Here is a 54528-nt window from a genome sequence, read left to right as displayed (position 1 = left end):
TGGAGATCGGTTGGAACCTTGGCGCCGAATCGATGCTGAGGTGATCTCGGTGCCGCGGGACCCACACCCCCACCCCGCTACACCGGCTCCAGCCCGACCCATCTGGCCCGACCGCACGCGATCGGGCTCCTGAGCGAGCCTCGCTGACGAAAGGTCGCCGTGGGATCAACGTGGTGCGAAATAGCGTCAAAGAGAGTCGTCAGACAGGGCCAGAGTCCCATCGCACCCGAACCTCTGACGCCTGGCGAGGCTGGTTGCTTGGGCATCATTGCCCCTTTTAAACTGCGGGTTGTGGGTTCGAGTCCCACGGGCCGACCAAAACCGCAGGTCAGAGCACGCATCGAAGCGCTGGAACCCGCGCGTCCACCGCTTCGCCACCTCTTTCGAGCCCGGATCCTGGCCCTAAGAACTTCTCAACATTCGAGCAGGGCGGATCCCCGGCGCCGCGAGGTTGGCTGCCCGCTGACGCCAGCCGGTTCGAACCGTGATGGTGTCCTGCCACGGATTGGGCAGCCGGGGAATCTCAAGCCAGCCAGTACTTCGCCCGAGTCGACCCACGACTGATCCAGCGGAGAACGTCAAAGAGCGGGCTCCGGCGGGACACGCGGCCGAGGTCGTTTTCGAGGACACGAGCTGGCGTACGGCCTCCCAGTCGGCCGGATATAGAGGTCAACTCCACCTCTCCAAGCTATCCGCCACCACAGACAAGGAAGGAGCGACTTCGTGCTGTATCCACTGCAGGCAACACGAGTCGCCTCGACTTCGGCCCCACGTTTGGCCCCACGATCTCCGGTCCTTCATGGGCCTCTCTGCGCCCAATCATCCCCTGACCTGCAGGTTTGGTGGGTGCCCCCGGCAGGATTCGAACCTGCGGCACATGGTTTAGGAAACCACTGCTCTATCCCCTGAGCTACGGGGGCCAACCGCGCGGAGCCTAGCGTATCGGACGCCGGCGTCGCTCCGGTCCACGCCGTGGGAGCATGCGTGGCGACCGGAGATGCACCGCAGATCAGGAGGCAGCATGGTCGAGCCCATCATCCAGCGCGGCATCAAGATCGCCGGCGAGAATCCGATGATCATTCTCTACCGCCCAGGCAGCGACGACATCGTCGTACTGGTGAGCATGTGGACTGCGCGCTACTCCCCCGTCGGCTCGGGTCGCGCGCTCCTGATCTGGGCCGATCCGGTCGCATCAGGACTCGGGTCCGACGCACCGATCGGGATGTACGCCGACAACCCGGAGCTGGCCGGGTACGTCTGGGAGCACTTCTACCGCGACTACGACACGATCCGCGGCCGCGGTATCGAGACGGCCCCACCGGTCCCGGCCCGCTTCGCCGAGGCCTCCGGCGGCGACCTGTTCCATCGCATCACCTGCGTCACCGCCACCACCACAATCGAACTCGAATGGCGCGACGTACTCGACACCTTCCAGGTCACAACCCACCTGAGCGGCTTCGAAACCTCAGCCATAGCCCGCCCCTGCGCCGCAGCCTCAGTCCGCGTGAACGGCGTCCCCGCCCACGGCGAACCCCACCACCCAGAAGGCTGGTTCGGCAGCTCCGCAGCCCTGGCCTTCGCCGAAACCTGGCGCGAAACCTGACCCGAGAACTCCTATGACGGTTTTGTGTAGACCCACAAGCCGTTCTCGCGGGTGAAGTGGCTGTTTTCTTTTTGGGTGTCCGGGGTGCCGTCGAGGGTGAAGTGGGCTCGGAACTCTACGGTGCCTTCGGTGTGGAACGGGCTGCCGGCAGTGGTGGTGAGGATTTCCAGGCCGGTCCACTCGATGTCGTCGGCGAATCGGAGCGTGGGCGGTCGGGTGTCGGCTGACCAGGTCTGGAGCAGGTAGCCGGCGTCGCGTACGACGAAGGCCGTGTAGCGGGATCGCATCAGCTGCTCCGCTGTGGCTGCTACTTTCCCTTGGTGAAGGGCGCCGCAGCAGTCGCCGTACGTGGCATCCAGACCGCATGGGCAGGGCGACGACTGAGACACCACGGGCTGACGGGTACGACGTTTGGCCATCCCCCGATTGTCGCCCCGTACGTGGACAGGCCGGTGGTAGGGGCACATGCTGAGGGCATCGCAGCGAGAGCGGAGCCGCATGGCCACGTCGATGGTTGGCAAGACGGTACTGATCACCGGCGCCACCGGAGGCATCGGGAAGGCGACCGCGCTCGGCCTCGCCACGATGGGTGCGCACGTCGCGATCATCGGCCGGGACAGTGCGCGGACCGACGACGCAGTACGGGAGATCCGCGCAGTGGGCCAAGCGGATGGCTTCGTCGCGGACCTGTCCGCGCAAGCGGAGGTACGGCGGGTTGCCGACGAAGTACTGCGGAAGCTGCCGCGGCTCGACGTACTGGTGAACAACGTCGGCGGCTACTGGGATACCCGGCATGTCACTGCCGACGGGCTCGAGTACACCTTCGCGCTGAACCACCTCGCGCCGTTCCTGCTCACCAACCTGCTCCTCGACCGGCTGCGGCAGAGCGCGCAGGCCCGCGTCGTCACGGTGGCGTCGAATGCTCAGTCGATGGGTCGTATCGACTTCGACGATCTGCAGAACGAGCGGGACTATTCCGGGTCCCGCGCCTACAACCAGTCGAAGCTCGCCAACGTCTTGTTCAGCTACGAGTTGGCCAGGAGATTACAAGGCACCTCCGTCACGGCGAACGCACTACACCCCGGCTTGGTAAGCACCGGATTCGGGGGCGAGGATCCCGGCCGCACGCAGCGACTCCTGGTACCGCTGCTGCGCCCGTTCATGAAACGCCCGGCTCAGGGCGCCGCCACCTCGATCTACGTCGCATCCGATCCGCAACTGGAGCACGTGACCGGCCGCTACTTCGCCAAGTCTGCGACCACGAAGTCCTCCGAGCGCAGCTACGACGAAGCCACCGCGACACGACTCTGGCAGGTGAGCGCCGACCTCGTTGGTCTCCACACGCCTACGCCACAGTGATGACGACCTTTCCGCGGGCGTGGCCGTCGAGCAGGTACTGAATGGCCTTCGGGACCTCGCTCAGCGGGAAACGCTGGTCGATCGCCGGAACCACCGCTCCGGATTCGAGCAGCGGCGTGAGGTCGATCAGGTGGTCGGCCTTCTCCGAGTTGATGAACGTCCGCAGGCGCTGACTGACGAACGGCGACAGCAGCACCGCCCGCATCTGGCGATCGGTGCCGCCGAGCCAGCGTCCACCGTTCTCGCCGCCCATGACGACGACAGTCCCCTTCGGCGTGAGCGCGCGCCGAAGTCGTGACAGCGAAGCGTTTCCAGCGATGTCCAGGATCACGTCGTACCGCTGCGGGCCCGCCGCGAAGTCGTCGCGCCGGTAGTCGAGCACGTGATCCGCGCCGAGCGACCGAACCAGATCCATCTTGCTCGCACCGGAGACGCCGGTGACCTCGGCCCCGAACGCCTTGGCCAGCTGCACCGCATAGGAACCGACGCCACCGGACGCGCCCGTGATCAGAACCTGCTGACCCGACGCGACCTCGCCCTGATCACGCACGCCCTGCAGGGCGGTCATCCCGGAGATCGGTACGACGGCCGCCTGCTCGAAGGTCAGGTTCGCCGGCTTCGGCGCGAGCTTGCGCTCGAGGGCAGTGGTGTACTCCGCGAAGGCACCCTTGCCGACCCCGAACACCTCGTCACCCGGCTGGAACCTGGTCACGTCGGCACCGACCGCCTCCACGATCCCCGCCACATCCATGCCGAGCACCTGGTTCTTCGGCGCCCGGAAACCGTACCCAGCAAGGCGAATCGGGTACGGCAGGCCGGTCATGATGTGCCACACCCCACGATCCACGCCGGCCGCGCGGACGCGGATCAGTACCTCGTCGGCGGCGATGGCGGGCTTGCCGATGTCGCGGAGCTCGAGAACGCCGGTCTCGCCGTACGTCGTCTGAGTGATGGCCAACATGTGTTTCCCCCTGCTGAAGATGCCGGTTCCGACCGGCTCGCTGCATACTTACAGTGTATGCTTACGTTGTAAGTTACTCCCATCGGCGGGTTTAGTCCAGAGGGGTAGGCTGGTGGGACTCCGGAACGATGGCATTCCAGGTGGCATGTCAGGAACCGGCAGGGGATGAGGCGATACCCGATGACGACTCCTGTGTTCGCCGGGATCTCGCGCCGTACGGCGATGGATCAGGACCTTCTGCACCTGCTCGCCGAGGTCAGGTCCGCCCGGGCAGCCGATCGAGTGACTCGAGGCGTCCCACGCCGCGGCAGCGCGCCCAGCAGCGACGCCAGCCGCCTCGCCGCCTCACTGACCGCCTACGCCAGAGCCCTGGAGTCGTACCGGCTGCCTGTGCCGCCGACCATTCGCGATGAGCTTCGCCTGCGCCGCGCTCTGCCCTGATGCCGGTGGCGGTTGAGTAGTTCAGCGCATGTGGCGCGACTGGGATGCGCTGACGATTGCCGCATGACGAAAACAATTCAGCCTTCGCAGACCGCCGCGTTCTACGGGCAGGCACTTCTTTCGTTCGGCGCCTCGCTGACGGCGATGGGGCTCGGGCTCGCCTACCTGCCCGCGCCAGGGTGGATCCGCGGGTTCCTGGCGATCGGCCTGCTGTACGTCGTCACGTCGACGGTGACCTTGTGCAAGGTGGTGCGGGATCGGCACGAACTGTCCGAGGTGACCACCCGGGTCGATCAGGCGCGACTGGACAAACTGCTGGCCGAGCATGATCCGTTCAAGGTCGAGGGCTGACGGGCGCTCAGTGGTAGATGAGGCCTGTGGCGAGGGCGGCCAGGGAGCTGAGGAAATACAACGACCACGGGCCGAAGTGCCGGTCGTGCGCTCGGAGGTGGGCAGCGAAGGCGCCGACGAAGTACAGGACGAGGCCTGCGGCTGCGAGTGTGCCAAGGATCGGTACGACGAACCCGGCCAGCAGGCCGACGGCGCCGGCCGCGAGGAGTGTGCCGAGCGGGAGCATCCAGGAGTACGGGACTCCGGTCAGGTCGGCCTGGGACTTCGGGTAGTCGTGGCCGATGAGGTTGGCGATGGCCGCGCTGCCGGTCAGGGTGGCGGCGAGAAGCGTGGCGGCGAGGTAGGCGGCGAACACGATGGCTCCGTTCCGTGGGGTGATTGGGCGCCCCACGGACGAGACAGCGCGTCGAGACGTGACAGTGAATCAGCTCACGCCGGTCAGCTTCTCCGGGTTGCTGACGACGTGGATGGTGTCGATCGCGCCATCCACCAAGTAGAACGTCGCCGCGACGACCGCCGTACCTCCTGAGGTGATCACGAAGCCAGGCGCCCCATTGACCTGACGGATCTCGACGCGGGAGCCCTCGGGGCGCCGCCGCGACAGCACGATGAACGCCTGCGCGACGTACGCCGGGCCGTGGATCGGCTTGCGTGGCGCACCGGTCAGTCCGCCGCCGTCACTGATCAAGGTGACGTCGGGTGCGAGGACCTTCATCAACGCCTTCACATCACCGTCGAGACAGGCTGCCAGGAACTTCTCCGTCACCTGCCGCTGGGTGGATCGGTCGGTGTCGTACCGGCGTCGGCGCACCGCGACCGCCTTGCGAGCGCGGTGCGCGAGCTGCCGTACGTCGGCGTCCTGGCGACCGAGGATGTGGGCGATCTCGGTGTGGCTGTAGCCGAAGGCCTCGTTCAGAACGAAGACAGCACGTTCGGTCGGCGACAGTGCTTCCAGGACGAGCAGCATGGCCGTCGACACCGAGTCGTTGCGTACGACGTCCTCGGCCGCGTCCGGGCTGGTGAGCATCGGCTCCGGCAACCACGGTCCGACATAGGACTCACGGCGTACCGCTGCACTGCGGAGGCGGTCGATGGCGAGGCGGGTCGCGACTCGGACCAGGTAGCCCTCCGGGTCGTCGACGGTCGCCGGGTCGACGCGACTCCAGCGCAGCCAGGAATCCTGTACGACGTCCTCGGCCTCAGCGACGCTGCCGAGCACGCGGTAGGCGACGGCGTACAGCAGGCCGCGGTGTTCGGCGAAGGTCTTGGCGGTCACGCGGGGAGGCCGGTGAGGTCGGCCATCAGGATCATGTGGTGATCGAAGTACTCCGCGCGGGCCTCGATCATCTCGTCGAGGCGGCCGAAGACTTCGAAGTTGAGTACGCCGTACAGATGCGTCCAGGCAACCAGGACGCGGTCGAGTCGTTCCTCGGGCATGGTGCCCTGGCGTTCCTGGATCAGGCGGCGGAGGTCGGCGCGGAGCGGTGCCGTGAGTGGCGATGCGGTCAGCGAGCGGAGGCGGTCGCCGGCGTCGGTCACGATGGCGGCGAGGAGCAGGATCACTTTGGTTGCCGGCTCGACGGTCTCCTGTGGCGCGGCGTACCCGGGGACGGGGCTGCCGTAGATCAAGCCGTACTCGGCCGGGTGGGCCAGCGCCCAGGTGCGGACACCGCGACAGACGGCGAGCCAACGGCCGCGGAGATCGTCCCGCGGTACGGCGGCGTCCGCGGTGGTCGCGGCAGCGGCGAGAGCGTCGTACGCGTCGATGATCAGCGCGGTGAGCAGGGCGTCGCGGCTCGGGAAGTAGCGGTAGAGGGCCGACGCGACGATGTCGATGTCCCTGGCGACGGCACGCAGGGAGAGGTTGGCGCCGTCCGTGGCGAGATGCCGGCGGGCGACGTCCTTGATCTCCTGGCTCATCTCCGAGCGGACTCGGGCGCGCAGGGACGGTGCGGACATGGGATCAGTCTGACACAGAATGGAGTACAGTGAACTCATTAGAGAACACTGTTCTCGCCCGCTTCATGATGAAGGGTTGTCCGCATGTCTCTGCATGTCGTTGTCGGCGCCGGTCCGGTCGGCTCGGCCACGGCTCGGTTGCTCGCTGCCAGGGGTGAACAGGTCCGCCTCATCACCCGCAGCGGTCGCGCTCCCCAGCCCAGCCCTTCTCAGGAGAACGACGAGACGGCACAGATCGAGCGAGTTGCGGCAGACGCGAGTGACGCCGAAGCCCTGGCGCGGCACACAGAAGGCGCAGTGGCGCTGTACTCGTGCGCGGGCCCGGCGTACCACCGATGGTCGACTGACTGGCCTCCGCTGGGAGCCGCCTTGGTGCATGCGGCCGAGGTCAGCGGGGCCGTGTTGGTGACGACCGGCAACCTGTATGCCTACGGCCAGGTCGACGGGCCGATCACCGAGGACACTCCCCTGCGGCCCAACTCCGTCAAGGGACAGGTCCGGGCCAAGCTCTGGACCGACGCGCTGGCGGCACATCAGGCGGGCCGGATCCGGACGACCGAGGTGCGCGGCTCGGACTACCTCGGCGCCGGCGCGGCCTCGCCGTTCAGCATTCTGGTGCTGCCCAAGGTGCTGCAAGGCAAGCGCGCTTCGGCGCCCGCCGACCTCGATGCGCCCCACAGCTGGACGTACGTCGGCGATGTCGCCCAGACCCTCGTCGCGGCTGCCGCGGACGAGGCCGCCTGGGGACGAGCGTGGCACGTCCCGACACCGGAACCGATGTCGATCCGCGCTCTCGCCACCCGCACGGCCGAGCTCGCCGGAGCACCGGCCGCCCGGATCTCCGCGATGCCGACCATCGCACTGCGCATCGGCGGACTCTTCAACCCGGACGCTCGCGAAATGATCGAAACGCAGTACCAGTGGCGTCGCCCGTTCGTCGTCGACTCCACCGCCGCAACTGTTGCCTTTGGCATCAAACCCACAGCGACGGACGACGCACTGCGCGAAACCATCGCCGCCAACGCCAACTGAATCCGCGTCCTGAACGTCGGCCACTAAGCTGTGCGGATCGACGGGTTCCGCCGTTGTCGGGAAGGGCAGGAATGAGATCCAGAGGACCGGGCCGCTGGTTGCGGCGGTTGGTGGTGACGGTGATCGTGCTGGGCGTACTGGCGGTCGCGGTCGACCGGGCGGCGGAGTGGGCCGCCGAGAACCGGCTGGCCACGATGGCCGAGAACCAGGCGGCGAACTACGACGTGGAGGCCACCGACACATCCGTCGAGGTGGGCGGCTTCGGATTCCTCCCACAGTTGGTCAAGGAGAAGTTCTCCTCGGTCACGCTGACGATGAAGCAACCGACCTTCTCGAACGACGTCGCCGCTGAGGATCTCGTGGTGGAGATGTCCGGCGTGCACGTGCCGCGAGCTCTGCTCGAGCAGAAGCCCGGTACGGCGGTCACCGTCGACTCGACCGCCATGCGGGTGCACCTTTCGCCGGACGAGCTGACCAAGCTGGCCGCCCGCACCACCAACATCAAGGGTCTCAGCTTCCGCATCGTCGACGGCAAACTGCACGCGCGGCTGACCGTCGGCGGCCTGAACGCGGACGTGGCCGTCACCCCGCAGGTGAAGGGCCGCCGGATCGCGCTGGGCGTCGAGGACATGTCCGACTCCATCCCGTCGGTGGTGCGCAACGCGGTGAAGTCCCAACTGGCCCGTGGATTGACTTTTCCACAGCTTCCGTTCGACGCATCCTTGAAGCAGGTGTCCGTCGAGGGTGACTCGCTGCTGCTGGTCGCCGCGGTGGCGGATCTCAAGCTCACGTCCTGAGCCAAGTCCCCGGGCTCGATCCCCTTGGGTTGCGATGTGTCGCGATATATCGTCGACGTATCGCATTCTCTCCTGAGGGACGGGTGGTCGGGATGACCGGATCGACGTACGCGGCGGGCTGGCCGTGGCAGAAACTCGCACAGCACTGCTCATCGTTCGACGCAGTGTTCGACGACATCAAGGACGAACTGCACGCGGCCATGACCGGGCGGCGCGGTCACCGCGGACACCACCAGCCGTTCTCCGGACAGTGGGGGATGTTCGGCGGCGGTGGCCAGATGTTCGGCCCGCCGTGGGGTCCGCCGCCGCGCTGGCGTGGGCCGAAGGCACGGCGCGGCGACGTCCGCGCCGCGATCCTCGCCGTACTGGCCGAGCAGCCGATGAACGGTTACCAGATCATCCAGGAGATCGCCGAGCGCAGCGGCGGGGTGTGGAAGCCCAGCCCGGGGTCGATCTACCCGACCCTGCAGCAGCTCGAGGACGAGGGCCTGGTCACCGCCGACGCCGAGGTCGGCCGCCGTACCTTCACGCTGACCGACGAGGGACGCGCGTACGTCGCTGAGCACTCCGACGAGGTGTCCGCGCCCTGGGAGGCGATGAGCGCACCGAGCGACGACGACGAGAACGGGCTGAAGCCGCTGCTCGGCCAGGTGGCGACGGCGATGTGGCAGATCCTCGCGACCGGTACGCCGGAGCAGCAGACGCGGGCGAAGGACGCGCTGGCCGAGCTGCGGCGGAAGTTGTACGGGATCCTCGCCGACGAGCGACCGGACGACGAGCAGGACCGGTCATGAGCTCGCCACTGCCGCAATGGCGCGATCCCGACTCGCGCGACACCGACCGGCGCGGCCGCAACCGCCGCCGCCACGACTGGCAAGACCGCGACTGGCGTGGACCCGACTGGGGCGGACCGGACTGGGGCAAGCTGGATCCCCGCGAGGACGATCGGCGCGAGGCCGCCGACCGTACGCCGGAGCGGCGCCGCGGCCCGCTCCGGATCGGCGACACCGAACGCGACCAGGCCGTGGCCGTGCTCAGCGACCACTTCGTTGCGGGCCGGCTGACGCAGACCGAGTTCGAGGAGCGCAGCGAGCAGGCGACCCGGGCGCGGTACGCCGACGACCTCGAGCCACTGTTCGACGACCTCCCGGACCCGGCCGGCCTCGAGGTCGCGCAGGGACCGTGGTCGCCGCGGACCGCCAAGCCGCGGCGGCGCCAAGGTCCGCCGCCGTTCGTGATGCTCGCCCCGATCCTGATGATCGCGCTGGTGATCACCGCGATCACCTTGGCCGCGCCGTGGCTGGTGTGGGGCATGTTCTGGATCATCCTGATCAGCGGAGCGCACCGCCGCCGCTGGCAGTACCAGAACCGGCACCGCTGACACAGACCAACTTCAGACGCGGCGGCCGCGCAGGCGCGGGATCTCCTGGGCGAACTCGACCACGAACCCGTCCGGATCCGCGACATGCGCGGTCCGGTGCCCCCATGGCCGATCGGCCGGCCCGCTGAGCACCTCGACTCCGCGGGCCGCGAGCCGATCGGCCCACGCGTCCACGTCGTCGACCATCAGCACCACCTCGCCGGCCGCCCCCGGCGAGACCGTCCGCCCGGTCAACCACTCCGCGCGCCGTCGCTCGAACAACGCGAACCGCGTCCCCTCGGTGCCGAACTCCGCATACCCCGCATCGGTGAACTTGTACGGCAACCCGATCACGTCCCGATAGAACTCCACCGACGCCCCGAGATCCTCGACGTACAAAATGACATACCCGATCCGCTCCACCACCCCACGCTAGACGCGTCCTATCAGGAACTGTCGGCGGGTCCGCCTAGCCTCCTGGGCAGGAGTTGGGAGGAGGCTGGGTGTTCGAGGGTGCGTTGATTTTGGAGAGTTTGCGGGTTGGGGTGGAGATTTCGGAGGTGCCGCTGGTCGTGCGGAAGATCAGTCGGTACGCCGTGGCGAGTGCGACGCCGAGTCAGGCGGCGGTGTGGTCGGTGCTGGAGTTCGGGGTCGAGGACGAGCGGGTCGAGGTGCTGGCGGAGACACTGGCCGGGGCGTTGGACCAGCCGGGGTGGTACGCCGACTTCCATGACGCTCGGGAGGTGTTCGTTGTCTTCCCGGGCCGCGTGTTCCGCTACGAACGCGGTGACACGGCGGCGCGGGCCGAGGCACAGGAATTTGGGCGGGCGTTGGGGATTCCGGGGGTCCAGCTGGATTGGACAGACTGAGCCGTGTCAAGACGGTCGGGGCAGTTCCGACCTGGGGGTGCAAGCAGAACCGCACACGGACTGAGGAGATTGTCATGGCAAGGGTTCGGGTCCACAACTTCACGATCACCCTCGACGGGATCGCGGCCGGCCCGGGTCAGCGGCTGGACGCGCCGTTCGGCGACGGCATGGACAAGTTGCACGACTGGATGGAGGTCGCGCAGCAGGACCAGGCCGCCGGCAAGAGCGGGCTCGGGGCGGACCGGATCGACGGGTACGCCGATGGTGTCGGCGCCACGATCATGGGACGGAACATGTTCGGCCCGCAGCGTGGTGCGTGGGAGGACGAGTCGTGGACCGGCTGGTGGGGCGACAACCCGCCGTACCATCACGACACCTTCGTCCTCACCCACCACCTGCGGCCGTCGATCCCGATGGAGGGCGGTACGACGTTCCACTTCACCGACGAGCCGATCGAGGTCGTGCTGGAGCGCGCGCTGAAGGCCGCCGATGGCCGCGACGTGGTCATCGCCGGTGGCGCCCACACGGTCCAGCAGTACCTGCGGGCCGGTCTGATCGACGAGCTCAACCTCGTCGTCGCGCCGATCCTGGCGGGCGCCGGCGAGCGCCTGTTCGACGGCGTGGCCGACGCGTTGGGCGCGTTCCAGGTGACCGAGACGGTCAGTGACCCGAGCGCGACCTTCGTCCGGCTGGAGCGTCAGTGATTGGATGACCGCATGACAGTGCTGCGGTACACGGCGTTCACGTCCGACCCGGCCGGCGGCAATCCGGCCGGGGTGGTGCTCGACGCGAGCAGGCTCACGTACGCCGAGATGCAGGCGATCGCCGCGGACGTCGGGTACTCCGAGTCCGCCTTCCTGACCAGCGGTTCCGAAGGTCGCGATGGGGTGATCCCGGTCCGCTACTTCTCCCCCAGGGCGGAGGTGCCGTTCTGTGGGCACGCGACCGTGGCCACCGCGGTCGCGCTGGCCGAGCGGATCGGTCCCGGTGAGCTCGTCTTCTCGACCCAGGCCGGGCTCGTGCCGGTCGTGGTCGAGGAGTCACCGGACGGACTGCGGGCCACGCTGACCAGCGTCGAGCCGCATGTCGAGGAGATCGACGACATCAGCGACGTACTCGAGATCCTCGACTGGCATGAGGACGAGCTCGATCCCGCGTTGCCGCCGGCGATCGGGTACGCCGGGGCGCGGCATCTCATCGTGAGTACGTCGACCAGGCAACGACTGGCCGACTTGAACTACGACTTCGATCGGCTGCTCGCCTACATGCTGCAGCGGGATCTGACCACGCTGCAGTTGGTGTGGCGCGAGTCCGCGACTGTGTTCCACGTGCGCGATCCGTTCCCGGTCGGTGGCGTGGTCGAGGACCCGGCGACCGGGGCGGCGGCCGCGGCGTTCGGCGCCTACCTACGCGAGCGCGGGCTCGTCGAACCGCCGGTCGTGCTCACACTGCACCAGGGTGATGATCTCGGTCGCCCGAGCCGCATCCAGGTTGAACTGCGCGCCGACGACACGAGAGTCCGGGTGAGCGGAAACGCAGTACCGATCACGGGACTCGGGTGAGCCACTCCTCGGTGCCGAACTTGGCGGTGACGCGCTCTTCGGCGAGGTCCACTGTGGCCTTGTCGATGCTGCCCGGCTTGAGGCCATAGCGGTTGCCGAAGGACGCGGCCATCCGGTCGATCACCTCCGCGCGGTCGAGGCCGGTCTGGCTGCGCAGTGGATCGACCCGTTTGTTGGCGCTCGTCGTTCCCTTGTCGGACAGTTTCTCGCGGCCGATCCGCAGTACCTCGAGCATCTTCCCGGCGTCCATGTCGTAGGCCATCGTGACGTGATGCAGGACGGCGCCACCGGCGAACCGCTTCTGCGCGGCGCCGGCGATCTTGCCGGCCGGCGAGGTGATGTCGTTGATCGGCTGGTACGTCGCCGCGATGCCGAGATCGTTCAGCGCGCCGATCACCCAGTCGTCGAGGAACGCGTACGACTCGATGAACGACAGCCCGGAGACGAGTGACTCGGGGACGTAGAGCGAGTACGTGATCGTGTTGCCTGGTTCAACGAACATGGCTCCGCCGCCGCTGATCCGCCGTACCACTGTCACGTCGTGCTTGGCCGCGCCCTCCAGGTCGACCTCGTTGCGCAGGGACTGGAAGCTGCCGATGATGACCGCGTTCGACGCCCACTCCCAGACCCGCAGCGTCGGCGCCCGCTCACCGGAACCGACCTGCTCGGCCAGCACCTCGTCGAGCGCCATCTGTAGCGCGGGCTCCCGCGGTACGTCGTGGACGAACTCCCACAGGTGATCGCGCCAACCGGTCGCGCCCGTCAGCGCCCGCCGTACGGCGACGGCCACGGCCTCGGGCGAGAACCCGAGCATCTCGACCCCATCCCCCAGTACGGCGCGCACACGAGCAGCCACCTGGGCCGCGGGCGTGGCGATCGGGAGACCGGCAAGAGCACCGTTGATCCGCTCCAGCGCATCGTCGGGCTCGAGGAAGAAGTCCCCACTGAGCTGCGCCCGCCGGACGTGATCGTCGACCACCTCCAGATCGGCAACAACCAGCTTGCCGCCCGGAACCTTGTACTCACCATGCATATCCAGCCACAACCGGTGAACGCCGGAAGATGTTCCCGGCCGACTCCCCCACTTCAAGCGCGCTTGACCCTACACTCCGAGCTATGGCTGAGATGAGCATGAACAAAGCGATTCACGCGGCGTTCCGCCGGGATCTGCAGCGGTTCGTCGACGCGTTGGGGGCGTTTTCCGCGGGGGATCAGCTGCGGGCCGAGCAGCTCGCGACGGCATGGGCGAACTTCGACGAACAGTTGACCCGCCATCACGAAGGTGAGCACGACATCGCCTGGCCGGCCTTGGAATCGGTCGGGGTGAGCCGCGATCTGCTGACCCAGATGGACGCCGAGCACGACACGATGGCGACCGCGTTGGCCAAGGCCCGCGAGGCGATCGCGTCCCTTCGCCGTACCGCGAGCGCCGAGGATGCGGCGACCGCACTGACCGCGATGCAGGAGCTGCAGCGGGTGACCGTGCTGCATATGGATCACGAGGAGTCGGAGATCGAGGGGGTGTACCTGGAGAAGCAGGACACCGCCGAGATGAAGGCGATGGGCCGGCAGTTCGCCAAGGTCAGCCCGGCGCAAGGCGGTACGTTCTTCGCCTGGGCCCTCGACGGCGCCGCCCCCGACGAGACCGCCGCCATCACCGGCACGGTCCCGAAGCCCGTCCTCACCATCATCAGCGGCGTCTTCGGCCGCAACTACCGCAAGTCGGTCGCCCCGGTCTGGCGCAGCTGACCTCGACAAGACGGAACAGCCGCGCGCTCGAACAGGCGCGGCTGTTCAGACACCCGGGATGGGGCGTTCGGCCAGGGTGAGGCGGTAGGCGACCTGGAGGACTCGTTCGCGGACCTCGGCGACCTCGCCATCGCCGTCGACCTCGTGCACCAGGCCGCGGTCGCCGTACAGCTCGATCAGCGGGACGGTGTGGTCGGCGTACACCTTGAGGCGGCGCCGGATCACGTCCTCGGTGTCGTCGGAGCGGTGCTCGATCTCGGCTCGCCGGAGCAGACGCCGTACCAGGACCTCCTGGTCGACCCGCAGGACGACGACCGCGTCGAGTCGGCGTTCCTGCGTGGTGAGGAGCTCGTCGAGTACGGCGGCCTGTTCGAGGGTGCGCGGGTAGCCGTCGAGGAGGAAGCCCGGCCGGGCGTCGTCCTCGGCCAGCCGCTCGCGGACCATCGCGATCGTCACGTCGTCGGGCACGTACGCACCGGAGTCGAGATACTGCTGGGCTCTCCGGCCGAGGTCCGTCCCGGCGGCGACCTGGGCGCGGAAGATGTCGCCGGTCGAGATGGCCGGTACGGCGGCTTGCTCGGCGAGCATGTCGGCGTGCGTGCCCTTCCCGGCACCCGGCGGACCCATCAGGACGACAGTCGTCACAGCTCGCCCCTCCTGACTCTCGGTAAGTTCAATCAGGGTAGGCGAGCCGGACGCTTGGCGGTACGTCGTACGTCACGTCTCGCTGAGCGAGATCCCAGCGAGACCCGCAGCCGTGACCCGAGTCACCGATTGAGCATGTCCCAGGTGGACAGACAGAAGGGGTGACCGGCCGGGTCCGCGAAGACCAGGCAGTGGTCGGAGTTGGGCTGGTGGGAGTACTTGGTGGCCCCCGCGGCCAGGACCTGGGACGCGGCGGCATCCAGGTCGTCGACGTAGAAGTCGAGGTGGAACTGGATCGGAACCGTCGGCTCCGGCCAGGTGGGCGGGACATGGGCCGGATCGCTCTGGAAGTCGATCCGGCCCCCTGGCCCGTCCATGGTCGCCCAGACGTGGTCGGAGTACGCGATCCGCCCACCGGTGATCTCCGCGTAGAACGCCGCCAGTTCGAGGGCGTTCGGGCAGTTGAGCGTCGGCGAGCTCAGGCGGATCGCGGGCATCGTCACATCACCGGCCGCAACTCGACGGTGTCTCCGGGACCGGCGAAGCGGGACGCCAGTTCCTCGGCCCGTTCCCGGGAGGCGACGTCGATCAGGAAGAAGCCGGCGAGTTGCTCCTTCGTCTCGGCGTACGGCCCATCGGTCGCCACCCGGCGGCCCTTCGAGCCGACCCGGTAGATCGTCGACGCAGTCGGCGCCCCCAACGCCTCGGCCGTCACGAACTCCCCCGACGCCGAGATCTCGGCCAGCATCTCCTCGAACTCCTTGTGCATCGCCGCCCGCTCGTCGTCCGGGATCGCCCGCCCCACCTCGGTGAAGTCGATCGTCGGGTGCCCCCACGGCTCCGGGTTCGAATAGATCAGAATCAGGTACTTCATCACAACCTCCTCCACGACGACGCACTGTGCGCCATCACCACGTAGGTCGGAACCCCAGATCAGCCCTCGACATTTGCCTGCGCATCCGAGTCTGGCCTAATCCGATTGCACACCAGGTCAGTGCACCGGCAGGCTGGCCGGCATGTTGGCCGGGGATGTGGTGAACGAATGGCGAACGCGCGGGTTTGTGATCCTGCCCGGGTTCTTGTCGGCCAAGGAACTGTCGCCGGCACTCAGCGACCTGCCGACGATGTTTCCGACCCCCGAGGGATTCCACGACGGCACGGACGATCGTCGCGTCAGGTACGTCGACGACGAGTTCGACGGAATCGACGCGTTTCCGTTCGCCAGCACCGCATTCAGCCTGCTCGCCGTTCACCCCAGGATCGTCGGACTCGCGGAGACACTGCTCGGACAAACAGATCTGCGACTCTCGTCGGCCGAGGCCTGGGCGAAGTACACCGGTGCCACGACGTACGACCAGGAGTTGCATCGCGACTACCTGAACCAGACGATCCTGGTGCCATCCACCGAGGATCGCTACCAGCACCTCGAGCTGTTCGTCTTCCTCGTCGACGTCCCGGAGGAACTCGGACCGCCGCACCTGGTGTCGTACGACCACACCGCGGACCTGCCGATGAACCCGAACTTCTACCCACGCAACGGCGGTGCAGGCGACTTCGTCTCCCCCGACGACAACACCCACTTGTACGACGCCGAGCAGTCCGGCTCCGCGCCCGCAGGAACGGTGATCGCGTTCAACACGCGTACCTTCCACCGCGGCACCGGTCTGCGGAAGCCTCGCGGGGCGCGGTACTCGATGCAGCTCATCTACCGGCCGGCTGAGGCCGATTGGGGCCAGCGCATCGCGTGGGCGCCGCGCAGCCACGAGCCGGCGTGGTACGAGTTCGTCCACAACGCAACTCCTCGCCAGCTCGAGCTCTTCGGATTCCCGGCACCCGGCCATCCGTTCTGGACCGACGAAACCCTGAGCGGCATCAGTCAGCGCTACCCGAAGCTCGACATCACTCCTTGGCGAACCTAGTTGCGCCCCCGACGACACCACCCACTTGTACGACGCGGGGGCCACTGGCGGGTTGTTTCGCCGCTGGCGTGGAAATAACCCGCCAGCCAGCACACTGCCCGCCACCCGCCGGCACCCGCGCGACCGCGAGGTCGTCACATCTGGCTCGCGGGGAACGTCAGAGGGGTGGGGCCCGGAGGTGGGTCGTGATGAGTGGAGGAACTGTGGGCGTGATGCTTGTGACGGGTGGAACCGGGACGTTGGGGCGGCTGGTGGTGCCGTTGGTGGTGGAGGCGGGGTGGAAGGTCAGGGTGCTGAGCCGACACCCCAAGGACGACGGGGTCGAGCATGTGGCGGCGGACCTGTTGCAGGGGGACGGGATCGATGACGCTCTGAACGACGTGGACGTCGTGATCCATCTCGCGGGTGGGCCGAAGGGGGATGACGTCGGCACGCGGAATCTCGTGCGGGCTGCGGAGCGGGCCGGGGTCAAACACCTGGTGCACATCTCGGTGACCGCGGTGGATCAACTCCCGCTGACGTACTTCAAGTCCAAGCTGGGCGCGGAACAGGCCGTGCGGGAGTCCTCGGTGCCGTGGACGGTACTGCGGGTCGCGCAGGTCCACGACTTCGCCTGGAACACCGCGCGCATGATGGCGAAGCTCCCGGTGCTGCCGATCCCCGGTGGCGTGCGGTTCCAGCCGGTGGACGGGCGCGACGTCGCGGCGCGGCTCGTCGAGCTGGCGCTGGGCGAGCCGGCCGGCCTCGTCCCGGACCTGGTCGGCCCGAAGGTGTACAGCCTGGGCGACCTCGCCCGCGACTACCTGCGCACCACCGGCAAGCACCGGTTGTCGATGCCGGTCCGCGCTCCAGGCAAGGCAGGCAAGGTCTACCGGGCCGGCGGAAACCTGACCCTGACCGGCGCCACCACCGGCCACCGCACCTGGGAAGCCTTCCTCGCCGAGCAATCCTGAGCGCCGCCGCCACCACTGGCGGGTTGTTTCACCGCTGGCGCCCAACAACCCGCCAGCCGGCACACAACCCGCCATCCACGCCCACCCCGGCCACCCCGGGCGCTAGACGGGGAGGTACGGATCGAGTAGCTCGGTCAGGGCCGGGACCGGCGTCGGGTCGGTGGCGAGCCAGCGGGCGATGCCGGCCAGGAAGTCTGCCGCCTGTACTCGCGGATCGTGCCTGGAGTCGACCTGCTTGAGGCTGAGGAGTGGTGGCGGTGCCGGCGCGACGGCCTCGGCCAGGTAGGCGCCGAGCCGCGCCATCCGACCTCGGGTGAGCGCGCTCTGCTCGTCGTGCACCACCGCGACCGACCGCTGCCCGGCGCTCCAGAACAACACCGTGTCGGCCACCGCGGGCACCATCGGTTCGAGCGGAGGCGGGATCGAACGATCGTCGTCGATCAACCGCAGCAGCACCTCCTCGACCCGCGCCCGCGTCACCTCGCGCAGAACCGGCACATCGGCCGGCAGCAACGCGAAGAACCGGTCGATCGCGGCATGGTCGAGCAGCCGCAGTCGCTTGGTCCGCGTCATCGTGAGGAACGCGTCCAGGAAGTCGGTCCGATCCCGGAACCGCGCCACGGCTTCCCCATGATCCCGGGCCAGCCGGGTGCCGTCGCCGTACGACGGCTCGTCGACGAGCAACTCGATCACCCGCCCGGCGACGTACGACGTCTTGTCGATGACATGGACATGGGCGTGCCCGCACAGCGTGGTGAGGAACCACTCCAGCGCGGGTCGCTGCTCGGGCCGGAGCAGCAGGTTGGACTTGTACTCCGTGGTCCCTCGACGGCGGAACCGGGACTGCAGGATGGCGACCAGTTCGGCGGCCTCCGGTACGTCGAGATCCACACTGGCGTGGGTGATCACGGGCGACTCGGGGTCCAGGAGATTGCTCCCGGAGAACCCCGACTCGTCACACGCGATCTCGACCGACGCCGATGATGACGTGGGGTGCATGAGAAGAGCTCCAAGGCTGGTGGACTGCACGCTGAAGGGGCCCGTCGCGTGGACGGGCGTGATCAGGCGGGAAACCGCGTGATCAGTGAGCGGCAGCAGCAGCCTGAGCAGACATGTGACCCATCATCGGTGCGATCCGGGTCGATCCACCAGTGAATTGTCAGGGCTTGCGCGCGAGAGCGACGTACAGCAGCAGGGCGGCGCCGGTCGGGCCGAGCTTCTGCTCGGCGGGCGGCCACCACCCGGTCAGGTCGTCGACCAGACCTGGCTCGATCAACTCGAAACCGGCCACGATCTCGGCGAGTTCCACGGGAGCGCGGAACGTGACGGCCGGGAAGGACTCCTTCAGCTTGTCCTCGACCGCGGTCGCGAACTCGCCCAGCCGGCTGCCGTTCCGGAAATTCACCGGATGCGTGATCGCCAGGTACGACCCGGGCGGCACCGCGGCCAGGTATTCGGAGACCAACCGCCGAACCTGTCTGGTGTCCGGGATCGCGTGCAGCACCAGCCCGAGGATGATCCCGACCGGCCGGTTCAGGTCGAGCGCCTCGGTGACGACCGGATGCTCGAGCACGGACTCCGGGTCGGTCAGGTCGGCGCCGGCGAAGAACGTGCTGTGGTCGTCGGCGAGCAGCGCCTGACCGTGTGAGATCGCCATCAGGTCGTTGTCGACGTACACGACCTTCGCCTGCGGATCGGCCTTCAGTGCGACTTCGTGGGTGTTCGGCGCGGCCGGCAGGCCGCAACCGAGGTCGAGGAGCTGACGCACACCGTCGCTGATCATCCAGCGGACCGCGTCGCCCAGCCAGCGCCGGTTCTCCCGGGCCAGGTCCGGTGCCTCGGGCGCGATCTCCAGGACTTCCCGGAACAGCCTGCGGTCCACTTCGTAGCTGTTCTTACCGCCGAGGAACAGGTCGTAGAGCCGGGCCTCGGAGGGCCGGTGGAGGTCGAGGTCGAGTAGCACCTGGCGGGCCTCGTTCCGCTCCGGCATGGCCCCGATCCACCTCGTTCCCGAATCCGAAAAGGTCGATTGCCGGAAGGCTACCGGCACCACCGGCCGTGATCGCACCGGGGCTGTGGCGCGGAACCCGGCCCCCATCCGTCCCACCCCACGGGAGATCTGGTCACCTCGTTGGCAAACGCTTGCCAGCGCAGTCGACCGCCCACAGACTGGGCAGCCACATCCGGATCCCGCCCCGAGTCACCCCCGGAGGACGCCATGCATCGCCGTACCTTCCTGGCCACCGCCCTCGGCGCCGGCCTGACCGCCACCGCCACACTGCCGGCCACCGCACTGCCAGCCACCGCGCTGCCCGCGACGGCCAGTCCCGGCACCCGGACACACACCCGGCCCGTCCGGGCCCGAACCCTCGACGAACTCCGGCAGGCGATCGCGGCAGCCCACCCCGGCACCGAGATCGTGGTTGCCAATGGCACGTACGACGTTCCCGGCGACGAGACCATCGCGATCCAAGGCAGGCACGGGAGCGGCGGCGCACCGATCGTGATCCGGGCCGAGACCGTCGGCGGCGTGACGCTGACCGGGAATCGTGGGTTCGTGTTCGGCGACTCGTCGTACGTGACGGTCAGCGGGTTCACGCTGAAGCAACGGACGACCTTCGAGGTCCCGACCACTTGTCACCACGTGACGATCAGCCGCAATGACCTTCAGCTCGCCGACATCGAGGGGATGCACTGGCTGATGGTCCGCGGCGACTCGACCACCGTGGAACGCAACCACTTCCACGGGAAGTCGACGCTCGGGATCTTCCTCGGCGTCGAGGGACCGGGGTCGGACGGGATGGCGCAGGGTGTGCGGATCGTCCGCAACTACTTCTCCGACCACACCTTCGCCGGCGACAACGGCGGCGAACCGATCCGGCTCGGCCTCAGCGGCCGCTCGCTGAGCGACGCCGGCGCACTGGTCGAGCAGAATCTGTTCGAGCGTGCGAACGGCGATCCGGAGGCGATCTCGGTCAAGTCGTCCGGCAACACGATCCGGCAGAACACCATCCGCGACAGCCTCGGCGGCATCGTGCTCCGGCACGGCAACCGGTCGCGGATCGAGGCCAACTTCATCCTTGCCGGGAGCAACGGAATCCGGATCTACGGCAACGATCACCTGATCGTGAACAACTACACCGAGCAGATCGGCGGCTCCGGAATCGTTCTCGGCAGCGGCAGCGTGCGCGACCACAAACCGGAGGACTCACCGGAGAGCCGCCAAGGCAACGACGCCCCGGACCGGGTGACGATCGCGCTCAACACCGTCCTCGCCTGCGGTACGGCGATCAGCGGGGAGTCGCAGCGGACCCTGCCACCACTGGGCTGCTCGATCACCGACAATCTGCTGATCGGCGACTCCGGCAAGCAGTTGGTGTCGATGCCCTACCTGGACGGCATCGCGTGGTCCGGCAACCTCTGCTGGGGCGCCGCGGCCGACGGCAACATCCCGGTCGATGGATTCTCCCGCAAGGACCCGAAGCTCGCGGCCGGCTCCGACGGAATCCGCCGCCTGACGTCCTCGAGTCCCGCGATCAACGCCGCAAGCAAGAGCTACCCGAATGTGCCGAAGGACCTCGACGGTCAGCCGCGCACCGGCAGGGCGGATGTCGGCGCCGACGAGTACAGCACGGCCTCTGCGATCAACCGCCCGCTCACTCCGTCGGACGTGGGCCCGGCGTCCCGATGAGTTTTCTCCTGCTCGCTCGTCTCAACAGGAACCAACCAACGAGCGAGCAGGAGGACCCATGGCGAAGGTGCTGTATTCGGTGACGATGTCGGTCGACGGCTTCATCACCGGCCCGGACGGCGACATGCAGTGGATGCGCCCGTACCTCGGCCCGAACCCGGAGGTCGACGAACTGATCCCCCGGATCGGCTCGATCCTGGCCGGGCGCCGGTCGCACGACGGGGACGACCCGCACAAAGGCGAAGCCGGCGAGGGCCAGGCATTCGGCGGCGGGTGGAGTGGCCCGCTGTTCGTGCTCACGCACCGCCCACCGAACGGTCCCGAGCCGGGCGTCACGTACGTCGACGAGTTCGCGAAGGCGCTCTCGATGGCGAGGGAGGCGGCCGGCGACAAGTACGTCAACGTGATCGGCGCGAACGTTGCCAAGCAGTGCATCGAGGCCGGCGAACTGGACGAAGTACTGCTGCTGTTCGTCCCGGTCATGCTCGGGGACGGCACCCGCCTGTTCGACCAGCCGGGCGGCCGAACCGTCGGCCTCGAACGCCTGAGCGTGACCGGCAACGAGCTCGCGACCAACCTCTGGTTCAAGGTGGTGCGCTAGAAGTCTGCGGCGGTCGAGTGCATCACCGCGCGGATCTCGACGGATCGCCCGGCGGTCTGGGAGTCCGGCAGTAGGCGGGCGAGCTCGACCGCCCGCTCGCGGCTCTCCACGTCGATCAGGTAGTAGGCGTCGATGGCGGCCGGAGCCGCTCGATCGGGCATGTGCACGGCCAGTTGTGGGTCGGCCAGCACCTCACCACAGACCAGTTCGCCCGCGTCGTACGCGGCTCGTTCGAACTCGTCGCGGCGCAGCGGCTGCCCGCCGTCGCCCTGCAGGATCACCAGGAATTTCATCGGCGCTCTCCTCTCACTGGTACGACGGAGCTGAGGGAGCGGATTTGACATGATGGCCGGATGTTGGTGCGCACCGAGCGGTTGAGCCTGCGTCGCTTCACCCCCGAGGACGCGGAGGCGTTCGCGGCGTACCGGTCGGATCCGGACGTTGCGCGCTACCAGTCGTGGGACGCACCACTCCCGCCGGCCGAGGCGCTCAAGACTGTCGAGGACTTCGCGGACGGCGATCCGATGAAGCCAGGCTGGTTCCAGTACGCCATCGACCTGGACGGCGTACTGATCGGCGACATCGGCCTCAACCTGCACGAGAACCTCAGGCAGGCCGAACTCGGCTTCACCCTGGCCCCCGAGCACCAGGGCAAGGGCTACGCGACCGAGGCGGTCCGCGGCCTCCTCGACCAGCTGTTCGTCGAGCGCAATCTGCATCGCGTCTCGGCCGAGTGCGACGCCCGCAACACGGCGTCGGCCCGGCTGCTCGAACGCCTCGGCTTCCGGCAAGAGGGTCTGCGACTGTCGAACAGCTGGTTCAAGGGCGAGTGGACCGACGACCTCCTCTTCGGCCTGCTTCGATCCGACTACCTCAGCTGACGGCCTTCGCGGCCCACGCGCGTGCGGTCAGCCGGATCGAACCGTCCGCCTCGATCGGCAACCGCGCGCGCACCGCCTCCCGCAGCGTCTCCTGATCCGGCTCGGCCAGGCCGCGCAGGTACGCCGGCGCCGGCCCCTGCCCACCCAGGAACGGCTGCCAGTAGTCGTCGAACGACGTGAACTCCGTCGGTACGACGATCGCCCGCGTGCTGACCGTGGTGAACCCAGCGTCGGTGAACAGTCCTTCGAGGCCCTCAGCCGTACAGAACGGGAAGCGGACCGCTTCATCGTGTTCGCGATCCTGTGGACGTACTTCGATCATCGCGTCGAAGAAGTTCCGCATCAGCTGCATGCCTTCGGCGTAGTCCCAGACGTACGCGCCGACCGTCGACCCGATCTCCCGCATCCGCCGCAGCGCCTCGGCCCGCTCCGGGACGAAGTTGAGAACGAGCCCGGCGACCACCACGTCGTACGGGCCGTCCGGCAGTTCGGTCGCCGATCTGACCTCGAAGCTCGCACGCTCGTCACGGACCTGCTGCCGGGCGTACTCGATGAAGCCGGCCGACGGGTCGACGCCGAGCACCGAAGCTGGACCCGCCGTACGCAGGATCGTGCTGGTCAATGCGCCGGTGCCGCAGCCGACGTCGAGCCAGCGCAGGCCGGTGGGCTGGTCCAGCCAGCTCACGAAGTCGGCGGCGACCAGCCGGCTCCATCGGCCCACGTAGGACTCGTAGATCTCACCGCTCGACCACTGGGTCACTTGCGCAGGATAGGACCGTGATGCGGGAGCGCAACACCTGTGAGCTGCTCGGCCACGGACCAGAGCCTGGCGTTGTCCTCGACGTCGAGGGAACGCTTGGGTGCGGCGGCGAGTTTGGTGGGTCCGACCAGGCCGAAGAAGTTGGACGGGCCGTAGTACGCACCGGACTGGGCGTCGGGGCTGGTCGCCGCGAACAGGAGCGGCTCGGTGCCGATCTCAACGCCTTGCGACGGGAGTGGGTTGAGGCGGTGCGCGATCCGGGTGGCGAGCGGAAGCTGGTCACGACCCAGCGAGGCGCCGGCCGTCAGCAGGTTGGTCCGAGTGAAGCCCGGGTGCGCGGCGGCGCTGAGCAGGTTCCAACCACGGTCGGCGGCGAGCTTGGCCAGATGGTTGCTCATCATCAGGTCGGCGAGCTTCGACTGCGCATACGCCAGGTTCGAGCGATAGCGACGTTCCCACTGCAGGTCGTCGAAATGGATCCGGCCGTAGTTCGCCGTCCCGCTGCTCATGGTCGCGATCCGCGGGGCCGGTGCGGCCAGCACCAGCGGCAGCAGCCGCACGGTCAGTGCGAACGGGCCGAGAAAGTTGGAGCCGAACTGCAGCTCGAACCCGTCCTTGGTGAGGTTCCTGGTCGGCGGCGTCATCACACCGGCGTTGTTCACCAGCAGGTCGAGGTGCGACTCGTCCGCGCTCAGGCTGTCGGCGAACTCCTGCACCGACGCCAGGTCGGCGAGGTCGATCCGCCGTACCTCGAGCTGGGCGTCCGGGTGTTCGGCCAGGATCTCGGCCCGGGCGGCCTCGCCCTTGGCGACGGTCCGGACCGCCATCACCACCCGCGCACCGGCGGCGGCGAGACGCTTGGTGGTCTCCTTGCCGGTGCCGCTGTTGGCGCCGGTGACGACAGCGAGCCTGCCGGTCTGGTCGGGTACGACGTACATCGTTCCTCCATAAAAGACTGATGGTCTGTTATGGCTTCGACGTTATCAGCCCGGCGGTGCGATAACAACAGACCAGCGGTCTGTAGACTGTGAGCGTGACGACATTCCAGCGGGCCCGGAGCGAGGAGCAGCGGGCCGTCCGGCGGCAGGCGATCCTGGCGACCGCGGCGGCGATGCTGGCGGAGATGCCGGTCAGCGACGTCAGCCTGAACGAGCTGAGCCGTCGCGTCGGCCTGGCGAAGTCGAACGTGCTGAAGTACTTCGAGTCGCGGGAGGCTGTCCTGCTCGAGCTCAACAGCTCCGAGCTCGCGGCCTGGGTGGAGGACCTCGCGACCGCGCTCGCCGCCGTACCGCCGGCCGCGCCGCTCGCTGAGCGGGCAGCACTGCTGGTGGATGCCGTGGTGAGCACGCTGGCCGGGCGTCCGGTGTTCTGCGATCTGATCAGCACGCAGGCGTCAGTGCTGGAGCGCAACATCTCGACCGACACCGCGATCGCGTTCAAGCGCGCGGCGGCGATCGGCTACGAACGGATGGTCGAGCTGGCCGTCGGCGCGCTACCGGAGATGGGGGAAGCGGGCGCGCGGCGCTTCATCCCGCCGGCGAGCATGCTGGCCGGGGCGGTCTGGACGCACGCCCACCCCACCCCGGCCCTGCTCGCCGCCTTCGAGGCGGATCCGTCGATCTCGGCGCTGCGGATGGAGTTCGAGCCCACCCTGCGCCAGCACGTCACGACTCTTCTCGAAGGAGTACTGCCGCGCTGATTACGGCAGGTAGTAGTTCGGGTTCGGCAGCTTGACGGTGCGGTCGGCGAACCCACCCTTCAGGTCGGAGAACTGGTCGCCGAAGTTCGCGACGATGTCGTAGCCGAGCGACTCTATGTGCGCCCGGGTGGCGGACTTGTAGTGGATCGTCGTACAGGATCCGTTCGGGTCGTTCGCACAGGCCTGCTGCAGGTAGTCCGGGTAGTCGGTCACGGCCGGCTTGGTGAACAGGCCGTCCTCGCCGTCGCGCAACGTCGTCGGCTTCGGGAAACCGGCGTCGATGCCGACGCCGTCCTCGGTCAGGTTGCCCAGCGTCGCCGCCTCCTGCGCGGTGCCGCGACCGGTCAGGAAGAAGATCGCGTAGCCCTCCCGCTCCGCGGTCTTCACCAGGTCGACCATCCCCGGTACGGCGGGGAATCGCTGGTTCAGCACGTAGTCCGCATTGGTGGCCGGGTTGAACGCCCAGTTGCTGAAGATCTCGTAGTTCCAGGTCGCCAGCGAGGTGTCGTCGACGTCCAGCAGGATCGCCTTGGTCTTCTTGGTGTGGTGCGGCGCGGAGATCCAGCGCGTGCCGGACGCGGCCGCCGACGTGGCCTCCTTGGCGTAGTTGCTGTCCGCCGCGAACGTACCGGTGCCGAGCGGATCGCCGTAGTAGTTGCGCAACTGCTGCCGCAGTACGTCGATGTTGGTGACCTGCCGCTCGGTGCGCGGCGTCGACGTCTGAATGGCCGGCTGCTGCGAGGCGGCCCCGGCCGAGTACGCGACCCCGCCGACGACCGACGTGAGCGCGACGGCGGCGACGCCGGTGAGAACCAGCCGACGCGACGGCCGGCGCCAGGAACGGATTGCCATGGTGACCTCTCCAGGAACGGGAACGCTTGCCAAGGCAAACTAACTCCATTCGGAGCCGATACACCCGCCGTACACCCCAAGTGCAGGGGAATCCTCCGCGTCAGACCTGCTTGACGTACCGATGACACGGCACCGGAATCGCACGGTCTCCCACGGTGGCGGGGTAATCGAAGGCTCCCCCGTCGCTCCAGCCACCGCGCTCGTAGAAGCGTCGCGCCCGAGCGTTGCCCGCGGCCACGGCAAGCCACGCTTCGCCGTGTCCGTTGGCTTTCACCTGTCGCTCGGCTTCACTGAGTAGCGTCCCGGCTACTCCCGAACCACGGTGGTCGCGCGAGACGTACACCTGCTCGACCTCGTCCCCGGTCACCATCACGAACCCCGCGACCTCGTCCCCCACCACCGCGACGGTGGTGTCGGCCACCCGTTCCGCGGCACGGCTCCAGAACGTCTCCTTGGTCCGCACCGCAACCAGTTCGTCCGGCACATGCCCCAGATGCCCGTCACCCCAACCGGCGTACCAGACCGCGGCAACGGCCTCGACGTCGGCGGCGGTGGCGGGGCGCAGGGTGACCGTCATTCCGTCACTGTAGGGGAGTTCACGCCGGGTCGTAGGCCAGGTTCGGCCGCAGCCAGCGCTCGATCTCCTCGACGGACAGGCCGCGGCGTACGGCGTAGTCCTCGATCTGGTCGCGGCCCAGGCGGCCGACGCTGAAGTAGCGCGACGCCGGGTTGGCGAAGATCAGACCGCTGACGGCGGCCGCCGGGGTCATCGCGAACGACTCGGTCAGGCCCAGGCCGAGCTTCTCCGCCTCGAGCAGGTGGAACAACTCCTGCTTCTCGGAATGGTCCGGGCTCGCCGGATACCCGAGCGCCGGCCGGATACCCCGGAACCGCTCGGCGTGCAGGTCCTCCAGCACCGGCTCGGCGTCCGGCTCGAACCACGCCCGCCGCGCCTCCAGGTGGATCCACTCCGCGAACGCCTCGGCCAGGCGGTCGGCCAGGGCCTTCACCATGATCGCCCGGTAGTCGTCGTTCTTCGCCTCGTACGACGACGCGAGCGCCTCGGCACCGTGGATCGCGACCCCGAACCCACCGAGGTGGTCGCCGGACGGCGCGACATAGTCGGCCAGGCACCGGTTGTGCCGTCCGGCCGGCTTCTCGGTCTGCTGGCGCAGCATCGGGAACGACACGTCCAGGCCGTCGAGGATGATGTCGTCACCCTCGCTGTGCGCCGGCCAGAACCCGTACGCACCCTCGGCCGTGAAGGAGCCGTTGGCAACGATCTCGTCCAGCAGCGTGTTCGCGTCGTCGAACAGTTCGCGCGCCACCGGCTGGTCCAGGATCGCGGGGTACTTGCCCTTCAACTCCCAGGCCAGGAACAGGAACTGCCAGTCGATCATCGCGCGCAGCGTCTCCAGGTCCGGCGACACTCGGCGCAGGCCGGTGAACGCGGGCACCGGGAGTTCGCCGTACTCGACCGGCTCGGCGTTCGCGCGCGCCTGGGCCAGCGTGAGCAACGGGCTGCGCTGCTTGTTCGCGTGCTGCTCGCGCAGCCGCTCCTGCTCAATACTGTTGCTACGGGCAAGCTCTTGTGACCGCTCGTCGTCGAGCAGGTCCGAGACCACACCGACCACCCGGGACGCATCCAGCACGTGCACAGTGGTCTGCTCGTACGCCGGGGCGATCCGGACCGCGGTGTGCTGCTTGGACGTGGTCGCGCCACCGATCAGCAACGGGAGCTTCAGTCCGCGCCGCTCCATCTCGGCGGCGACGGCAACCATCTCGTCCAGCGACGGCGTGATCAGGCCGGACAGCCCGACGGCATCGGCGCCCTCGGCAACGGCCGTGTCCAGGATCCTTGCCGCCGGCACCATCACGCCGAGGTCGATCACCTCGTAGTTGTTGCAGCCGAGGACGACGCCGACGATGTTCTTGCCGATGTCGTGGACGTCGCCCTTGACCGTGGCCAGCACGACCTTGCCCTGGCCGCGCACCATCTCGGCACGGCCCTCCCGCCGGGCCTGCTCCTTCTCCGCCTCCATGAACGGCTCCAGGTAGGCGACCGAGCGCTTCATCACCCGGGCGCTCTTGACCACCTGCGGCAGGAACATCTTGCCGGCGCCGAACAGGTCGCCGACGATCTTCATGCCGTCCATCAGCGGACCCTCGATCACCTCGAGCGGACGGGGCAGCTGTTTGCGCGCCTCCTCGGTGTCCTCCTCGATGAAGTCGACGATGCCGTGCACCAGTGCGTGCGACAGCCGCTCCTGCACGGTGCCCTCGCGCCAGGTCAGGTCGACCTCGCGCTTGGTGCCCTTGCCCTTCACGTTCTCGGCGAAGCTGACCAGCCGGTCGGTGGCGTCGTCGCGCCGGTCGAAGATGACGTCCTCGACCAGCTCGAGCAGATCCTTCGGGATGTCCTCGTAGACGGCCAGCTGGCCGGCGTTCACGATTCCCATGTCCAGGCCGACCTTGCCCGCGTGGTAGAGGAAGGCCGAGTGCATCGCCTCGCGGACGATGTCGTTGCCACGGAACGAGAACGACAGGTTCGAGATCCCGCCGCTGATGTGCACGCCCGGGCAGCGTTCCTTGATCAGCGGCAGGGCGTCGATGAAGTTCTTCGCGTAGCCGTTGTGCTCGGACATGCCGGTGGCGACGGCGAGCACGTTCGGGTCGAAGATGATGTCCTCGGCCGGGAAGCCGATCCCGGTGAGCAGGTCGTACGCGCGGCCGCAGATCGCGACCTTGCGCTCGACGGTGTCGGCCTGGCCCTGCTCGTCGAAGGCCATCACCACCGCGCCGGCGCCGTAGTCGCGAATCCGCCGGGCCCGGTCGAGGAACTCCTCCTCGCCCTCCTTCAGGCTGATCGAGTTGACCACGCCCTTGCCCTGCACACACTTCAGCCCGGCCTCGAGCACCGTCCACTTCGAGCTGTCGATCATGATCGGGATCCGGGCCACCTCGGGCTCGGTCGCGATCAGGTTCAGGAACGTGGTCATCGCCTGCTCGCTGTCGAGCAGGTCGGCGTCCATGTTCACGTCCAGCAGGTTCGCGCCGCCGCGGACCTGCTCCAGCGCCACGTCGACCGCGGCCTGGTGGTTGTCGCCCTCGATCAGCCGGCGGAACTTCGCCGAGCCGGTCACGTTGGTCCGCTCGCCGATCATCACGAACCCGGTGTCCGCACCGATCTTGAACGGCTCGAGGCCGGAGAACCGGCTGGTGTGGTCGGTCGGTACGACGGTCCGCGGCGGGAGATCGCGCACCGCTTCGGCGATCTTCGCGATGTGGGCAGGCGTCGTGCCGCAGCAGCCACCGACGATGTTGACGAGACCGGAGTCGGCGAACTCCTGCAGCATTCCGGACGTCTGGTCCGGTGTCTCGTCGTACCCACCGAACGCGTTCGGTAGGCCGGCGTTCGGGTGCGAGGCGACGTAGGTGTCGGCGAACCGCGCGAGGTCCGCCACGTGCGGGCGCATCTCGGCAGCGCCGAGCGAGCAGTTGACGCCGACGACCAGCGGCTTGGCGTGCTCGACCGAGCTCCAGAACGCCTCGACCGTCTGGCCCGAGAGGGTCCGGCCGCTCAGGTCCACGATCGTCACCGAGATCCACAGCGGCAGCTCCGGCGCGACCTCGCGGGCCGCGGTGACGGCGGCCTTCGCGTTCAGGGTGTCGAAGATGGTCTCGATCAGCAGCAGGTCCACGCCGCCCTCGGCCAGCGCCGCGATCTGCTCGGCGTACGAGGCCTTCACCTGCTCGAACGTCACCGCGCGGTACGACGGGTCCTCGACCCGCGGCGACAGCGACAAGGTCACGTTCAGCGGGCCGATCGAGCCGGCAACGAACCGCCCACCGGCCTCGTCCGCGGCCTGCCGGGCGAGCTTCGCCGCGGCGATGTTCATCTCGCGCACGTACTCCTGCATGCCGTAGTCGGCCTGCCCGATGCTCGTCGCGGTGAACGTGTTCGTGGTGGTGATATCGGCGCCGGCCGCGAGGTACTGCCGGTGGACGTCGAGGATGACGTCGGGCCGTGTCAGGGCGAGCACGTCGGGGTCACCCGTGACGTCGTGGGTGTGGTCACCGAACCGGTCGCCCTGGTAGTCCTCGGGCTTCAGCTTCGCGCCCTGCAGCATCGTGCCCCAGGCGCCGTCGAGCACTGCGATCCGCTGATCCAGCAGCTCCCGTAGCGCAGTTTCCGTCATCTGCCGTCCCCTCCAGAGTGACTCCGGAGGCGCCCTTGCAGTCGAAGCCACCAGTCGAGCGTGGCGGACCCGGCGGTCCGTTGCAGCGCCTCTCGGACTGGCCGACCCATGTTAGCGGCGTCGTTCGCAGAAATCAGGGTCATTGCCCACATAGCGAGATACCTGTCCGGGAAACGACCTTGCCGCGCTCAGTGGATCAGGGCCTGGATGCCGGGAGCGTAGAGGTCGGCGATCGTGTCCGGCTCGGCGCTGGCGACCGGACCGGTCTTGTCGATCGACATGGCGGCGCCGAGGCCGAGGAGCTGGCCGGTGATCAGGCCGGCCCGGATGTCGATGTCGTCACCGGTGAGCCGGGCCGCGAAGCCGCGGGTGACCTGGTCGCGGAAGTGCTCGCGGATCAGGGCGCGCTCGTTGCCGCTGCCGGCCGCGAACACCACTCGGACCAGGAGGTCGAGGCCGTTCGTCCGGCGGTAGTTCACCAGCGTCAGCACGGCGTGCCGGCCGAGGTCCTCGTCGGGCGCGGCGAGCAGCAACTCGGCGGCCTCACTGAAGTCGGCGACCCGGTCGAACAGGGCTTCCTTGCTGCCGAAGTGCTTGACGATCAGCGCCGCGCTCACGTTCGCGTCGGCGGCGATCCCGCGGAGCGTGACCGCGTTGTAGTCCTGCAGTGCGAACGCCCGTCGCGCTGCCCGCAGGATCGCGATCCGCCCCGGATCGGTCACGTCGTACTCGCCGTCGTACTCGCCGATGCCTTGGCCGTGGTCTCGAGGTGGACCGGCGTCTGCCGCCGGGCCGGGATGAGCGTCACCAGACCGGCCGCGACCACCGCGGCCACCCCGGCGATGACGAACACGATCAGGTACGCCGACAACGCGGGCGCGACCTGGCCGTCCTTGGCGATCGTCACGCTCGCCAGCACGGTCGCCACGATCGTGCTGCAGATCGCGGAGCCGATCGTGCGCATCAGCGTGTTGAGGCCGTTCGCCGCGGCCGTTTCGGTCACCGGCACAGCATGCATGATCAAGGCCGGAAGTGCCGAGTACGCGACCGCGGTTCCGGCCGAGACGACGGTCGCGCCGATGACGATTCCCGCGATGTTGCTGCTGGTGAAGAGCCGGACGACGTACCCGGCCGCCATCAGGATCGACGCGATGATCAGGGTGAACCGCGGTCCGCGGGCGGACGAGATCCGGGCCGAGACCGGCGACAGCAGAACCATCGCGACACCGCCCGGCAGCAGGCACAGCCCGCTCACCACGATCGACGCGCCGAGGCCGTACCCGGTCCACTTCGGCTCCTGCACCAGCTGCGCGGTCGACAGCGAGTTGGCGTAGAACGAGAAGCCGATCAGCAGGGCACCGAGGTTGGTGAACAGTACGGCGGGGCGCGCGGACACCCGGAGGTCCACGAGCGGGCTGCGGGTCCGGAGTTCGAAGATTCCCCACAACGGCACGAGCACGACGGCGACGGCGTACAGGGCGACGACGGTCGTCGTACTCCACGTGCTGCTCTTCGACACGGCGAGCAGGAGACAGACGAGGAACGCACTCAGTCCAAGGGCGCCGGGTACGTCGAAGCGTCCCCTGGTCCGGACCGCGGACTCGGGGACGATCAGCAGTACCAGGAGGACGTCGAACAGGCCGATGCCGACGCAGATCCAGAACATGGTGTGCCAGTTCGAGTACTGCACGACCAGGGTCGCGGCCGGGATGCCGAAGGCCGCGCCGACGCCGAGGGTCGAGCTCATCAGCGCGATGGACGGGATCACCCGGCTCGGTGGCAACTCGTCGCGCAGGATGCTGATGCCGAGCGGTACGACGGCGACCGCGGCACCCTGGAACGCGCGGCCGACGATCAGCACCGTCAGGTCCGAACTACTTGCGCAGAGCAACGAGCCGATCACCATGGAGCCCAGCGCGATCAGCAGCACCCGGCGCTTGCCGTACATGTCGCCGGCCCGGCCGAGCAGCGGGGTGAACACCGCGCCGGTGAGCAGAGTCACAGTGATCAGCCAACTCACGTCCGAAACCGGACTATGGGTGATCCCGGGGAGCTCGGGCAGCAGCGGTACGACGATGGTCTGACTGACGGAGACGAGAACGCCACACGATGCGAGCGCGGCAAGAATCAGCCGCGGACGGGCGGCAGGACGAACGCTCAAGGCACTTCCTCACGGCGGTGAACCCACGTTTACTTAGCAAGACTAACGAAATCCCGCCCGCACCGAAAGTTGTTTTTCCCCAGACAACGAATGACCCCCACCCCTCAGGAGGAGTAGGGGTGGAGGTCGTCCTTTGTTGGCCGATCGGGCCCGGGCGCCCCAGGGGAAGGACGTTGCCGGGCCCGATCGTTGTCGGTCCGCCTAGAGCGAGGGGTTGCGTCGGCGGACCGAGTCTGTGGCCGGCGCGCCGGCCTTGCGGCGGCGCGCCGGGCTTGAAGCCAGTGCGCTGATCCTGAGGTCAGCGCACTGTCCTGGGGTCAGCGCACCGGGCCGGTGATGAGTTCGATCGTGGCCTTGTGCTGCTGGCCGGACTGGTCGGTCCAGCCGACCTCGACCTTGTCGCCGGGGTGCTGTTTGTTCAGAAGGCTGGACAGGGCGTCGGCCGAGTCGACCTCGTGGCCGGCGAAGGAGGTGATGACGTCGCCGGCGGCGATGCCGGCGTCGTCGGCCTTGCCGTCCGCGAACACGTCGCCGACTGCCGCGCCGGTGACGCCGGCATCGGTGACCACCGAGATGCCCAGCATCGGCGAGTCACCGATGTGTACGGCATCCGATGCCTTGCCGTCCTGGATCTGGTCCGCGATGTCCATGGCCTGGTTGATCGGGATCGCGAAGCCCTCGGTCGTGCTCTGGCCCTGCCCGTTCCCGCTACCACCGTTGCCCGAACCGTCGCCGAACCCGTTGCCGGAACCATTGCCGCCCGAGCCGTCGCCGGACCCGTTGCCGCCGGACCCGTCGCCGAAGCCGTTGCCGCCGCCGTTCCCGTTACCGAACGGGTCCTGGGATCCGTCGCCGAACGGGTCGTCGTTGCCGTTTCCGGTCCCGTTGCCGTCCGCCGTCTGAATCGCGGTCGCCGGGGTTCCGTTGGTCGCCGCAGCCTGGACCGCGGTCGTGGAGGCGCCGGTGGTTGCCGCCGCCTGGCCAGGCTGCCCTTGCCCGCCGTTGTTTCCGCCGGACCCAGCGGTGTCGACACCGATCACCTCGCCGGACGCGTTCGCGAGCGGTCCGCCGGAGTCTCCGGCCTGGATGTTCGCGTCGGTCTGGATCAGCCCGGTGAGGTTCTCCGGGTCCTGCCCGTTCTCGTCGGTCGCGGTGATCGCCTGGTTCAGCCCGGTCACCTTGCCGGCCGCGTGGCTCGGCGTACCGCCGGTACCACCCGCGTTGCCGATTCCGACCACCTGGTCGCCGACCGCCACCTTGTCCGAGTTGCCGATCTTCGCGGTCTCCAGCCCGGACGCATCCTTCAGCTTCAGTACGGCGATGTCGTGCTGATCGTCGTACCCGACGACACCCGCCTGGTACGTCTTGCCGTTCCCGATGTCGGTCACGGTGATGGACGTGGCGCCCTCGATGACGTGGTGGTTGGTCAGCACCTCACCGTCAGAGCTCAGCACGATCCCGGTCCCGGCGGCGCGAGCGCCTTCGAACCCGAGCACCGTGTTCACATCCACCAGCCCGGGCGAGACCTTCGCCGCGACTGCCGACGCGTCGAACTGCTGCTGCGAGAGCTGCGAACCGTTCCCGCCGGCCTGCCGACCGATGCCCCAGGCAACAGATCCGGCCACCAGTACTGCGGCCAGCCCGAGCGCACCCGCTCCCAGCAACCGACGCCCGCGCCGTCCCGGACGCGGTGTCTGCGGGCCGAACGGGTAGTACGGCGGCTGCCCATACGGCGGCTGTCCCGCGTAGTGCGGCCCGGGGTACTGCTGGCTCGCGTGGTGCTGCCCATACGGCGCCTGCCCAGCATGGTGCTGTCCGGCCTGCTGCTGCCCATACGGCGGCTGCCCCGCAAACTGCTGTCCCATGTGCTGCTGCACAAACGGCGGGTGGCCCGCCTGCTGCTGCGGTGCATTCTGCTGTCCCGGGTACGGCTGTCCGGCCTGCTGCGGCGCGGCATATTGCTGCCCCGGCTGCTGCTGCCCCTGGTACACCTGTCCCGGCTGCTGCGGCGCTTGCTGCGGCGCCTGCTGCTGCGGCACCTGCTGCTGCGGTGCCTGCTGCGGTGCCGCACTCTGTGGTTCGGACTGCAGCGGACTCGCTTGCTGTGGTTCCGCGTGCTGCGGGTCCTGCGGTGCCGCTTGCTGCGGACCGGCCTGCCAGCTGTCCGGTTGCTGCGTAGGCTCCTGTCCAGCTTCCTGCCGTTCCGCGCCCTCGTTCATTCCCCTTGCCCTCCTCAGCCCAGTTCTCTCTGCAGTCGATTAGAGCTCGCCAGACTGAGAGCCTCATTGGGCCAGCCAATGAATCAGCTGAGAATCTTTTCCACCGCCTCCACCACCGCCCGGCGCCGCAACGCCCGGCTCGGTACGCCGGTGCCGTACTCCGGGTTCATCGACGACCAGCTCGTCGCGATCGCCTGGATCAGCGAGAGCAGACTGACCGCCGCGAACTGCCCTGGCACGACCCGTCGCCGCTGAGCCCGCACGAGATCGTCCAGCCGGCTCCGATTGACCGCGAGAATCGCGTCCAGCGGATGCCCTTCCGGCCGCTCCAACCGGTACCAGACCGACAACCGCAGGTGCTCGGGATGCTCCTCGAAGTAGTCGAACACCCGCCCCGCGTACGCCGGCAAGTCCGTCGCGTCGAACCCCACCTCCTCGAGGTAGGCCTCCACCGACGCGGTGAAAACCGCATCGAACAGCCCGTCCTTGCTCCCGAAGTACGCGTAGAGCATCGCCTTGTTGCACCCGGCGACCTCGGCGATCCGCTGGACTCGCGCCCCGGCGATCCCCCGCGCGGCGAACTCCTCGGTGGCGGCCGCCAGGATCCGCGTCCTGGTCCGATCGGCGTTCCGTTGCTGCATGCCTCCAGCGTACCAACCAACCGGTTAGTTGATTTCTCGTAGATCGCGAGGTTAGCTTGGTGAAGTATCCAACCGTTTGGTTAGTTAGGAATGATCATGAGCAAGATCTGGCTGATCACCGGCAGCTCCCGCGGGCTCGGCCGCGCCCTCACCGAAGCTGTCTTGGCCGCCGGCGATCGAGTCGTCGCCACCGCCCGCAAGCCCGAGCAGCTCGACGATCTGGTCGCGAAGTACGGCGACCAGGTGCGGGCGGTCGCCCTGGACGTGACCGACGCGGCTGCGGCGCGGGACGCCGTACGGACCGCACTGGACGAGTTCGGCGGTCTCGATGTGGTGGCGAACAACGCCGGCTACGCGAACAGCGCCGCGATCGAGGAGACGCCCGACGAGGACTTCCGGGCGCAGATCGAGACGAACCTGTTCGGCGTCGTGAACGTGACCAAGGCCGCGCTGCCGGTGTTCCGTGAGCAGCGGAACGGGCATTTCCTGCAGTTCTCGTCGATCGGCGGCCGGGTCGGCGGTACGCCCGGGATGGGCGCGTACCAGACCGCGAAGTTCGCGGTCGAAGGGTTCTCGGAGGTGCTGAACAACGAGGTGAAGCCGTTCGGCGTGAAGGTCACGATCATTGAGCCGGGCGCGTTCCGGACCGACTGGGGTGGTTCGTCGATGGCGATCGCACCCGTCGGAGCCGACTACGACGCCACGGTCGGCGAAATGAACCGCTTCCGGCTGGAGACCGACGGCAAGCAAGCCGGCGACCCGGCCAAGGCCGCCCGCGCGATCCTCGACATCGTGGCGCTCGACACCCCACCCCTCCGCCTCCTCCTCGGCAACGACGCCCTCACCCACGCCGACCGAGCCTCCCGATCGCGTGCCGAGGAAGCCGCCACCTGGGCCTACCTCAGCACCTCAACCGACTTCGCCTGACCACTGCCCACTACCTCCCGGAGGCCGAGCCGCGGGCTCGGCGAACTGAGGCTGGACTTTGGAGCCGAGTACATGTCTACACTGTAGATATGATCTACAGTGTAGACACCACCGCGACCGAGCTGTACGTCGAGCGCACCGGGGCCGGCCCGGCCGTCGTCCTCGTCCCCGGCGGCGGTGGCGACGCCGCGATGTACCAGGATCTCGTGCCGGTCCTGGCCAGGCAGTTCACCGTCATCACCTACGACCGGCGCGGAAACTCCCGGAGCCACTGGAAGAACGGCCAACAGGACGTCGGTCTCGACGAGCAGGCGGCCGATGTCGTCGCGATCCTCGATCACGCCGGACTCGACCGAGCCTTCGTCTTCGGTTCGAGTTCCGGTGCCGCCATCACCGTCACCCTGCTCACGTCGTACGCCGAGCGCCTCGCCGGGGCTGTCGTCCATGAGCTGCCCGCCATCCGCGTGCTGCCCGACGCGGACCTGCAGCAAGCCTTCTTCGACGAGGTCGCACGGATCACCGAGCGCGAAGGCGCCTTGCCCGCGATGTTGAGGTTCGCCGCGACCACGATGGACAAACCGCCGCGGATGCTCGAGCACCGGCTCGGGCGGAGCGTCGGCACGGCAGCGATCAAGCTCGCCAATCGCGTCACCCCGAAGTCCAACGAGATGCGTCGGCTGTTCGGCAACGCTGACCTGTTGATGCGTTCCGAGGTGCCGTCGTTCGTCCGCTGGCAGCCGGACCTTGATGCCTTGCGCAACGTCGGAGTTCGATGGGCGTTCGCGGTTGGCGTGGAGAGCGTGGGGCGCTACTACAGCCGTCCCGCCCGGCAGCTCAGCGCGGAGCTCGGCGTACCGTGCCTGGAGTTTCCCGGTGGGCACCTCGGCTACCAGCGGCATGCGGAGGAGTTCGGCCGCCGGCTGGGAGAATTCCTGCATGGCTGACCGGACACCGCCGACGCGGAACGTGCTGACGCGCGACTACATCGCGACAGTGGCGCTCGATCTGATCGACCGGATCGGGCTGGGGAAGTTCTCGATGCGCAAGCTGGGCGCCGAGCTCGGAGCCGACCCGATGGCCGCATACCGTCACTACGCCGACCAGGAGGACTTGTACGACGGCATCGCCGAGCTTCTGTTCGACGCCCTGGAAACCGACGCCCTGCCCTGGGACGGCGATTGGCGCGATCTCTGCTCGGCGTACTGCGAACGCCTTCGCGACACCCTGCTACAGCATCCGCACGCCGTCACCGTTTTCGCTTCCCGCCCGGTCCGCTCCCCCGCGTCCATTGCCACCGGCAACCGAATGATCGCGAAGCTGCAGGACGCCGACTTCACTCCCGCAGAGGCGCTGCAGATCGCCCGCTGCCTGCGCGAGTTCACGATCGGCCACGCGTTGACCATGGCGGTCGTTGCCCTGGGCGCCGGCGACCGCAGCCGCAAGCCGGCCCCCGCCGACCCCACCTACAACCTCCTCGCCGAGGCCGCCGACGCAGAAGCCCAGTCAGACGCCGAGGCCGAGGCAGACGCAGAAGCCAAGGCCGGCGCCGCCCGAGCCGGCGCCGGCGGGCACTTCCGGCTCGGGCTGCAGGCCATGCTCGACGGGTTCAGCGCAGGTCGCGGAAGAAGTCGCGGACGTCGGTGATCAGGACGTCTGGGATCTCGAGGGCGGCGAAGTGGCCGCCGTGGTCCAGGTCGGTCCAGCGGGTGATCGTGTTGTCCCGCTCGGCGTAGCGGCGGATCGCGACGTCGTGTGCGGTGGCCAGCACTGCGGTCGGGACGCCGGAGTTCTCCTTGTGCGCTCCCCACGGCTCCTGCTCCGCGTACCCGACCAGCGCCGCGGAACCCGCCGTCCCGGTGAGCCAGTAGAACATCACGTTGGTGAGCAGCCGGTCCTTGCTGATGATTGCATCAGGCAAGGTTTCCATCGGGTGCGTCCAGGCGCGGAACTTGTCCGTGATCCACGCGAGTTGCCCGACCGGCGAGTCCACCAGCCCGTAGGCCAGCGTCTGCGGCCTGGTCGACTGGATGGCGATGTAACCGAACTCGTCCTGCATGAACTGGCCGATCCGCGCGATGCGGTCCTGCTCCAGCGGCGTCAGGGTCTTCAGTTCGTCATCGCTCAGCGGGAACGGCGGCAACGAGGGCCCGCCGTTGGTGTGTACGCCGACAACATGGTCGCTGGCCGCCCGCGCCACCTCGGGAGAGACCGCACCGCCGATGTCACCGCCCTGTACGCCGTACCGCTCGTAGCCGAGGCGATCCATCAACTTGGCCCAGGTACGGCCGATCTGCTCCCTGGTCCAGCCGCGCTCCGAGACCGGTCCGGAGAAGCCGAAGCCAGGCAGCGACGGGATCACGAGATGGAACGCGTCCGAAGCCACCCCACCAAAAGACACCGGGTCGGTGAGCGGCCCGATCAGGTCCAGGAACTCGACGACCGACCCCGGCCAGCCGTGCGTCAGGATCAGCGGAAGGGCATCCGGTTCGGGCGACTTCACATGCAGGAAGTGGATCTGCTGATCGTCGATCACGGTCGTGAACTGCGGATACGCGTTGAGCTCCGCCTCCGCCGCGCGCCAGTCGTAGCCGGTTCGCCAGTAGTCGACCAGGTCGCCCAGCCAGGAGACCGGTACGCCGGTGTCCCAGTCGTCTCCCGGGAGCGCGGCCGGCAGCCGGGTGTTCTCGAGGCGAGCAGTCAGGTCGTCGAGCGTGCTCTGCGGGATGTCGATACTGAATGGCTTGATCATGCTTCGACTCTCTCATCCAGTTAGGACAGCTTCAGTCCTAACCGGATGGCAGAATCCGATCATGCTGGAAACTTCCGCTCGACTGCTCAAGTTGCTGTCGCTGCTGCAGTCCCCACGGGACTGGAGTGGAGCCGACCTCGCCGCTCAGCTCGGCGTCGGCGTCCGGACCGTCCGCCGGGACGTGGACAAGCTGCGCAACCTCGGCTACCCGGTCGACGCCGTACCAGGGGTGGCCGGCTATCGGCTCGGGGCCGGCGCCGCGCTGCCGCCGTTGCTGCTCGACGACGACGAGGCGGTGGCGGTCGCGATCGGCCTCCGAGCGGCCGCGATCGGCAGCGTCGCCGGGATCGAGGAGTCGTCGGTCCGAGCGCTGACCAAGCTCGAACAGGTGCTGCCATCGCGGCTGCGGCATCGGGTCAAGTTGCTGCAGGCAATCGCCGTCATGCCGGCCGGCGGGGCCGCTGTGCAGCCGGAGGTGCTGCTCGCAGTGGCGGAGGCCTGTCGCGATCGGCAACGACTGCGGTTCGACTACCGCAGCCACGACGGTACGGCGGGTCGTCGTACGACGGAGCCGCATCGGATGGTGCACACCGGGCGACGGTGGTACCTGGTGGCGTGGGACCTCGACCGCGACGACTGGCGTACGTTCCGGCTCGATCGGCTGGAGCCGCGGATCCCGACCGGACCACGGTTCACCGCACGCGAGGTCCCGGATCTGGACGCGACGGCACGTGGAGTCGCGTCAGGTGGCTATCGGTACCAGGCGCGCTTCGTCATCGAGGCATCGGTGGAGGTGATCACGGATCGGCTGGCGCCGAGCGTCGCGACGGTGACGCCGATCGACGCGAGGACGACGCAGGTCGATACCGGCGCCAACTCACTCGACGAACTGGCGTTGCACATCGGCCTGCTCGGCTATCCGTTCCAGATCCAGTCGCCGCCGGAACTCGTTGCCCACATCCGCGAATTGACGACTCGCCTGGCTGCCGCGGTCCCGGCGGACTGAACGGTAGCGTTCGGTCATGGTGCTCGCCGGGGTGGAGGATCGGTACGTCGAGACCGTGCTGGGGCGGATCCGGTTGCGGGTCGGCGGCGAGGGGCCGGCGATGCTGTTCTGGCCGAGCCTGCTGATGGACGGCACGCTGTGGTCGGGCCAGGTAGCGCACTTCATCGACCGGTTTCAGGTCATACTCGTCGATCCACCAGGGCATGGTGGAAGTTCAGCACTGACGGGACCGTTCACCTTCGAGCAGTGCGCCGAGGTGATCCGCGCGAGCGTCGACGAGCTCGGCGTCGGGCAAGTACATGTCATCGGCAACAGTTGGGGCGGGATGATCGGCGGCACGTTCGCCGCACTCCACCCGGACCGGACCGGCATCGCCGTACTCATGAACGCGACAGCGTCACCGGCCGGCCCCAGGCAAAGGTTCGAGTACGGCGTGCTGACACGGACGGCGCGGGCGCTCGGTGGGATCAAGGGTCCGTTGGTCGGCCCGGTGATCAATGCGTTCCTGGGTCCGACGGCGCAACGCGAGAAGCCAGATGTTGTTGCCGCGGTCAACGATCTGGCGCGAAGGGTGGACATCACCTCCGGCCGGCACGCAGTCACCAGCGTGGTCCCGCGCCGCCCGGATCAACGGGAGTTGTTCGGCCGGATCCGCACGCCGGTCCTGGTCGTCGCGGGCGCCGAGGACGCAACCTTTCCGGTGGCCGAGACCGAGGAGATGGCGGACTCGATCCCTGGCGCGCGTTTCGTCGTACTCGAGCAGTCCGCCCACCTGGCCGCGCTCGAGTCCCCCACCGAGGTCAACGCCCTGATCGACGACTTCCTCGCCGACCACCCGTAGGCAACCACCCTTCCCGGTGGGAAGGGTGGTTGCCGAGGGTCAGTGGTTGCTGACGACTGCTCCGGTGTCCGGGTTCAGGATCAGCGTGTTCTTGCTCGGGTGCCGGAAGTCGAACATGCCGCTCAGGCTGCCGGCGCGCTGGTCGAACGAGTGGTCGCCGATCTGGCCGGTCCGCCAGTTGTCCTCGATGAACTTGAGGATCGAGGTCTGGTCGGTCAGCGAGTGGTCGACGTGGTTGGTCTTCGCGTACGGCGAGATCACCAGCAGCGGCAGGCGCGGGCCGTAGCCGCAGCGGTCGGCGTAGCCGCCGGACACCGGGGCCTTGCCACACAGGGCCGACTGGTCGAGCGCGGCGTCCTTGGAGCCGTTCACCGTCGGCGACTTCACGTGGTCGTACCAGCCGTCGGAGTCGTCGTAGGCCACGACGACCGCGGTCGACGACCACTCCTTGGACTTCTGCAACTGGTTGATCTCCTTGACCACGAACGCCTGCTCGTCCAGCGGGTCGGAGTAGCCGGCGTGACCGTCCTGGTACTCGCCGGCCTTCAGGAAGCTGACCGCCGGCAGGTTGTTGGCTGCCACGGCAGCGTCGAAGTCCGACGTGTCGTACTGGTGGTTGGCCTGGTCGGTCTGACCGATGGCCTGCACCGAGCTCGGCGGCAGGTGCTTCGGGTTCGCCGTCGACTCGTAGTACTGGAACGGCGCGTGGTGCGGGCTGTAGTCCAGCGCCGCGATGCCGCCGACGTTGGTGTGCTGCGCACCGCAGACGGCCTTGCCGTTGGCGGTACTGGTCGGCTTGAAGCCGCCCTGGAACCAGCCCCAGGTGACGTGCTTCTGGTTGAGCAGGTCACCGATGTTCTGGCCGTGCATCGCGGCCAGGTTGTTCGTCGACTTGCCGTTGCTGTTGGAGCAGTCGTCGTAGAACGGGTCGGGGTCGTTGGTGACGGTCCCGATGCCGTTCTCGTCGGGCGACTGCACGGCGTACGCGTCCGTGGTGGGCTTGCCGGTCTTCGGGTCCATCGCCTGGACGCCGTGGGTCTGACCGGAGATCAGGTTCAGCGCGCCCGGGGTGGACGGGCCGTACACCGTGTCGAACGAGTTGTCGCTCAGCGCGTAGTGCTGGGCGTAGTTCCACATCGCGGTGACGGTGTTGCCGTCGTAGTAGTCCATCACCAGGCCCGGCTCGCCGAACAGCACGGGCTGGCCGGTGCACTTGTCCGTCTCGGTGTTCTCGACGAACTTGTCCATCTTGCGGCCGTCGACGGCCTTCTGCTCCGGACCGTAGCCGTGGTTCTGGTCGCAGGTCAGTGCCTGCGACGGCGCCAACCGCTTCGGGTCGTAGGCGTTCGGGTTGCGGGTCAGCAACTGCTTGGACAGGCCGTTCACCTTGGGCGTGTGCCGGTCGGCCTTGAACGGCGTGCCGTCCTCGTTGGTGGCGTTCGGGTAGGTGCCGAAGTAGTGGTCGAACGAGATGTTCTCGCCGAAGATCACCACCACGTGCTGGATCGGTGTGGCCGGGTGGGCCGGCTTGTACGAATAGGCGGCGTTGGCCACCTGGTTGGTGTCGCCGCCGCTACAGCCGGCCAGCAACACGCTGGCCGCGGCCACGGTGGCCGTGGCTGCGACACGAAGTCTTGCACGCATGCCTTCTCCTCCTGAGTAACTCATGCGAGCAACGACCGCCCGAAGTGGTCGTTGCTGTCCCGTACACCGGGAAGCGCGAAGAAGTACCCGCCGCCGACCGGCCGGATGTAGTCGACGAGGGGCTCGTCGATCAGCCGGGTCTGCACGGCCTCGAACTGCCGGGCGATGTCCTGCTGGTACGCGCAGAACAGCAGTCCCATGTCCAGGTCCCCGACCGAGTCGGTGCCCTTGTCGTAGTTGTAGCCGCGGCGCAGGAACTGGCTGGCCGCCGTGTGCGCGGTGCGGGGGTTGGCCATCCGGATGTGGCTGGTCAACGGGATCGCGCCGCCGGTCGGGTCGGCCGGGTAGTTGGGGATGTCGCTCTCGCTGTTGCCGTCCAGCGGCGCGCCGGAGTCCCGCCGCCGGCCGAACATGTTCTCCTGCTCGCCGACCGACACCCGGTCCCAGAACTCGACCAGCATCCGGATCTGGCGCAGTACCTGGTAGCTGCCGCCCTCGGTCCAGGACGGCTCGCCGTTTCCCTGGCCCACCCACACGAGCTTGTCGTGGTCGGCCGGCTCCGGCTTGACGATGCCGTCCTTGAAGCCCATCAGGTTGCGCTGCGTGCCGGACGGCCGCGGCGGGCTCTGGAAGCCGTCGACGCGCCAGCGCAGCTGCATCGCGCCGCGGGTGTGCCGGGCGATGTCCCGCAGCGCGTGCAGCACGGTGTCGGTCTCCGACGCGCACAGCTGCAGGCTCAGATCCCCGTGGCACTGGCTGTCGTCCAGGCTGTCGTTGGGGAACTCCTTCATCGCCGTCAGCTTCGCCGGCTTGCGGTCCTTCAGGCCGTACCGGTTGTCGAACAGCGACGCCCCGACGCCGACGGTGATCGTCAGGTCGTCGGCGGGCATGTCCGGGCCGAGTACGCCGGAGTCGGCGGGCGGCGCGGTGATGCCCAGCGGCGGCAGCGCACCGCCCGCGGTGAGCATTCGTGCCCGGTCGGTCAGCGTGGTGAACAGGTCGGTGAGCTCGCCCTTGTTCGCGGCGATCACGTCGAACGACGCGAAGATCGCCTGCTTCTGTGGGTCGGTGGTGATGCCAGCCTGGTGTACGCCGTGGAACGCCACGGAAGTCGACGTCGCCGCGTCGGCGGACACAGTCAGCCCGGTCACCGCAGCCGCGCCGGCCCCGGCCAGCGCGCCGCGCAGGAAGGATCGGCGCCCGACGCCGGTCATGAGGCGCTCCTCCGTACTTCGCAGATGGCCGCGACGGGGGCGAGTAGCTCCAACAGTTCACCGACCGCGCCGTTGAGCTGTTCCCGGGTGGATTGGTCCAGCTGAGCGACTGGGGTGTTCCGGTGCGCGGTCAGCAGCGTGCGCACCCGGGCTTCCCACTTCCGCACCTGGGTCAGGTCCGGGTAACGAGGCTTGAGCACCGGGTCCAGGATGGTCAGCACCCTCGCCGTACCGTCCAGGTTGGCCAGCGCGGTGTTCAGCGACGTACCGCTGCCCTGGTCGTTCTCGCCGGTCAGCTCGAACTGGAGGGCGTTCTCCATGATCTCGTGGGCGCGCAGCCCGAGATCGTTCGGATCCACCTGTTCGTTCGGCAGGTCGTGCTGCAACCCGTGCACGTCGGCGGCCAACTGGTCCGCGATCGGCTTCAGGGCGGTAGCGGAAGCGTTGTGCCACAAGCCCTTTTCCAGCGGATGGAAGCCGGCGGATCCGTCGATCTTGTCCGCGAAGTCGCCGAACGCGTCGTAGGCCGCACCGAGCGAGTTGTACGCGAGGTGCGCAGGCAGCCAGTCGGCCCTGGCGGCGGCCAGGTTGCCCGCGTCCACCTCGCCGCGCAGCTTGTCCGTCTTGACTGCCAGATCGGCGACGCCGCCTGCGACGGCGGCCTCGTACTGCTTCACCAGCGGCAACATGTCGTTCTTGGTGACGGCGACCGCGGCCGGGCCGCCCTGCGCGTCGCCCGCAACAGTCACCGTCGGACCAGTGATCGCGTCGGTGTCCTCGATCAGGCAGCGGATCGCGTACTGCCCGGCGCCGAGCTGCACGTCCATCGGCGCGCTCGTGTTCGGGCCGAGGCCCTCCACCTCGCCGTACACCTTGTTGCTACTGACCTCGACGAGGTCGACCTCGGCGGCCGCGTCGCCGGTGTTGTGGACGACGATCGTCTGCCGACCCGTCGTCGCGCCGGTCCAGCCCTGGCCGCACTGGCTGCGGGACACGGTGATCTGGGGCGGGCCACCGGCCGCGTCGGCGGAGCCTGACCAGGGTCGCCACACCGCCACCGCTACGACCGCGCCAACCACGACCAGTGCGATCGCCGCCGGCAGCGGACGGGTAGTGCTCACGCGAGGGACTCCTGATGATCGGCAATTTACATTCGTGGGTGATGTTAATTGGCCGATCACGGGAATCGAGCGGTGTTGGTCCGCTCGTCATGCACTGTTCGTTTAGCGGCGGGACGGGACCGGGGTGCGACTGAGGTCGGAGGCGACCACGATCTCGCCGGAGAACTCGGCGGCGGCTTCCTCATGGAAGCGTTCGGGCTCCAGGTAGCGCTGGGAGAAGTGGGTGAGGACCAGCTTCCGCACTCCACACTCAGCCGCGACCCGGGCGGCCTGGCGAGCCGTGAGATGGCCGAAGCGGCGAGCCAGTTCCGTCTCCGACGACAGGTAGGTCGACTCGATCACCAGGAGATCGGCACCGTCCGCCAGGCGCAGGACGTTGTCGCAGAGCCGGGTGTCCATGATGAACGCGAAGCGTTGGCCCGGGCGCGGTTCGCTGACGTCCTCAATCCGGATCACCCGTCCGTCAATCTCCAGCGAGCCGGCCTGCTGCAACCGGCCGATCGCGGGGCCGGTGACGCCGGCGGCAGCAAGCTTGTCGGGAAGCATCCGGCGGCCGTCAGGCTCGATCAGCTGGTAGCCGAAGGACTCGATCGAGTGCTCCAGCCGCCGTGCCCAGAGCTGACCGAACGACCCGACGGACAGCATGCCGTCGTCCTCAACCGGTTCCTCGAGCAACTCGGCGCGCTCGAAGAACGAAGCGGCGTACCGAAGTCTGGTGAAGTACGTATGCCCCGACGCCGGGTAGTGGGCGTGGACCGGATGCTGCACGCCGTCCAGTGACAGGCGCTGCACGATCCCCGGTACGCCGAGGCAGTGGTCGCCGTGGAAGTGCGTGACGCACAGCCGCGTGATCGCCCCGGCCGCGACCCCGGCGTACAGCATCTGCCGTTGGGTCCCTTCGCCCGGGTCGAACAGGAATCCCTCGTCGTCCCAGCGCAGGAAATACCCGTTCTGCGTGCGTTCGCGGGACGGCACCTGGCTTCCGGTGCCCAGCACAACGAGTTCACGCACCCGCCCAAGCTAACGCAGCGCCGCCTCGAATGCCGACAGGAATACCTCCACGTGCGACGACTCCCAGATCAGCGGAGGACGGATCTTCAGCACTCCCCCACCAGGCCCTGTGGTCCCGACGAGTACGCCGTTGTCCCGCAAACGCTCGGCAAAGTCGCTGGCACCCGGCATCTCCACCCCGACCATCAGCCCCTGCCCGCGCACCGGCAGATCCGGCACCAGCGACTCGAGTCCGGCCCGCAACTGCGCACCGACCTCACCGGAGCGAGCGACCAGGCCGGTCTGCTCGATCACGTCCAGCACGGTCAGCGCGGCGACGCACGAGACCGGGTTCCCGCCGAAGGTGCTGAAGTACTCGTCGACCTCGACGAACGCCTCCGCGATCTCCCGCCGGGTGATCAGCGCCGCGACCGGATGCCCGTTGCCCATCGGCTTGCCGAGCGTGACGAAGTCCGGCGTCAGCCCGAAGTCCTCGAACCGCCACAGATTCCGCCCGCCGCGACCGAACCCGGCCTGCACCTCGTCGGCGAGGAACAGCCCGCCGGACGCCCGCGCCTCGTCCTGCAACCCGCGCATGAACGACGACCCCGGCGTCAGGATCCCCGCACTGCTGAACACACTGTCCACCGCAAGCAATGCCAGGTCGTGGCCCGCTCGCCCCAGCTCACCACGTGCGCTCCGGACTCGCTGTGCACCCGCCATCCCGTCATCCGACGGGTCCCGAGGTGCCTCGAAGACAGCCACATGCGCCGGCCGCGCGGACGCCGGATACGTGTTGGTCGAGAACGCCGCCGTCGCCTCACTGACCCCGTGGTACGAGAGATCCGCGACGACCGCACCATCACGACCGGTCACCACCCGCGCCATCCGCCAGGCCAGATCGTTCGCCTCGCTTCCCGAGTTCGCGAACACACACGTGTCCAACCCAGCAGGCATCGACGCGACCAACCGCTCCGCCAACTCGACCACGTTCGGATGCAGATAACGCGAGTTCAGATTCAGTACGGCGGCCTGCCGCGAAAGCGCCTGGACGACGGCCGGATGCGCATGCCCGACCACGGGAACGTTGTTGTAGGCATCGAGATACCGCCGTCCATCGGCTGTGTGGATCCATGCGCCCTCACCCCGCACGACCTGCAACGGCTGCCGGTAGAACAGCGGCGACAGCTCACCGCCGAGGGCGGCCTCGCGGCGTACCAGCAAGGTCGGATCGGCGGCCTGTACGGACGCGACCCGCGAGGTGCCGCACAGGCGATGAAAGCGCTGCGCGAGGTCGGCAGGCTCCACAGCGGTCAACAGGTCGAGGATCCGCCAGCTTCCTGCTACCAAGCTGGTCAGATACTCCTCGTTGTCCGGATAGAGCGGCGCACGCCAGGCCGAGATGAGCACACTGGCCGCGGACCGAGCGAGCACGAGTTCACCGATCAGCTCCACCTCGGCCGGCTCGAGCGGAAGCACCCGCTGATAGCCGTCGAGGAAGCGGCCGGCGTCCGCCCAGAGGTCGTCGGACTCCCGCAGCAACGAGGTCAGACTGATCGCCAACTCGGCGACCCGGGCGGTGTGGTGCATGTCGCCGAAGTCGATCACGCCCGTGATGCCGCCGTCCTGCATCAGCACATTGCTCAACGTCACGTCGCCATGCAGCACGGATCCGGGCAGCGCGCGCGTCGCCGCATCGAGTCCTTGAAAGCGATCGAGCAGTCTCCGCATCGGTTCCCGGCGATGCTCCTCCGGCAGGCGATCGGCGTACGCGCGAAGGCTTGTGACGATCCGCGGATCCCAGTCCAGCCGCCGGTACGCCGCTGGATGTCCGAAGCCCTGCAAGGCGCGGGTCAACCGGGCAGCTACCGCCCCGAAGTCGGCCGCGAACCATTCCGGCAGCGCGGCGAGATCGGCGACCTGGCCAGGCATCACCGTCATCACGCGGACCTGATGCTTGCGCCCGTCCGCGGCGTCGACCATGACCACCGCGCGACCATCGATGCTGGTCACCACGCGCGGAATCGGCAGACCGGCATCGACCACCGCGACGTGGTCCATCGCGGCGCACTCCATCGCGATCTGCTCCGGATCGTCGCCGGAGTTCGACACCTTGACCACGAGCCGCTGCCCGTCGGCCTCGGCGAGGAAGTTCCGGTCGCGCTCACTGCGCAGCTCGGTCACCTCGGCGTCGAGGCCGTACTCGGACCGCAGCAGTCGCGCCGCCGCCCGGATGTCGACCTCCGGCGGATCCTCGAGCATGCTCGGCGTCCGCTCGGGGATGGTGTCCACGGCAACTCCTCTGCTCACGGGACCCGGAATTCCAACGGCTTCGGCTCCTCCGCGTAGGAGAACTCGCCGTTCTCGTCGACGCGGATCGCCTGATCGTGCCCCGGGTACACGATGTCGGCCAGCGCCGCGACGCGTTCGACGGAGGCATCCGCGCGCTCTTGATCGTACGGTCTGCCCGAGGCCCGGCAGGCTCGGAGGACGCCAAGGGTCGGAACCGCATCGGCCGCGAGTACGGCGGTTCCTTCGGCGGTCGCGACCGACAGCCCGACCGAGCCCGGAGTGTGCCCCGGCAGCTCCACGATCTCGACGCCCGGCATCAACTGCTGCCCCTCGACTGCCTCGTGGAGGTCCAGGCCGTCGAACATCGCCTTCGCCCAGCCCGGAGCGATCGGGGAGTCGGACAGATGCGGCAGCTCGGCAGGATGGATGAAGACCTGCGCACCGGCGAAGAGGTCGACGTTCTGCGCGTGGTCCCAGTGCGCGTGGGACAGCACCACCTGGTCGAGGTCACGTGGCGCCAGGCCCCGGTCCGTCAGCGCCTCGAGCAGGTGCCGTCGACGGCCGACGTGCCCGAAGTCGAACAGGATGCGCTGGTTTCCGTCCTCGACCAGGAGCACCGAGCAGAAGGCCGGATTGCCTTGGTTCGAGGTCAGTAAGTGACCGGTCAGGAGCGTGGTCACCGTCGGCATGAAGCCTCCAGGAGGTGGAACAGCAGCGCCCGCGGCTTGAGCACGTACGCACACGGGGCGCTGCTGGATCAGGTGAGGACGAGCGGTCCGGCCTCGATCAGCAGGGACGGGACGACCACGCTGTCCATGAAGGTCTGGTCACCGATCTCGCGGACGGCGCCGACAGCCAGAACGGCGTTCAGGACCTCGTCCATGCGGAAGGTGAACCGCAGCTGCGGGTGCCAGGCGACCACCTTGCCGTCCTCGGCCCAGTAGGTGGCGTCTCGCGTCGTACCGGTGACGAGGGTCTGCTTCGGGTGCAGCACCCGCAGGTAGTCGAGCCGGTTCACCACCAGTCCGCCACCGCACTCGGCGAGCAACTCGTCCTCGGTTGCGTCACCGGCGTCAAGCAGCAGGTGCGACGGAACCGGATCGCCGCCGAAGCGCCAACCGTCCGGTACGGCGTGACCGGTCGGGACTCCACCGGTCAGGCCGGCCCGTCGCCGGTCGGACACCAGTCCGGTCAGCACCCCGCGCTCGATCAACGGCGTCCGGCGGCGAACGTTGCCTTCAGCATCGAATCCGCTGAGCAGCCCGGCCGCGTCGGTGGCGTCGTCGACCAGCGTGAGATTCTCGCTCACCACCTGCTCGCCCAACCGCCCGGTCAGCACCGACCGCCCGCTCGCGTAGTGCTGCGCACCGAGAGCCCAGAGGCCGAAGGTGGCGATCAGCGTGTTCACCGCCGACGGCTTGAGCAGCACCCGGCAGCTGCCGTGGAACTTCTCCCGCACCGGCAACGGGCGCAACGCCTCGCGCAGCCGGCCCGGGATATCGCCGACCGGGATCAGATCGGCGTCGCGGTGCACCAGCTTGACGCTCGCGGACTGTCCGTCCTGCTTGGCGATCGCCTGGATCGATGCCTTGGTCAACGTCTCGGACCGGAACAGCCCGGTCGAGTCGGCAACGGCACGGTCCAGTACGTCGTACCGGATCGCACCGCCGAGACGCGCGGCCGGATCCAGACCGTCGCGGACGGTGCTGAACCACTGGTGCCGTACGGCGGGGTCGCAGTCGACGATGGATTTCGCCGGCTCGACCGGCACCTGCTCACCGTCCGCCACCGGCTGATCGGAGGCACTGTCCGTCGAGTCGGAAGTGGGGAGCTCCGCGAGGGCGGCGTTGAGCCGATCGGCGAGGACACGCACGGCTTCCGGGTCGAGGGTCTCCAGAGTGCCGCCGGCGATCCGTCCGTCCCGGTTCACCTTGACCCGGACGCGCAGCCTGCGCTCGCTGTGCTGTGCGGTGATCTCGGATTCGGCGTACCGGAGCAGGTCGGCGTTCTCGCCGAGCACGTCCAGCCGGCTGCCCGGCCCGAGGATCTCCAGCGCCTGCTCGATGTCTGTCCGCTCGATGCTCATCGTCCCACCTGCACGTTCTGGAAACGTCCCGGCACGGTGCCGTGACCGACATGAGCCACCTGCAGCGGCTCGCCCTTGTTGCACGACGGGACGCCGTGCAGCTTCCACTCGTCCGGTCCACCGAGCGCGTCCAGTCCGGCCCAGAACTGCGGGGTCACGCTCTGGTAGCTGCAGTTCTTCAGCAGCCGGCCGAGCTTGCCGTCGCGGATCTCCCAGCCGAGTTCGGTGGTGAAGCGGAACGACATCCGCTGGTCGTCGATCGAGAAGCCGCGGTTGGTGTCGACCAGGATGCCGCGCTTGGTGCCGGCGATCATCTCCTCGAGCGAGGACTCCCCCGGCTCCAGGCAGATGTTCGTCATCCGCACCAGCGGCAGCCGCTGCCAGCCATCGGCCCGGGACGCACCGGTCGGCTGATCGCCGAGCGCCGCTGCGGACTCCCGGCCGGACATGTAGCCGAGGAAGATCCCATCCTTGACCAACTGGGTGCGCTGGGCCGGCACACCCTCGTCGTCGTACCCGAAGGAGCCGAGCCCACCGGGGATGGTCGCGTCCGCGTACGCCGAGACGATCGGTGAGCCCCAGCGGAAATTGCCCCGGCGCTCGGGCGTCGCGTACGTGCCGCCGGCCAGACTGGCCTCGGTGCCGAGCGCGCGGTCGGCCTCCATCGGGTGGCCGGCGCACTCGTGCAGCACCATCGCCAGCTGGTTGCCTCCAGCAATGAGTGTGGTGACCTCGTCCGGGCACTGCGGCGCGGTCAGCAGCGCGACCGCCTCGGACGCGACCCTGGCCGCGTTCTCCACCAGGCCGAGCGACTCGACGTGCTCCCAGCCGGCGGTGGCGAAGTCGCCACGCTGGCCGCGGATCTGCCGCGGGACGCCCTGCGGGAAGGATCGGCGCTGCAGGTCGTCGCCGTTGCCGGCGTTCACCATCAGGCCGCCGCCGCTCTCGGTCAGGGTCTGCTCGATCAGCGCGCCCTCGGTGTTCGCGAACACCTTCTCGTCGCGGTACAGGTCGATCGACGCCTCGATCTGCTGGACCAGCGGACCCGCGGTCGACGCCTCCTTGACGGTGGCGGACAGCAGGTCGAGCTTGGTGCTCAGCGGGACCTCGAAGGGATCGATCCGCAGCGGCGACGACCAGGTGGCCCGGGTCGTCACCGGCGCACCGAGGTTCACGTGGCCGCCTCCGCCGGTCGCCCGCGCCTGGCCGACCGCCTGCGCGATCACGGCGTCGAGGCCGCGGGAGTCCAGTCGATGGGTGGCGGCGAAACCCCACTGGCCGCCGATCAGCACCCGGAGCCCGAGGCCGAGCGAGTCGTCATACCCGACCTCGCCCGGACCGTCCAGCTCGACGAGGACCTGTTCGTGGGTGCGCCGGACCACCCGGATGTCGCCGTACTGCACGTCCGCGGGCAGCAGGGCCAGCACGGTCTCGGCGGTGTCGCGCATCACGGCGCGATCACCTGCTCAGGTTGGGAAGGAGTCACGGTCGGACCTCCGGTTCGGGGACGGATGGATCGGCGCCTCGACCTCACCGTAGCAGATGCTACGAGATTTTGAATAGATGTTGTGATTGCTACAGAGGCTTGATGCCGGACGTACGGCGGCCCCGGTCGCGCACAGGCGCGGCCGGGGCCGATCGTCAACAGGGCTTGGGTTTTCAGCGCTTCTTCGGTCGTACGTCGATGGCCAGGCTGATGCTGAACGCGACGACGATCAGTGCGCCGCCGAGCAGGGTCAGTCCGGTGTCACCGAACAGTCCGGCGGTCATCGCGGCGAACAGGACGACGAGGGACAGCACCACGGCGACCGCGATCTTCCAGTCGTCACCGATGATGAAGTCGTACCAGAACTGGCCGAACGCCTTGAGGAACTTCATTTCTTCACCTCCACAGGGATGTCGCCGGCCACGACCGGCGCCGGTACGGCGGGCTTGCGCAGCACGCTCACGAAGATCCGGCTGAGCAGCAGCCACGCGGCCAGCAGGACCAGGATCATCAGGTCGTGGCCCGGCCAGTCGAGGCTCTCGCGGCCGTCGCGGAAGATGCCGATGCCCTCGACCGCCCAGTAGGTCCCGAACGACGCGAGCAGCAGGCCGACGCCGTACTTGAGCAGGTTCTCGTTGATCATCGACAGTGGCCGGCGCAGCGCGATCGCGATGCCGAGCACGATGACCACGGCCGCGGCCGCACCCAGGCTGGCGCCGGGGATGTTGTCCGCGTTCAGGCCGAAGGTGAGCACGATGAACACGACCTCCATGCCCTCCAGGAAGACGCCCTTGAACGAGACCATGAAGGCGAACAGGTCCAGGCCGCCCTTGCTCTCACCGGCCGCCTTCGCCGCCTCGACCTCCTCGCGGTAGATCGCGTCCTCGTCGTGGACCGCCTTACGCCCGGACGATCTGAGGATCGCCTTGCGCAACCACTGCAGGCCGAAGATCAGCAGCAGACCGCCGATCGCCAGCTGCAGCGCCGATTCCGGCAGCCAGTTCGCCAGCGCGTAGCCGGCCGCCACGGTGACCACCGCGAGCGCACCGAGCGCCGCGAACGTACCGACCAGCGCCGACTTCCAGCTCCGCGTGTAGCCCATCGCCATGACGATCGTGGTGGCTTCCACCATCTCCACGAAACACGCGACGAACGTCGCGACGATCAACCCCCACGTTGCCGCGTCCATCTCTCACCATCCCTCTGTCAGTTGCAACATCTGTTGCACGAAACGATAGTTACACAGATCCGGAAGTGTCAACGGAACGTCTCGTACGTCGGGCCGCACCCGGCCGCGGGCATGCCGAAGCACCCGAGGTGATCAGGGAGTCACCTCGGGTGCATCGACCGAGAGGGTCAGGCCAGCGCGGCCACCAGCGTGGACGCGGAGATGTTGCCGCCGCAGGACACCACAGCGACGCGCTTGCCCTCGAGTTCGGTCCGCCGCGCGCGCGTGGCGGCGAAGGCCATCGCGGCGGAGCCTTCGATCAACTGGTGCTCGGTGTCGATCACCATCCGCAGCGCGGCGCTGATCGCGTCCTCACTGACCAGCACCCAGTCGTCGACCAGCTCGCGGCACAGCTCGAACGTGATGCTGCCTGGTTCGACGCTGCCCGCCGTACCGTCCGAGAGCGTCGCCTGGGCGTCGACCTGGATGATCTCGCCAGCTCGGACCGACGCCGCCATCGCGTCGTCGCGGACCGGCGAGGCGCCGTACACACGGATGCCGGGCAGGTGCTTCTTGAGCACCGACGCAACGCCGCTGATCAGTCCGCCGCCACCGACCGCGACCACCACCGCGTCGAGCGGTTCGCCGCCGAGCTGCTCGAGGATCTCCACGGCGACCGTGCCCTGCCCGGCGATGATGTCCGGGTCGTTGTACGGCGGCACGTAGGTCAGGCCGTGTTCGTCCGCATAGGCCCGGGCCTTCGGCTCGAGCACACCCGAATCATTGCCCTCAGCCCGTAGTTCCAGGCCGAGCCGGCGCAGCGCGGCCACCTTGCTCGGCGACGCGTTCTCCGGCAGGTAGACGATGCCGTGCCCGCCGAGGGTCGCGAGCGCGTTGCCGACACCGAGTCCATGGTTCCCGGTCGAGGCGGTCACCACACCGGCCTGGCGCTGCTCGTCGGTCAGCGTCAGGATCTTCGCCATCGAACCGCGTGCCTTGAACGAGCCGGTGCGCTGGAGGTGCTCGGACTTCACCAGCACCTCGGCGCCGAGCTCGTCACTGAACGCACCGAAGCGGACGACCGGCGTGAGCGGCAGGTGCTCACGCAGCTTCGGTGCGACCCGTTCCGACCGCTCGGCCGCTTCCGCGGGGCTCAACGTCATGCAGTACTCCTTATCCGGTTGCGACTGAGAGCTGGGCCCGGAGGCCGGCTCGCAGCGGGATACACATCGGTTTACCACTGACCGGGTGAGGCACGACCTTGGACTCCACCCCGAACACCTCCCGGATGGTGTCGCAGGTGAAGACGTCTTCGGGGGTGCCTTGGGTGACGAGGCTGCCGGATTTCATCACGAACACGTGGTCGGCGTATTCGGCGGCCATGTTGAAGTCGTGCAGCACCATCGCCACCGTTTTGCCTTGCTCCTGGTTGAGCTGGTGCAACAGGTCGAGCACCTCGAGTTGGTAGGCGACGTCGAGGTAGGTGGTGGGTTCGTCGAGCAGGATGAGGTCGGTGCCTTGGGCGAGGCAGAGCGCGATCCAGACGCGTTGGCGTTGGCCGCCGGACAGTTGGTCGACGTGTTGGTGGCGTAGTTCGGCGGTGCTGGTGACGTCCATGGCCCATTCGACGGTGTCTTTGTCGGTTTGGCTGGGGACCTTGAGGGAGGTGCGGTGGGGGTGGCGGCCGAACCAGACCAGGTCCTCGACCGAGATCGACTCGGGCGTGACCAGGACCTGGGG

General features: G+C 68.3%; 58 protein-coding genes and 1 tRNA gene. 23 read left to right on the top strand and 36 right to left on the bottom strand.

Annotation, left to right across the window (positions count from 1 at the left end):
• Positions 1 to 847: 847 nt before the first annotated feature.
• Positions 848 to 920, bottom strand: a tRNA-Arg gene (locus AB0I34_RS22870).
• Between the two features lie 101 nt (positions 921 to 1021).
• Here AB0I34_RS22870 and AB0I34_RS22865 point away from each other — a divergent pair.
• A complete protein-coding gene (locus tag AB0I34_RS22865) occupies positions 1022 to 1603 on the top strand; it encodes a hypothetical protein (protein ID WP_360448028.1) in 582 nt (193 codons plus the stop codon).
• 11 nt (positions 1604 to 1614) lie between these two features.
• On the opposite strand, the gene AB0I34_RS22860 is transcribed toward AB0I34_RS22865, so the two are convergent.
• Positions 1615 to 2022, bottom strand: coding sequence for a YchJ family metal-binding protein (locus AB0I34_RS22860; RefSeq protein ID WP_360448025.1), 408 nt, complete (start codon positions 2020 to 2022; stop codon positions 1615 to 1617).
• A 79-nt stretch (positions 2023 to 2101) separates the two neighbouring features.
• Between AB0I34_RS22860 and AB0I34_RS22855 the strand changes: the two genes are divergently transcribed.
• Complete coding sequence (locus AB0I34_RS22855; protein ID WP_360448023.1) at positions 2102 to 2962, top strand: SDR family oxidoreductase; 861 nt, start codon at positions 2102 to 2104, stop codon at positions 2960 to 2962.
• Here the strand turns inward: AB0I34_RS22855 and AB0I34_RS22850 are convergent.
• Complete coding sequence (locus AB0I34_RS22850) at positions 2949 to 3923, bottom strand: NAD(P)-dependent alcohol dehydrogenase (protein ID WP_360448021.1); 975 nt, start codon at positions 3921 to 3923, stop codon at positions 2949 to 2951. The two genes, AB0I34_RS22855 and AB0I34_RS22850, sit on opposite strands and share 14 nt — an antisense overlap.
• A gap of 180 nt (positions 3924 to 4103) precedes the next feature.
• Here AB0I34_RS22850 and AB0I34_RS22845 point away from each other — a divergent pair, with 180 nt between their 5' ends.
• Positions 4104 to 4364 carry a hypothetical protein gene (locus tag AB0I34_RS22845; RefSeq protein WP_360448019.1) on the top strand — a complete coding sequence of 87 codons (261 nt, stop codon included), beginning with the start codon at positions 4104 to 4106 and terminating at the stop codon, positions 4362 to 4364.
• Positions 4365 to 4427: 63 nt separating this feature from the next.
• A complete protein-coding gene (locus tag AB0I34_RS22840; RefSeq protein WP_360448017.1) occupies positions 4428 to 4715 on the top strand; it encodes a YiaA/YiaB family inner membrane protein in 288 nt (95 codons plus the stop codon).
• A 7-nt stretch (positions 4716 to 4722) separates the two neighbouring features.
• On the opposite strand, the gene AB0I34_RS22835 is transcribed toward AB0I34_RS22840, so the two are convergent.
• From AB0I34_RS22835 to AB0I34_RS22825, 3 genes are all read right to left on the bottom strand, one after another.
• On the bottom strand, positions 4723 to 5070 hold the full coding sequence (locus AB0I34_RS22835; protein WP_360448015.1) for a DoxX family protein: 348 nt from the start codon (positions 5068 to 5070) through the stop codon (positions 4723 to 4725).
• 69 nt (positions 5071 to 5139) lie between these two features.
• The gene (locus tag AB0I34_RS22830) at positions 5140 to 5991 is read right to left on the bottom strand and encodes an RNA polymerase sigma-70 factor (RefSeq protein ID WP_360448013.1); all 852 of its coding nucleotides are present in this window, start codon (positions 5989 to 5991) and stop codon (positions 5140 to 5142) included.
• The gene (locus AB0I34_RS22825) at positions 5988 to 6674 is read right to left on the bottom strand and encodes a TetR/AcrR family transcriptional regulator (protein ID WP_360448010.1); all 687 of its coding nucleotides are present in this window, start codon (positions 6672 to 6674) and stop codon (positions 5988 to 5990) included. The genes AB0I34_RS22830 and AB0I34_RS22825 overlap by 4 nt, the downstream gene beginning before the upstream one ends.
• Positions 6675 to 6758: 84 nt before the next feature.
• Here AB0I34_RS22825 and AB0I34_RS22820 point away from each other — a divergent pair, with 84 nt between their 5' ends.
• From AB0I34_RS22820 to AB0I34_RS22805, 4 genes are all read left to right on the top strand, one after another.
• Complete coding sequence (locus AB0I34_RS22820; protein ID WP_360448008.1) at positions 6759 to 7706, top strand: NAD-dependent epimerase/dehydratase family protein; 948 nt, start codon at positions 6759 to 6761, stop codon at positions 7704 to 7706.
• Between the two features lie 71 nt (positions 7707 to 7777).
• Positions 7778 to 8503, top strand: a complete 726-nt coding sequence (locus tag AB0I34_RS22815) for a DUF2993 domain-containing protein (RefSeq protein ID WP_360448006.1) — start codon at positions 7778 to 7780, stop codon at positions 8501 to 8503.
• Between the two features lie 92 nt (positions 8504 to 8595).
• Positions 8596 to 9297, top strand: coding sequence for a PadR family transcriptional regulator (locus tag AB0I34_RS22810; protein WP_360448004.1), 702 nt, complete (start codon positions 8596 to 8598; stop codon positions 9295 to 9297).
• Entirely contained in the window at positions 9294 to 9884 is a 591-nt protein-coding gene (locus AB0I34_RS22805) for a DUF1707 domain-containing protein (RefSeq protein WP_360448002.1), read from the top strand. The genes AB0I34_RS22810 and AB0I34_RS22805 overlap by 4 nt, the downstream gene beginning before the upstream one ends.
• 12 nt (positions 9885 to 9896) lie before the next feature.
• Here AB0I34_RS22805 and AB0I34_RS22800 read toward each other — a convergent pair whose 3' ends face one another.
• Positions 9897 to 10286 (bottom strand): VOC family protein, encoded by a 390-nt coding sequence (locus AB0I34_RS22800; RefSeq protein WP_360447999.1) that lies wholly within the window; start codon positions 10284 to 10286, stop codon positions 9897 to 9899.
• A 149-nt stretch (positions 10287 to 10435) separates the two neighbouring features.
• Here AB0I34_RS22800 and AB0I34_RS22795 point away from each other — a divergent pair, with 149 nt between their 5' ends.
• The 3 genes from AB0I34_RS22795 (at position 10436) to AB0I34_RS22785 (ending at position 12294) form a co-directional block, all read left to right on the top strand.
• Positions 10436 to 10732, top strand: a complete 297-nt coding sequence (locus AB0I34_RS22795) for a hypothetical protein (RefSeq protein WP_360447996.1) — start codon at positions 10436 to 10438, stop codon at positions 10730 to 10732.
• Positions 10733 to 10806: 74 nt separating this feature from the next.
• Entirely contained in the window at positions 10807 to 11436 is a 630-nt protein-coding gene (locus AB0I34_RS22790) for a dihydrofolate reductase family protein (protein WP_360447993.1), read from the top strand.
• 12 nt (positions 11437 to 11448) lie between these two features.
• Positions 11449 to 12294, top strand: coding sequence for a PhzF family phenazine biosynthesis isomerase (locus AB0I34_RS22785; protein WP_360447991.1), 846 nt, complete (start codon positions 11449 to 11451; stop codon positions 12292 to 12294).
• On the opposite strand, the gene AB0I34_RS22780 is transcribed toward AB0I34_RS22785, so the two are convergent.
• Positions 12278 to 13327, bottom strand: coding sequence for a biotin/lipoate A/B protein ligase family protein (locus AB0I34_RS22780; protein WP_360447988.1), 1050 nt, complete (start codon positions 13325 to 13327; stop codon positions 12278 to 12280). The two genes, AB0I34_RS22785 and AB0I34_RS22780, sit on opposite strands and share 17 nt — an antisense overlap.
• Positions 13328 to 13410: 83 nt before the next feature.
• On the opposite strand from AB0I34_RS22780, the gene AB0I34_RS22775 reads away from it, so the two are divergent.
• Complete coding sequence (locus AB0I34_RS22775; RefSeq protein WP_360447985.1) at positions 13411 to 14043, top strand: hemerythrin domain-containing protein; 633 nt, start codon at positions 13411 to 13413, stop codon at positions 14041 to 14043.
• A gap of 45 nt (positions 14044 to 14088) precedes the next feature.
• Here AB0I34_RS22775 and AB0I34_RS22770 read toward each other — a convergent pair whose 3' ends face one another.
• From AB0I34_RS22770 to AB0I34_RS22760, 3 genes are all read right to left on the bottom strand, one after another.
• A complete protein-coding gene (locus AB0I34_RS22770) occupies positions 14089 to 14688 on the bottom strand; it encodes an adenylate kinase (protein ID WP_360447983.1) in 600 nt (199 codons plus the stop codon).
• Between the two features lie 122 nt (positions 14689 to 14810).
• Positions 14811 to 15185 carry a VOC family protein gene (locus AB0I34_RS22765; protein WP_360447981.1) on the bottom strand — a complete coding sequence of 125 codons (375 nt, stop codon included), beginning with the start codon at positions 15183 to 15185 and terminating at the stop codon, positions 14811 to 14813.
• A gap of 2 nt (positions 15186 to 15187) precedes the next feature.
• Positions 15188 to 15562, bottom strand: coding sequence for a YciI family protein (locus AB0I34_RS22760; protein WP_360447979.1), 375 nt, complete (start codon positions 15560 to 15562; stop codon positions 15188 to 15190).
• A 142-nt stretch (positions 15563 to 15704) separates the two neighbouring features.
• Here AB0I34_RS22760 and AB0I34_RS22755 point away from each other — a divergent pair, with 142 nt between their 5' ends.
• Positions 15705 to 16607 carry a phytanoyl-CoA dioxygenase family protein gene (locus AB0I34_RS22755; protein WP_360447977.1) on the top strand — a complete coding sequence of 301 codons (903 nt, stop codon included), beginning with the start codon at positions 15705 to 15707 and terminating at the stop codon, positions 16605 to 16607.
• Positions 16608 to 16795: 188 nt separating this feature from the next.
• A complete protein-coding gene (locus AB0I34_RS22750; protein WP_360447975.1) occupies positions 16796 to 17560 on the top strand; it encodes an NAD(P)H-binding protein in 765 nt (254 codons plus the stop codon).
• Between the two features lie 102 nt (positions 17561 to 17662).
• Here AB0I34_RS22750 and AB0I34_RS22745 read toward each other — a convergent pair whose 3' ends face one another.
• Together AB0I34_RS22745 and AB0I34_RS22740 are read right to left on the bottom strand one after the other, a co-directional pair.
• Positions 17663 to 18559 (bottom strand): DUF3800 domain-containing protein, encoded by an 897-nt coding sequence (locus tag AB0I34_RS22745; RefSeq protein WP_360447972.1) that lies wholly within the window; start codon positions 18557 to 18559, stop codon positions 17663 to 17665.
• 160 nt (positions 18560 to 18719) lie between these two features.
• Positions 18720 to 19550 (bottom strand): SAM-dependent methyltransferase, encoded by an 831-nt coding sequence (locus tag AB0I34_RS22740; RefSeq protein ID WP_360447970.1) that lies wholly within the window; start codon positions 19548 to 19550, stop codon positions 18720 to 18722.
• A gap of 228 nt (positions 19551 to 19778) precedes the next feature.
• Between AB0I34_RS22740 and AB0I34_RS22735 the strand changes: the two genes are divergently transcribed.
• On the top strand, positions 19779 to 21251 hold the full coding sequence (locus AB0I34_RS22735; protein WP_360447968.1) for a polysaccharide lyase 6 family protein: 1473 nt from the start codon (positions 19779 to 19781) through the stop codon (positions 21249 to 21251).
• 58 nt (positions 21252 to 21309) lie between these two features.
• A complete protein-coding gene (locus AB0I34_RS22730) occupies positions 21310 to 21852 on the top strand; it encodes a dihydrofolate reductase family protein (RefSeq protein ID WP_360447964.1) in 543 nt (180 codons plus the stop codon).
• Here the strand turns inward: AB0I34_RS22730 and AB0I34_RS22725 are convergent.
• A complete protein-coding gene (locus AB0I34_RS22725) occupies positions 21849 to 22145 on the bottom strand; it encodes a hypothetical protein (RefSeq protein WP_360447962.1) in 297 nt (98 codons plus the stop codon). The genes AB0I34_RS22730 and AB0I34_RS22725 overlap by 4 nt on opposite strands.
• A gap of 60 nt (positions 22146 to 22205) precedes the next feature.
• Here AB0I34_RS22725 and AB0I34_RS22720 point away from each other — a divergent pair, with 60 nt between their 5' ends.
• Positions 22206 to 22733, top strand: coding sequence for a GNAT family protein (locus AB0I34_RS22720; protein WP_360447959.1), 528 nt, complete (start codon positions 22206 to 22208; stop codon positions 22731 to 22733).
• Here AB0I34_RS22720 and AB0I34_RS22715 read toward each other — a convergent pair.
• Positions 22726 to 23493 carry a class I SAM-dependent methyltransferase gene (locus AB0I34_RS22715; RefSeq protein WP_360447956.1) on the bottom strand — a complete coding sequence of 256 codons (768 nt, stop codon included), beginning with the start codon at positions 23491 to 23493 and terminating at the stop codon, positions 22726 to 22728. The two genes, AB0I34_RS22720 and AB0I34_RS22715, sit on opposite strands and share 8 nt — an antisense overlap.
• Positions 23490 to 24431 (bottom strand): SDR family oxidoreductase, encoded by a 942-nt coding sequence (locus tag AB0I34_RS22710; protein ID WP_360447953.1) that lies wholly within the window; start codon positions 24429 to 24431, stop codon positions 23490 to 23492. The genes AB0I34_RS22715 and AB0I34_RS22710 overlap by 4 nt, the downstream gene beginning before the upstream one ends.
• A gap of 95 nt (positions 24432 to 24526) precedes the next feature.
• Between AB0I34_RS22710 and AB0I34_RS22705 the strand changes: the two genes are divergently transcribed.
• A complete protein-coding gene (locus AB0I34_RS22705) occupies positions 24527 to 25192 on the top strand; it encodes a TetR family transcriptional regulator (protein ID WP_360447951.1) in 666 nt (221 codons plus the stop codon).
• Here AB0I34_RS22705 and AB0I34_RS22700 read toward each other — a convergent pair whose 3' ends face one another.
• The 7 genes from AB0I34_RS22700 to AB0I34_RS22670 form a co-directional block, all read right to left on the bottom strand.
• On the bottom strand, positions 25193 to 26044 hold the full coding sequence (locus tag AB0I34_RS22700; RefSeq protein ID WP_360447947.1) for an HAD family acid phosphatase: 852 nt from the start codon (positions 26042 to 26044) through the stop codon (positions 25193 to 25195).
• 100 nt (positions 26045 to 26144) lie between these two features.
• Complete coding sequence (locus AB0I34_RS22695) at positions 26145 to 26621, bottom strand: GNAT family N-acetyltransferase (protein WP_360447945.1); 477 nt, start codon at positions 26619 to 26621, stop codon at positions 26145 to 26147.
• A 19-nt stretch (positions 26622 to 26640) separates the two neighbouring features.
• Positions 26641 to 30243, bottom strand: coding sequence for a methionine synthase (metH, locus tag AB0I34_RS22690; protein WP_360447943.1), 3603 nt, complete (start codon positions 30241 to 30243; stop codon positions 26641 to 26643).
• Positions 30244 to 30431: 188 nt separating this feature from the next.
• Complete coding sequence (locus tag AB0I34_RS22685; RefSeq protein ID WP_360447940.1) at positions 30432 to 30965, bottom strand: TetR family transcriptional regulator; 534 nt, start codon at positions 30963 to 30965, stop codon at positions 30432 to 30434.
• Positions 30962 to 32404 (bottom strand): MFS transporter, encoded by a 1443-nt coding sequence (locus AB0I34_RS22680; protein WP_360447938.1) that lies wholly within the window; start codon positions 32402 to 32404, stop codon positions 30962 to 30964. The genes AB0I34_RS22685 and AB0I34_RS22680 overlap by 4 nt, the downstream gene beginning before the upstream one ends.
• Before the next feature lie 317 nt (positions 32405 to 32721).
• Entirely contained in the window at positions 32722 to 34623 is a 1902-nt protein-coding gene (locus AB0I34_RS22675) for a trypsin-like peptidase domain-containing protein (RefSeq protein WP_360447935.1), read from the bottom strand.
• Positions 34624 to 34706: 83 nt separating this feature from the next.
• Positions 34707 to 35264 carry a TetR family transcriptional regulator gene (locus AB0I34_RS22670; protein WP_360447933.1) on the bottom strand — a complete coding sequence of 186 codons (558 nt, stop codon included), beginning with the start codon at positions 35262 to 35264 and terminating at the stop codon, positions 34707 to 34709.
• A gap of 96 nt (positions 35265 to 35360) precedes the next feature.
• Between AB0I34_RS22670 and AB0I34_RS22665 the strand changes: the two genes are divergently transcribed.
• The 3 genes from AB0I34_RS22665 to AB0I34_RS22655 all read left to right on the top strand — a co-directional run bounded on the left by AB0I34_RS22665 (position 35361) and on the right by AB0I34_RS22655 (position 37835).
• Positions 35361 to 36191: an oxidoreductase gene (locus AB0I34_RS22665; RefSeq protein ID WP_360447930.1), complete on the top strand. Its 831-nt coding sequence runs from the start codon at positions 35361 to 35363 to the stop codon at positions 36189 to 36191.
• Positions 36192 to 36280: 89 nt separating this feature from the next.
• Positions 36281 to 37135, top strand: a complete 855-nt coding sequence (locus AB0I34_RS22660) for an alpha/beta hydrolase (protein ID WP_360447928.1) — start codon at positions 36281 to 36283, stop codon at positions 37133 to 37135.
• On the top strand, positions 37128 to 37835 hold the full coding sequence (locus AB0I34_RS22655) for a TetR/AcrR family transcriptional regulator C-terminal domain-containing protein (RefSeq protein ID WP_360447926.1): 708 nt from the start codon (positions 37128 to 37130) through the stop codon (positions 37833 to 37835). The genes AB0I34_RS22660 and AB0I34_RS22655 overlap by 8 nt, the downstream gene beginning before the upstream one ends.
• Here the strand turns inward: AB0I34_RS22655 and AB0I34_RS22650 are convergent.
• The gene (locus AB0I34_RS22650; protein ID WP_360447924.1) at positions 37798 to 38940 is read right to left on the bottom strand and encodes an epoxide hydrolase family protein; all 1143 of its coding nucleotides are present in this window, start codon (positions 38938 to 38940) and stop codon (positions 37798 to 37800) included. The two genes, AB0I34_RS22655 and AB0I34_RS22650, sit on opposite strands and share 38 nt — an antisense overlap.
• 61 nt (positions 38941 to 39001) lie before the next feature.
• Here AB0I34_RS22650 and AB0I34_RS22645 point away from each other — a divergent pair, with 61 nt between their 5' ends.
• Both AB0I34_RS22645 and AB0I34_RS22640 read left to right on the top strand, forming a co-directional pair.
• A complete protein-coding gene (locus AB0I34_RS22645) occupies positions 39002 to 39946 on the top strand; it encodes a YafY family protein (RefSeq protein ID WP_360447922.1) in 945 nt (314 codons plus the stop codon).
• 16 nt (positions 39947 to 39962) lie between these two features.
• Positions 39963 to 40787: an alpha/beta hydrolase gene (locus AB0I34_RS22640; RefSeq protein WP_360447920.1), complete on the top strand. Its 825-nt coding sequence runs from the start codon at positions 39963 to 39965 to the stop codon at positions 40785 to 40787.
• 39 nt (positions 40788 to 40826) lie between these two features.
• Here AB0I34_RS22640 and AB0I34_RS22635 read toward each other — a convergent pair whose 3' ends face one another.
• The 12 genes from AB0I34_RS22635 to AB0I34_RS22580 all read right to left on the bottom strand — a co-directional run.
• Positions 40827 to 42431: an alkaline phosphatase family protein gene (locus tag AB0I34_RS22635; protein WP_360447918.1), complete on the bottom strand. Its 1605-nt coding sequence runs from the start codon at positions 42429 to 42431 to the stop codon at positions 40827 to 40829.
• A 20-nt stretch (positions 42432 to 42451) separates the two neighbouring features.
• Positions 42452 to 43645 carry an iron uptake transporter deferrochelatase/peroxidase subunit gene (efeB, locus tag AB0I34_RS22630; protein ID WP_360447916.1) on the bottom strand — a complete coding sequence of 398 codons (1194 nt, stop codon included), beginning with the start codon at positions 43643 to 43645 and terminating at the stop codon, positions 42452 to 42454.
• Positions 43642 to 44766, bottom strand: coding sequence for an EfeM/EfeO family lipoprotein (locus tag AB0I34_RS22625; RefSeq protein ID WP_360447914.1), 1125 nt, complete (start codon positions 44764 to 44766; stop codon positions 43642 to 43644). The genes efeB and AB0I34_RS22625 overlap by 4 nt, the downstream gene beginning before the upstream one ends.
• 102 nt (positions 44767 to 44868) lie before the next feature.
• On the bottom strand, positions 44869 to 45777 hold the full coding sequence (locus tag AB0I34_RS22620) for a ribonuclease Z (protein WP_360447913.1): 909 nt from the start codon (positions 45775 to 45777) through the stop codon (positions 44869 to 44871).
• Between the two features lie 9 nt (positions 45778 to 45786).
• Entirely contained in the window at positions 45787 to 48048 is a 2262-nt protein-coding gene (locus AB0I34_RS22615) for an aminotransferase class III-fold pyridoxal phosphate-dependent enzyme (RefSeq protein WP_360447911.1), read from the bottom strand.
• Between the two features lie 14 nt (positions 48049 to 48062).
• Positions 48063 to 48737 carry an MBL fold metallo-hydrolase gene (locus AB0I34_RS22610; RefSeq protein WP_360447909.1) on the bottom strand — a complete coding sequence of 225 codons (675 nt, stop codon included), beginning with the start codon at positions 48735 to 48737 and terminating at the stop codon, positions 48063 to 48065.
• Positions 48738 to 48805: 68 nt separating this feature from the next.
• Positions 48806 to 50134 (bottom strand): metallopeptidase TldD-related protein, encoded by a 1329-nt coding sequence (locus AB0I34_RS22605; protein ID WP_360447907.1) that lies wholly within the window; start codon positions 50132 to 50134, stop codon positions 48806 to 48808.
• Positions 50131 to 51582, bottom strand: coding sequence for a TldD/PmbA family protein (locus tag AB0I34_RS22600; RefSeq protein ID WP_360447905.1), 1452 nt, complete (start codon positions 51580 to 51582; stop codon positions 50131 to 50133). The genes AB0I34_RS22605 and AB0I34_RS22600 overlap by 4 nt, the downstream gene beginning before the upstream one ends.
• A 211-nt stretch (positions 51583 to 51793) precedes the next feature.
• Positions 51794 to 52012 (bottom strand): hypothetical protein, encoded by a 219-nt coding sequence (locus AB0I34_RS22595; protein WP_131362723.1) that lies wholly within the window; start codon positions 52010 to 52012, stop codon positions 51794 to 51796.
• The gene (locus AB0I34_RS22590) at positions 52009 to 52809 is read right to left on the bottom strand and encodes a TMEM165/GDT1 family protein (RefSeq protein WP_131362721.1); all 801 of its coding nucleotides are present in this window, start codon (positions 52807 to 52809) and stop codon (positions 52009 to 52011) included. The genes AB0I34_RS22595 and AB0I34_RS22590 overlap by 4 nt, the downstream gene beginning before the upstream one ends.
• A 167-nt stretch (positions 52810 to 52976) precedes the next feature.
• Positions 52977 to 53951, bottom strand: a complete 975-nt coding sequence (locus AB0I34_RS22585; protein WP_360447902.1) for a pyridoxal-phosphate dependent enzyme — start codon at positions 53949 to 53951, stop codon at positions 52977 to 52979.
• A 10-nt stretch (positions 53952 to 53961) separates the two neighbouring features.
• The coding region (locus AB0I34_RS22580; protein WP_360447900.1) for an ABC transporter ATP-binding protein at positions 53962 to 54528 on the bottom strand (567 nt) is incomplete at its 5' end.

Origin of the sequence: Kribbella sp. NPDC050281 (assembly GCF_040655855.1) — a bacterium.
In the GTDB taxonomy this organism is placed as follows: Bacteria; Actinomycetota; Actinomycetes; order Propionibacteriales; family Kribbellaceae; genus Kribbella.
The sequence above is the reverse complement of the archived record's forward strand: the minus strand, read 5'-3'. Positions and strand labels throughout refer to the sequence as shown.

Excerpts from the sequence above, each read along its gene's own strand:
- AB0I34_RS22760 (WP_360447979.1), bottom strand. The coding sequence starts at position 15,562 with ATGAAGTACCTGATTCTGATCTATTCGAACCCGGAGCCGTGGGGGCAC.
- AB0I34_RS22645 (WP_360447922.1), top strand. The coding sequence starts at position 39,002 with ATGCTGGAAACTTCCGCTCGACTGCTCAAGTTGCTGTCGCTGCTGCAG.
- AB0I34_RS22745 (WP_360447972.1), bottom strand. The coding sequence starts at position 18,559 with ATGCACCCCACGTCATCATCGGCGTCGGTCGAGATCGCGTGTGACGAG.
- AB0I34_RS22810 (WP_360448004.1), top strand. The coding sequence starts at position 8,596 with ATGACCGGATCGACGTACGCGGCGGGCTGGCCGTGGCAGAAACTCGCA.
- AB0I34_RS22765 (WP_360447981.1), bottom strand. The coding sequence starts at position 15,185 with ATGCCCGCGATCCGCCTGAGCTCGCCGACGCTCAACTGCCCGAACGCC.
- AB0I34_RS22825 (WP_360448010.1), bottom strand. The coding sequence starts at position 6,674 with ATGTCCGCACCGTCCCTGCGCGCCCGAGTCCGCTCGGAGATGAGCCAG.
- AB0I34_RS22730 (WP_360447964.1), top strand. The coding sequence starts at position 21,310 with ATGGCGAAGGTGCTGTATTCGGTGACGATGTCGGTCGACGGCTTCATC.
- metH (WP_360447943.1), bottom strand. The coding sequence starts at position 30,243 with ATGACGGAAACTGCGCTACGGGAGCTGCTGGATCAGCGGATCGCAGTG.
- AB0I34_RS22660 (WP_360447928.1), top strand. The coding sequence starts at position 36,281 with ATGATCTACAGTGTAGACACCACCGCGACCGAGCTGTACGTCGAGCGC.
- AB0I34_RS22775 (WP_360447985.1), top strand. The coding sequence starts at position 13,411 with ATGGCTGAGATGAGCATGAACAAAGCGATTCACGCGGCGTTCCGCCGG.
- AB0I34_RS22815 (WP_360448006.1), top strand. The coding sequence starts at position 7,778 with ATGAGATCCAGAGGACCGGGCCGCTGGTTGCGGCGGTTGGTGGTGACG.
- AB0I34_RS22860 (WP_360448025.1), bottom strand. The coding sequence starts at position 2,022 with ATGGCCAAACGTCGTACCCGTCAGCCCGTGGTGTCTCAGTCGTCGCCC.
- AB0I34_RS22635 (WP_360447918.1), bottom strand. The coding sequence starts at position 42,431 with ATGCGTGCAAGACTTCGTGTCGCAGCCACGGCCACCGTGGCCGCGGCC.
- AB0I34_RS22595 (WP_131362723.1), bottom strand. The coding sequence starts at position 52,012 with ATGAAGTTCCTCAAGGCGTTCGGCCAGTTCTGGTACGACTTCATCATC.
- AB0I34_RS22840 (WP_360448017.1), top strand. The coding sequence starts at position 4,428 with ATGACGAAAACAATTCAGCCTTCGCAGACCGCCGCGTTCTACGGGCAG.
- AB0I34_RS22700 (WP_360447947.1), bottom strand. The coding sequence starts at position 26,044 with ATGGCAATCCGTTCCTGGCGCCGGCCGTCGCGTCGGCTGGTTCTCACC.
- AB0I34_RS22590 (WP_131362721.1), bottom strand. The coding sequence starts at position 52,809 with ATGGACGCGGCAACGTGGGGGTTGATCGTCGCGACGTTCGTCGCGTGT.
- AB0I34_RS22675 (WP_360447935.1), bottom strand. The coding sequence starts at position 34,623 with ATGAACGAGGGCGCGGAACGGCAGGAAGCTGGACAGGAGCCTACGCAG.
- efeB (WP_360447916.1), bottom strand. The coding sequence starts at position 43,645 with ATGACCGGCGTCGGGCGCCGATCCTTCCTGCGCGGCGCGCTGGCCGGG.
- AB0I34_RS22845 (WP_360448019.1), top strand. The coding sequence starts at position 4,104 with ATGACGACTCCTGTGTTCGCCGGGATCTCGCGCCGTACGGCGATGGAT.
- AB0I34_RS22820 (WP_360448008.1), top strand. The coding sequence starts at position 6,759 with ATGTCTCTGCATGTCGTTGTCGGCGCCGGTCCGGTCGGCTCGGCCACG.
- AB0I34_RS22665 (WP_360447930.1), top strand. The coding sequence starts at position 35,361 with ATGAGCAAGATCTGGCTGATCACCGGCAGCTCCCGCGGGCTCGGCCGC.
- AB0I34_RS22610 (WP_360447909.1), bottom strand. The coding sequence starts at position 48,737 with ATGCCGACGGTGACCACGCTCCTGACCGGTCACTTACTGACCTCGAAC.
- AB0I34_RS22790 (WP_360447993.1), top strand. The coding sequence starts at position 10,807 with ATGGCAAGGGTTCGGGTCCACAACTTCACGATCACCCTCGACGGGATC.
- AB0I34_RS22740 (WP_360447970.1), bottom strand. The coding sequence starts at position 19,550 with ATGCCGGAGCGGAACGAGGCCCGCCAGGTGCTACTCGACCTCGACCTC.
- AB0I34_RS22750 (WP_360447975.1), top strand. The coding sequence starts at position 16,796 with ATGAGTGGAGGAACTGTGGGCGTGATGCTTGTGACGGGTGGAACCGGG.
- AB0I34_RS22780 (WP_360447988.1), bottom strand. The coding sequence starts at position 13,327 with ATGCATGGTGAGTACAAGGTTCCGGGCGGCAAGCTGGTTGTTGCCGAT.
- AB0I34_RS22600 (WP_360447905.1), bottom strand. The coding sequence starts at position 51,582 with ATGCGCGACACCGCCGAGACCGTGCTGGCCCTGCTGCCCGCGGACGTG.
- AB0I34_RS22710 (WP_360447953.1), bottom strand. The coding sequence starts at position 24,431 with ATGTACGTCGTACCCGACCAGACCGGCAGGCTCGCTGTCGTCACCGGC.
- AB0I34_RS22735 (WP_360447968.1), top strand. The coding sequence starts at position 19,779 with ATGCATCGCCGTACCTTCCTGGCCACCGCCCTCGGCGCCGGCCTGACC.
- AB0I34_RS22855 (WP_360448023.1), top strand. The coding sequence starts at position 2,102 with ATGGCCACGTCGATGGTTGGCAAGACGGTACTGATCACCGGCGCCACC.
- AB0I34_RS22755 (WP_360447977.1), top strand. The coding sequence starts at position 15,705 with ATGTTGGCCGGGGATGTGGTGAACGAATGGCGAACGCGCGGGTTTGTG.
- AB0I34_RS22585 (WP_360447902.1), bottom strand. The coding sequence starts at position 53,951 with ATGACGTTGAGCCCCGCGGAAGCGGCCGAGCGGTCGGAACGGGTCGCA.
- AB0I34_RS22605 (WP_360447907.1), bottom strand. The coding sequence starts at position 50,134 with ATGAGCATCGAGCGGACAGACATCGAGCAGGCGCTGGAGATCCTCGGG.
- AB0I34_RS22720 (WP_360447959.1), top strand. The coding sequence starts at position 22,206 with ATGTTGGTGCGCACCGAGCGGTTGAGCCTGCGTCGCTTCACCCCCGAG.
- AB0I34_RS22865 (WP_360448028.1), top strand. The coding sequence starts at position 1,022 with ATGGTCGAGCCCATCATCCAGCGCGGCATCAAGATCGCCGGCGAGAAT.
- AB0I34_RS22640 (WP_360447920.1), top strand. The coding sequence starts at position 39,963 with ATGGTGCTCGCCGGGGTGGAGGATCGGTACGTCGAGACCGTGCTGGGG.
- AB0I34_RS22670 (WP_360447933.1), bottom strand. The coding sequence starts at position 35,264 with ATGCAGCAACGGAACGCCGATCGGACCAGGACGCGGATCCTGGCGGCC.
- AB0I34_RS22655 (WP_360447926.1), top strand. The coding sequence starts at position 37,128 with ATGGCTGACCGGACACCGCCGACGCGGAACGTGCTGACGCGCGACTAC.
- AB0I34_RS22785 (WP_360447991.1), top strand. The coding sequence starts at position 11,449 with ATGACAGTGCTGCGGTACACGGCGTTCACGTCCGACCCGGCCGGCGGC.
- AB0I34_RS22650 (WP_360447924.1), bottom strand. The coding sequence starts at position 38,940 with ATGATCAAGCCATTCAGTATCGACATCCCGCAGAGCACGCTCGACGAC.
- AB0I34_RS22805 (WP_360448002.1), top strand. The coding sequence starts at position 9,294 with ATGAGCTCGCCACTGCCGCAATGGCGCGATCCCGACTCGCGCGACACC.
- AB0I34_RS22850 (WP_360448021.1), bottom strand. The coding sequence starts at position 3,923 with ATGTTGGCCATCACTCAGACGACGTACGGCGAGACCGGCGTTCTCGAG.
- AB0I34_RS22695 (WP_360447945.1), bottom strand. The coding sequence starts at position 26,621 with ATGACGGTCACCCTGCGCCCCGCCACCGCCGCCGACGTCGAGGCCGTT.
- AB0I34_RS22725 (WP_360447962.1), bottom strand. The coding sequence starts at position 22,145 with ATGAAATTCCTGGTGATCCTGCAGGGCGACGGCGGGCAGCCGCTGCGC.